Below are 54,473 nucleotides of genomic sequence, written 5' to 3'. Positions count from 1 at the left end.
ACGCGGCGGCCGCTCACCGCCCGGCCGCTGCGCGACCGCCCCGGTGCCCTGCTGTGCGGCAGCTGCGACCTCGACACCCGGCCCGTCCTGTCCGCGGCGCTGGGCGTCCTCACCCGGATCCCGGGCCCCGTCGTCCATCTCGACCTCTCCGGCGTGGCCTTCCTCGATGCCGCCGCCGTCGCCGCCCTGGTGCAGGCGAACGCCACCGTCACGGGACAGGGCCGTCGTCTGGTGCTCCACCACCCGCCATACTCGCTCCGCAAGGTAGTGGAGATGTTCCCGGACGAATGTGCCGCGCTGGAGGTCGCAGCATGATGAACGTATCTGCGTCCACCGCGCCCGGGGACTTCGTCCACCCCGCCCTCTTCTACCAGGGCCAGGCGGAGTACCTGGCGGGAGTGGGCGGGTTCGTGCGCGCGGCCCTCGCGGCCGACGAGCCGGTGCTCGTGGCCGTGCCCGGCGCGCGCCTGGACGCCCTGCGCGAGAGCCTCGACGTCACCGGGGCCGAGGTCACGTGGACGGACATGACGCAGCTGGGCCGCAATCCCGGCCGTATCCTGGCCGCCCTGCAGGACTTCGCCGACCGGCCCGCGGGCGGCCGGCCCGCCCGGATCGTGGGCGAGCCGATCTGGCCCGGCCGCTCGCGGGCCGAGGTGCTGGAGGCCACGCGTCACGAGGCCCTCATCAACTCCGCCTTCGCGGGGCGCCGCGCCACCGTCCTGTGCCCGTACGACGTCCTGGGCCTGCCGGCCACGGTGGTGTCCGACGCCCGGCGCACCCATCCCACCGTGATCGCGGAGGGCAAGAACCTGCTCAGCCCCGAGTACTCCGACGCCTCGGCGGTCTGCGCCGACTGCGACGAGCCCCTGCCCGAGCCCGATGGAAGTGTGCCCCGGTTCGCCTATGCCTCCGGGGAGCTGGGCGAGGTACGCGCGTACACCGAGACCTGGGCCCGCGGGACGGACCTGAGCACGGCCCGGCGCGGCGATCTGATCCTCGCGATCAGCGAGGCCGCCGCCAACTCCCTGGCCCACGGCGGCGGGAGCGGCTCCCTCCGGCTGTGGAGCACCGCGGGCGGCGGTGCCGTCGCCGAGGTCCGCGACGGCGGCCACCTCGCCGACCCGCTGCAGGGACGCCGCCGCCCCTCCCTGGCATCGGTGGAGGGAGGCCGCGGCCTGTGGATGATCCATCAGCTGTGCGACCTGGTCGAGATCCGCGCCTCCGAGAGCGGCCTTACCCTGAGGATGCACATCGCATGCTCCTGAGACCGGCGGCTCCTCTAAAATGTCACGGGCATGCTCGGGTGTTCCCTCTCCACTAGGGCATACGCGAGATCCGCGACACCGGGACCGTGAAGGGACCGGGCGCAGGGCGGGCGGGGCCACAAGGGGCCCCGCGCGAAGAGACCAGTGTCAACGGTGGGGGTGAGGTACCACAGTGGAAACCATCGGACCGGGAACCGGGACCGGGACCGGAACCGGCGATCCACTCGACGCCGGGCCTTCCGCCGTGGTGCAACGCCGTCGCCTCGCCCTGTCCGGCGTCCGCGGGCACGTCGCCAAGGGCCGCGACTTCACGCGCCAGGCCTTGCAGGACTGGGGCTGGGACGGCACCAAGACCTCCGAGGACGCCCTGCTCCTCGTATCCGAGCTGCTGACCAACGCGTCCCTGCACGCGGGTGGTTGCGTCGAACTCGTGGTCTGCGCCGGTGAGGTCCTTCGGATCGAGGTCTTCGACGGCTCGACGACACCGCCCCGCCGCCACCCGTCCCCGCAGCGCGGACTCCCGGGCGGACACGGCCTCTACATCGTTCAGCGCCTCTCCGACCGCTGGGGCACCCAGATCCATGAGCACGGAAAGGCCGTCTGGGCCGAGATCGAGGCATCGCGGCTGACCTCGGGCAGGCCCGCCGGCCGGTGACCCGGCCGGGCGCGGGCTCCGTGCGCCGCGTCCCCGTTTTCCCCGTACCCCCGTGCCCCCGTACGTGAGCGTCATTCCGGGAGACCAGGGCAAGCGCGCGGTATGACATCCGATGCGCTCACCTCCCTGGCCCTCACCCCGGCGCCCGGCCCCGCCTGGGTCCACCTGATCGTCATCGCCTACGCCCTCCTGATCCTCGTCCGCACCCTGGCCGGACACCGGTAGGAACCACGCCTGCGGGGCAGACGCGCCGGAGTCAGTGGACCCAGCAGGCCCGGGAAGGGAACGACACCATGACATCCGTGGCAGCAGCCGTGGCACGTCCGAGGATCCTGGTGGTGGGCGCCGGCTTCGCCGGTGTGGAGTGCGTCCGCCGCCTGGAGCGGCGCCTCTCCCCCGCCGAGGCGGAGATCATCCTCGTCACCCCGTCCTCCTTCCAGCTGTACCTGCCGCTCCTCCCGCAGGTCGCCGCCGGGGTGCTGACCCCGCAGTCGATCGCCGTCTCCCTGCGCCGCAGCCGCCGGCACCGTACCCGCATCGTTCCCGGCGGCGCCGTCGGCGTGGACACCCGGGCGAAGGTGTGCGTCGTACGGAAGATCTCGGGCGAGCTGACCCCGCTGGCCTACGACCACCTGGTCCTGGCTCCGGGCAGCGTCACCCGCTCCTTCGACATCCCCGGACTCACCGAGCACGCCCGCGGCATCAAGACGCTCGCTGAGGCCGCGTTCCTGCGCGATCACGTCATCGCGCAGCTCGATCTCGCCGATGCCTGCGAGGACGAGGCGGAGCGGGCGTCCCGGCTGTGCTTCGTCGTCGTGGGCGGCGGCTACGCCGGCACCGAGACGGTCGCCTGCCTGCAGCGGCTCACCCGCCATGCGGTCCGGCGCTACCCGCGCCTGGACCCGCGGCAGATCCGCTGGCACCTCGTGGACATCGCGCCGACGCTGATGCCCGAACTCGGCGAGGCCCTCGGCTCGTCGGCGCTGAGGGTGCTGAGGCGACGCGGCATCGAGGTGTCGCTCGGCGTGTCCGTGGCCAAGGCCGGGCCGGAGGAGGTGACGCTCACCGACGGCCGTGTCCTGCGCACCCGTACGCTGATCTGGACCGCAGGGGTGGCCGCCAGCCCGCTCATCGCCACCCTGGAGGCCGACACCGACCGCGGACGGCTCGTGGTCTCCCCGGATCTGACGGTGCCCGGCCATCCCGGAGTGCTCGCACTCGGCGACGCGGCCGCGGTCCCCGACCTCGCCGCGGACCGCGACGGGGCCGTCTGCCCGCCCACCGCCCAGCACGCCCAGCGGCAGGGGCGCACGGCGGCCGACAACCTCGTCGCGACCCTGCGCCACCGGCCGCTGCGGCCCTACCGGCACGAGGACCTGGGCCTCGTGGTGGACCTGGGCGGACGCGACGGAGTCTCCAGGCCGCTCGGCATCGAGCTGCGCGGCCTGCCCGCGCAGGCGGTGGCCCGGGGGTACCACTGGGCTGCGCTGCGCACCCCTGTGGCCAGGACCAGGGTACTGACGAACTGGCTCCTCAACGCGGTTGCGGGCGACGACTTCGTACGGACGGGCTTCCAGACGTGGCGGCCGCCGACACTGCGGGAGTTCGAGCACACCGACGCGTACCTGACCCCCGAACAGGTCCGCGAGCACACGGCTCCCCTCCGCGCGCGGCGCCTTCCCTAGGGAGTGTCTTCGCGGCGTTCCTGCCGCCCGCGGTGCGGTCTCCTACGGGTGCGGGGGTGCGGCCCATCCGGTGGCGTCCGCGCCGCGGCCCGCCCCGGGCTTCGGCGACGGCGCGAGGACCAGGCGGGGCAGGGCGTCCGGGTGCTTCTCCGACAGCCAGGCGATCAGCTGTTCCCGTACCGCGCAGCGCACCGTCCACAGGTCGTCGGCGTCCTTGGCCGTGACGATGGCCCGCACGACCATGGTGGAGGGAGTCGTCTCGGTGACGGCGACGTCCCAGCCGCGGCCGTCCCACCCCGGGCACTGGTGCAGGATCTCGTGCACCTTGTCCCGTATGAGGTCCACGGGGGCGCGGTGGTCGCAGTGGAGGAAGACGGTGCCGGTCATCTGGACACCGCCGCGGGACCAGTTCTCGAAGGGGCGGGTGGTGAAGTACGAGACGGGCATGGTGATGCGGCGCTCGTCCCAGGTCCGTACCGCGAGGAAGGTGAGGGTGATGTCCTCCACCACTCCCCACTCACCGGCGACCACGACCGTGTCGCCGATGCGCACCATGTCGCCGAAGGCGATCTGGAATCCGGCGAAGAGGTTGCCGAGGGTGGACTGGGCCGCGACACCGGCCACGATTCCGATGATGCCGGCGGAGGCGAGCACGGAGGTGCCGAGCGCACGGAAGCTCGGGAAGGTGAGGAGCATCGCCGCGGCCGCGACGACGGCGACGACGACGGTCACGACGCGCGTGATCAAGGTGACCTGGGTGCGGACCCTGCGGATCCTGGCCGGGTCGCGGGTACCGGCCGCGTAGCGGGCGTAGCCGGACTCGACCGCGGCCGAGGCCACGCCCACGATCAGCCAGGCGCCGGCGCCGATCAGTGCGAGCGTGAGGATGCGGCCGGCGACGGCCTCGTGCTGCTGGAGGGGCCTCCACTCGGTCTGCCGGTGGGCCCCTCGGAGCAGGGCGGCGAGCAACACGATCTGCAGGGCCCGGCGGCAGCGGCGCAGCGCGTTCCACAGGGGCGTTTCCGGGTGGCGTGCGTCGGCCCGGCGCAGCAGGAGGTCGGCGGCCCATCCGGCGGCGAAGGTGAGGAGGATCGAGCCTCCCAGGACGGTCAGCAGGCGAAGGGCGTGGTTCATGTCTCCTCGGCGGGTGTAGGCGGCACGGACTTCCCCGCGCATGCCCAGGCGAGGACGGGCGACACACGGGACCTCCCGCGCGGCGGAGGCCGACCGCACCTCGGCGGATGCGAAAGCCGCCGTCCCCGCCCCCGCTGCGGGGTGGGAACGGCGGCGGCCGCAGGTTGCCGGTCGGCCTACCGGCCGCGCCCGCTGAGGAAGTCCCGCGCGCGGTCGACCAGTCCCGTGCCGGCGGACAGCAGCCGGTGGTGCGGCTGGGAGGGGAGGGCCCCGGGGTGGGGGCGGGTCGGAGCGAACCTCTTGGCCCGGCGCACGCGGTCGCCCAGCGCCTCCAGCGACTCTGGTGTGCACGCGTGGCGGAGCCGGGGGAAGAGGTTCTGCTCCTCGTCGTGCACGTGGGCGGTGACCTCCGCCTTCAGTACGGCGATCGGCCGGTCGAACTCCGGGCCGGCCGCGTCCAGTCCTTCGAGGTCCTTCAGCATCTTCTCGACGCGCGCGTGGTCGGCGAGCTCCTTGTCCGCGATGAGGTCGCCGTCCGGGAAATGCTCCCGGACCGCCGGGTAGAGATGCTCCTCCTCCGCCACCGAGTGCTGGATCAGTTCGATGGTCAGCTGTTCGGCCGCCTTCTGCCGTTCGCCCGCCGGGGTGGTGTGCTCGATCCTGTCGAACAGCTCATCCACCTCGCGGTGATCGACGGTCAGTTCCTCGATGACGTCCTTTGCGTGTCCCATGCCGTTGTTCCTTCCCGATCGGCCTCGGCCGGCGGTGCACGCCGGTCGCCGCGCGTGTACCCGGGATGACGCAGATCCAACGGGACGGCCGCCGGTGCGCGGCCGTCGGCGCATGGCACGCCCGGAGGCGGGTAGCCGCGCCGCGAAAGCTCTGGAGGCGGCGCCCGGCACCCCGCGGTGCCGGGCCGCCAACGGTACGGAAGGAGTGCACGTGTCACACGTCGAGGAGTATGTCGAGGTCAACGTCCCCGTGCGGACGGCCTACAACCAGTGGACGCAGTTCGAGGACTTCCCCGTCTTCATGGAAGGCGTCGAGCGCATCGACCAGCGCACGGACACGATGACCCACTGGGTGACGAACGTGAATGGTGTGCAGCGTGAGTTCGACGCGCAGATCACCGAGCAGCTCCCGGACCGGCGCGTCGCGTGGATGACGGTGGACGGGGAGGCGCGCCAGGCCGGCCTGGTCGTCTTCCAGCCGATCGACGCGACCACCACGAAGGTCGTCCTGCACATGAACTGGGTGCCCGACGGCCTGGCCGAGACCGCCGCCGACAAGCTCGGCTTCGTCAAGCGCCAGGTGGCCGGTGATCTGAAGCGGTTCAAGCTGTTCATCGAGTCGCGCGGGGTCGAGACGGGTGCCTGGCGGGGCGAGGTCTGACGCGATGAGAGGCGGGGGCGGGGGCAAGGGCGTGCGGGCCGCGTCCCGCGGTGGTGGACTGCGGGAGTTCACGGCCCGCTGCGGCCTGTCGGCGCGCGGGGTCCTGTACGTGCTGATCGGGATGCTGGCCCTGCGCGTGGCTTTCGGTGACGCGGGGGGCGAGGAGGCCGACCGCCAGGGCGCCCTGCGGGAGCTCGTGGGACAGCCCTTCGGCGGTGTCCTCGTCTGGGCCGTCGGGGCCGGGCTCGTCTGCATGGCGCTGTGGCGGCTGTCGGAGGCGGTCTTCGGCGCTGCCGGGCCGGACGGCGGCAAGCCCGTGAAGCGGTTGGCCTCGGCCGGCCGGACGGTCTTCTACGCCGTGGTCGCTTTCTCCGTCCTGTCGTTCGCGGCGGGCGGCGGGGGGCGCTCCGGGGACGAGCAGTCGCGCGACGGGACGGCCCGGGCGCTGGACCTGCCCGCCGGCCAGTGGCTGGTGGGTGCGGCAGGGCTCGGGATCGCCGTCGCGGGCGTGGTCATCGCGGTGCAGGCGGCGCGGCGCACCTTCCGCAGGCACCTCACGATGGGAGGGGTCCCCGAATGGGGGCGCAAGACCGTCGATTTCCTCGGGGTGGGCGGCGGCCTGGCCCGCGGTGTCGTGTTCGCGTCGGCCGGCGGGTTCCTCGTGTACGCCGCGGTGCGCTACGACCCGGCGCAGGCGAAGGGTGTGGACGACACCCTGAGGTCGCTCGCCGGTACCGCGGCGGGGCCGTGGCTCCTGGTCGCGGTCGCCGTCGGGTTGATGCTCTTCGGGGTGTTCTCCTGGGCGATGGCCCGGTGGCGTGAGGTCTGAGGCGGGCCGAGGTCGGAGGCGGGCCGCTGCTTCGCGCCGCGCCGCTGCTTCGCGCCGGGCCGCTGTTTCGCGCCGGGCGGGCAGGACGGATCCGACCGCTCAAGGGCGTTACCCGCCGAAGGGAAGCGGAATCCGTGGGTATCTCGGCCAACTTGGCCGTACGCCCCTGCACGCCCCCCGCAGTGACGTTCCATCGGCTCTGTACGGGGCACCCGTGGTGCCGTTGGTCCGTCTACCGAGGAGCACACACGATGACGAAGGTCCTCGTCCTGCACAGCGTCAGCCTGGTCAGGTCTGCACTGGCCGCCCTCCTGAGATCCGAAGGTCCGTTCGAGGTCACGTCGGCGGGCTGGCGGGCCGCGGCACGCCAGTCCGAGTCGTTACGACCAGACGTGACGGTCGTCGACCTCGACTGTCCGGGGACGACGGCCGTCCTCGCCCATGACGGGCGCGCGGACCACCGGGTCCTCGCGCCCCCGTCCCCGGTCCTGGTGCTCGCGTCGACCGGCGCGCCCGGGCTGCTGCACCGCGCGTTCCGCGCCGAGGCGCGCGGTTACGTCGACAAGGACGGCTCGCCGGGGCGGCTCGTACGGGCGGTCCGGAAGGTCGCCGCGGGGGAACGGTTCATCGACGCCTCGCTGGCTTCCGCCTTCCTGGAGGCCGACCCCCTGCCGCTGAGCCCGCGGGAGCTGAGCGTGCTGACCCGGGCCGCGGAGGGCGATTCGATCGCCGAGATCGCCCGTACGCTGCACCTGGCGAGCGGGACGGTGCGCAACTACATGGCCGCGGCGACCCGCAAGACCGGGGCGCGCAATCTCATCGACGCGATCCGGATATCCCGGGGCGCCGGCTGGGTCTGATCCCCGGGCCGCCGCGGACGGGCACGACGGCCCTGTCACTCGTCCGCGGCCTGGTTCCACCTCCCCACCAGATCGCGGTACAGGGGTGACCTGGCGGGGAGTTCTTCGTGTGTGCCGCAGACGGCGCGGGTCCCGTCGAGGACGAGGACCCGGTCGGCGCGGGCCGCGGACGAGACACGGTGGGCCACGACCACGAGGGTGCCGGGACGGTCCGCGAGGGCCCGTTCGGCACGCTCCTCGGCCGCCGGGTCGAGGTGGCAGGTGGCTTCGTCGAGCAGCAGGAGCGGCGCGGGCGAGAGGTAGGCGGCGGCGAGCGCGAGCTGCTGGCTCTCGCCCCGGGACAGCAGCCGGGGCGACACCCCGGCGTCCAGGCCGCCGAGCCGTGCCACCAGCTCGTCCAGCCCGAGGGCGCCGACGGCGCGCCGCACCCGGACGTCGCCGGGCTCCGGGGTGCCCGGGGCGACCGCGAGGTGGGTCAGGTTCTCCCGTACGGTGCCGGTGAACACGTAGGCCTGCTGCGGCAGCAGCGTCCGCCGCGGGTCCGGCCCGGTGGACCTCGGTCCCCGGCAGGCGGCCGCGCCGGCGACGAGCACCGATCCCGCGTCGGGTGACAGCATTCCGGCGAGCAGGGCGGTGAGTGTGGACTTGCCGATGCCGCTCGGTCCGACCACCGCGAGGTGCTCCCCGGGGCGCACCAACAGGTCGAGGCCGTCGACCACGGGAGCCGCGCCGGGGCCGTAGGCGAAGGTGACGCCCCGGAGCTCGGCCGCGGCGCCGGTCCGCGGGCGGACCGGCCGGGGCCGCTGCCGCGGCTCCGGGTCCAGGTCCGGCTCGTGCTCCGGGTCCGGGTCCGGGTCCGGGTCCGGCTTCACGGTGCCGTGGCCGATCGGGTCCGGCGGCTCCGGAGCGCTGAAGCGTTCGAGTACCACGAGCAGCCGGGTTCCGGCGGAACCCATGGCGGTCATCAGCGAGTTGAGGGCGGGCAGCAGGGCCTGTACCAGGTACGTGAGTCCGCCGGCCAGCGTGCCGGCGGTGATGCCGCGGCCGAGCAGCCAGGGTGTCGCGGCAAGGAGTGCGATCACCGGCAGCCGGCCCGCCGTGCCCAGGGCCAGGGCGCGCAGGGCCGCCCAGCCCGCGAGGGTGCGCGCCAGCCGCTCCTGCGCGGCGATCAGGGGCTCCGCCCGCGCTTCCACGGCTGCCCGTCCCCCGCAGGCGACGATGTCGCGCAGGCCCTCGGCCAGCTTCCCCACCCGGTCGGCCAGCACCTCGTCGGTGTCCAGGGACCTGCGTTGTACGGCGGCCAGGGGGCGCAGCGTGGCGAGGAAGGCGGCCACGCCCAGCAACAGGGGCGGCAGCACGACCAGCAGCAGCACGGGCGCCAGGGCGGCCATGCCGACGAGGGCGCCCACGGCGGTGAACACGAACGAGCGGGCCGTCAGGACCAGCCCCGCGAAGGAGTCCCGGGCCATCTCCGTCTGCTGGGTCAGCCGGGACACCGCGCCCGTGTCGCCGGCGCCCGCCGGGTCGGCGACGGCCCGGTCCAGTGCCTGCCGCACCGCCCGCCGCACCAGGCCGTCCCGCAGCGGCTCCACGAGGTCCGCGAGCCCGGCGAACACGCCGCGCAGGGCGAACCCGCCGATCAGCGCTCCGGCTCCGGCCGCGGCCAGCCAGCCGAGGCCGGTGGCGGTGCGGCCGGCGAGGAAACCGTCGTCGAGGGCGCGGGCCACACCGTAGCCTCCGAGGAAGGTGTGCGCGGACTCCAGGAGCGACCATGCGGCCAGCCGGCCCACAGCCCTCTTGCGGCCGCGCAGGAACCGCCGGCCCTCGGGGGCCACCCGGCCCCGGGCCCCTCCCCCGGTCACCGCGCCGCCTCCCGCTCCGTGTCCCTTTCCGTGTCCTCGTCCGTCTCCCGTTCCGTGCCGGCGGCGAACACCGCCCGGTAGGCGGGCTCGTGCCGCCAGAGCTCGTCGTGGGTTCCGGTCGCCCGTATCCGCCCGTCCTCCAGCCATACGACGAGATCGGCGCGGACGGCTGACGAGAGGCGGTGCGCGACCACGATCCGGGTGCCGGGCCGGATCTCGCGGGCGAGGGCCCGCTCGACCTCCCGGGCCGTGACGGTGTCGAGGCTGGAGGTGGCGTCGTCCAGTACGAGGAGCCGGCCCGCATGGGCGAATGCCCTTGCCAGTCCGAGGCGTTGGACTTCTCCGCCCGACATCGGGGCGTCGGCGAGGCGCGTTCCGTACGCGTGGGGCAGGCGCCGGACGAACAGGTCGGCTCCCGCGGCACGGGCCGCGGCGCGCACCGCTTCCGGGCCGGGGCCCGGACCCGCGCCGAAGGCGATCGCCTCGCCGACCGTGTCCCCGAGCAGCACGGGCCGGTCGAAGGCGTATCCGACCTCGCGGCACAGCACTTCGGCGCTCAGATCCCGCAGGGGCACCCCGTCCAGCAGGACCCTGCCCTCGTCGGGGTCGGTGAGCCGGCCGGCCACGGCGGCGAACAGCGTCTTGCCCGCGCCCGAGCGGCCCACCACGGCCACGGTGGTGCCTCCGGGGATCAGCAGGCCGATGTCGCGCAGGACCGCGGCACCCTCGCGCACGACCCGGACGCCCCGCAGTTCCAGGGTGCCGGGGCCGCCTTCCGGCAGCCGCGCCCGGCCGTGGCCGAGTACGGGCAGGGCCAGAAGGGCGGCGGTCCGCCGGGCCGCGGCCCGGCCGCGGACCACTGCCGCGAGCCCGCCGGTCACGGCTCCGATGCCGGCCGCGAGGCCCGCGTACCGTACGGCGGCGAGGAGTTCGCCGACCCCGATCGCCCCCGCCGACAGGCGGATGCCGCCGACGGCCAGGACCGCGTACAGGAGCATCGGCATGAGCGCCGCGGACCGGGCCGTGGTGCCGCCGTAGACCTGCCACATCCGTCTGCCCTCGGTGCCCAGCTCGGGCAACCGGGCCAGGATCCGCGCGCGTTCGCGCTCCGCGGTGCCGGCGGCGGCGATCGTCCGCGCCCCGGACAGCGCCTCGGTCAGGCGGCCGGCTGTTTCGAGCTGGACCTGCTGGTAGCGGGCGATGCTGGCGTGGGTGTCGCGGGCGAAGGCACGCAGCAGGAGCACCAGGAACGGAACGCCGACGAGGAAGGCGAGCGCCGTCCACAGGTCGATGAGGAAGAGGGCGGTGACCGCCCCGAGGGGCGGGAGCAGTGCGGCGACGGCGTGCGCGACGGCGGCCGGGACCTTGCCGGCCTCGGTGGCGTGCGCGGTCAGCCGCGCCGCGGTGTCGCCGGGCGCGTGGCGGGCGGCGTGGTGCGGGGCCGTCCGCAGCAGCCGGGCGAGCGCGAGCCTGCGCAGGCGGCCGGTGGAGCGGCCGTCGACCTCGCCCGCCAGCCGGGCGGCGGCCGCGTCCAAGGCCACTTCGGCCGCGATGACCGCGGCGCACAACAGCGTCCAGGCGGGGCCCGCCGGGGCGCGGCGGAGCAGCAGGTCGAGGGTGTGGCCGAGGACGGCCGGTTCGGCGAGCGCCGCCGCGGCGGCGCTCAGCGTGCATCCGAGGACCGCGGCGGTGCGTCCGGCGCTGTGCCGGGCCGCTGCCACGAGAGCCCGGTCGGCGGTACGTGCCACGGCCGCCGCCTGCGCCGCCGCGGCCTCGGGTGCGGGGGCCGCGTCCGGGCGGCTCATCGGCGGATGCCTCCAGTGGTGTGGTGCGGGCCCGGGCGGCGAACCGCCCGGGCCCCGAGTTGACCTGGATCAGTTACAGGTCGTGATGCTCAGGCTGCTGTCGCCGCAGAGGAGCAGGCTGGCCCGGCTGCCGCCGCCACCGCCGCCGTGCAGCGCGCCCTCGGTGACCTCTTCCTTGGGGGTCTCCATCGACTGCAGGTCGAGAAGCGTCATGTCAGATTCCTCTTCTGTCGAGTGGTGCGATGGGTCACGGCCCCGGGTGGGACCGGCTCTTGGGCCGCCGCGGTACGTCGCAGCGGCGGGAGGAACGGCAGGTGCGCGCGCCCGCCGGGCGCGGCGCTGCCGAGGGCGAGGAGAGCGCCGGCGGTGCCCGTGGCGAGGTCCATGGACAGGCGCATCATCTGCTCACCGGGGAAGGCCAGATGGCCCTGGTAGGGCACGGCGTGCCGGGCCAGCGCCTCGATCTGGCGGGCGATGTCCGCGGGCTCCGTGCCCGGGCCCGGCGTGGTGGTCCGGGCCAGGTGGAGGATCATCCCGGAGGCGCCGCGCAACAGCCCGGGCTGGGCGTAGAAGGTCGCCTGCGCGGCCCGTACGATCTCGCGCCGGGCTTGTTCGAACCGCTCGTCGGGCGCGTGCTCCAGCCAGTCGTCGAGGACCATGCCGATGCCGACGCTGCCCTCGCCGAGGTACGGCATCGTGCGCCAGCCCTCGTTCACCTGCAAGGTGCCGAACGCGCTGGTGACGCAGCGGTCGAGGTCGCGGTGGAGCGACCGGGCGGCCTGGAGCAGCAGTTCCTTGTCGCCGGTGCGTTCGTACAGCCGCAGGAAGAGCAGGGCCGGGCCGGTGTTCCCGTACATCAGTCCGGCGCGGGCGGGCCGCTGCTCGGGCCGGGCGAGCAGCTCGGCGCAGCGCAGGGCCGCGGTGTGCAGCCCGCTCTCGCCGCTCGCGATGCCGAGCGCGTCCAGGGCCAGGCCGATGCCGGCGAGTCCGCTGTGCAGGTCGGGGCCCGCGCTCTGCCAGGGCTGCCGGAGCAGCCGTTCGGTGAGGGCGAGGGCGGGGCCCGCATGTCCGAGCCGGTGCAGGGTCCAGGCCGTGCCGGCGAGGCCGTCGTAGAAGCCGAGCGGGGTGCCGGAGTCCGGTTCCCCGGTCCGCTCCAGCAGCCATTCCTCGGCTTCGGGCCAGGGCTCGGCCCCGGTCTCTGCGAGGGCGTGGAGCACTCCGGCGATCCCGTTGCCGAAGCCGGAGCCTGCGCCCGCGGTCGCGAACTGGGCTATGTCGCCCGGCACGAAGCGGTCCTCGCGCTCCGGGGTGGCGCTCGCGCGTATCGCCGCGGCCATCGACGCGCGGGCGGCCGGCCAGTCCCCCGGCTCGACGGGCAGGTACGGGCCGGGCGGTGCGGGCAGGCGGCCGCCCGGCGCGCCCTGCGGGGCGCCGGACAGGATCTCCTCGACGGCCTCGTCGAGGAACTGCCGCGGTACGGGGAACTGCGCGGCGGCGACGGCGGCGATATGGGCGGCCTTGCCCCGGTCCAGGACGAGCAGGCTGGTCAGCGGGAGGAACAGGGCGAGCCGCAGACAGGCGAGGGCGTAGCGGTCGACGGAGAACCCGCGCCGCTCGGCGGGGGCGACGAAGGCGGGGTTGGCGACGGTCTGCCGCAGTCCCTCGTCCACGTGCGCGGCGGCTTCGAAGTCCAGCAGGGCGACGGACGGTTCACCGCTCTCGTCCTCGTCCACCATGATGTTGAAGAGGTGGAGGTCGTTGAAGACCACGCCGCGCGCGTGCACGGCTTCGACGGCCTCGGTGACGCGGCGGTGGATCGTCAGCGCCCACTCGGTGTACGAGGCGAGCTCCGCCGGGTCGGGGTCCGCCTCGATCAGTGGGTGACGGCGGGCGAAGTAGGTGTTGAGCGGTTTCCCGGCGAGGTGCTGCAACACCAGGAAGTGGTGGTCGCCGACCGTGAAGGTGCCGCGCACCGCGGGCACGCAGTCCAGGCCCGACAGCCTTTCCAGCGCGGCCTGTTCACGGTGCAGCCGGGTCACGGCGTCGGCGCCGTCGGCGGCGAGCCCGGCGTACGGGCGGGCCTCCTTGAGGACCACGCTCTCGCCGGTGCGGCTGTCCTTGCCCAGGTAGACGCCGCCGCCGTTGGAGAAGTGCAGCGCCCGCTCCACCGTGAAGGGGATGCCGGTCAGGTTGATCGCGGAGCGCGCCGCGAGGTGCGGCTCCAGGAAGTCGGGCAGTTCGAGCCACTCGGGCGGCTGGAACACCGGTGCGCGCCGGTCCGGTACGAGCCGCCCGTCGGGGGCCTCGATCGCCGGGACCAGCTCGCCGTGCTCGTCGTAGCAGTGCCTCAGGGTGAAACTGCCGTAGCGCAGGTACACCGGGCCGGCGCCCCAGCGCAGATCGCTGAGGATGTACGGGCCGGCCGCCCCGGCCAGCGCGGCGTCGAGGTCCTCCGCGATCCGGCGGCACTGCTGCTCGTCGGCCGGGTACACGGTGATGAACTTGCCGCTCGCCGCGCGGTCGGCGTACTTGGCGTTGCGCAGGTGCAGCAGGTACCGGCTCGGTATGAACTTGAAGGCGATGCGCCGGGCGGTGCAGTACGCGTACACCGCCGTCAGCAGCGCTTCCGCGTTGTCGAGCGTGGCCGAGACGTGGATCTTCCAGCCCTGCGCGGGCAGTTCGGCGTCGGCGGGGCGCAGTGCGAGCCAGTCGCCGCTGCGGTGCGAGCGCCACCCGGACGGTACGGGGGCGAGCGCGGCCGGGTAGCTCTCACCGGCGCGCCGGTACGGCGCGTCGTAGAACCAGCGGTCGGCGTCGCAGAAGGCGGCGTACCCCTTGTTCACACCTGCTCCCTCGTTCGGCGGCAGACCCGACCGTGTCACGCCGGGCGGATGCCGCGACAGTCACGCCTGTCACCGCCGGGGTGTGCAATACCCATGAGTCACAAGTCACGGGTCAGGTGCCATGGGGCAGGTGCCATGGGGCAGGTGTCAGAGGTCGGGTGCCACGGTCAGGTGTCACCGGCCTCCGCGGTCCGCCGGGTCCACCAGTGCCGGCGGCGCGGGTGGACGGCCCGCCCGAGCCGGCGGCCGATCAGCAGGTACCCGAGGAGCGCTCCGGCCGTGTTGAGGAGGACGTCGTCGATGTCGAAGACGCGTCCGGTGACGAGGGCGCCCTGGACGAGCTCCACCAGCGTCATCAGACAGGCCGTCACGGCGCCGACCCGCAGCAGGCCCCGCGCCGGGGGCAGCAGAACGGGCAGGAGCACACCGAAGGGCAGGCCGAGCAGCAGGTTCCCGCCCAGCTGGCGCACCGCCTCGACCGTGGAAGTCCCGTGCAGGTAGGCGCTGATCGAGCTGCCGGGCCGGACGTTGGCGTGCACGAGGGCCGCCGAGGCCGCGGACGGCTCCAGCGTCAGCCGGGCCAGGACCACACCGAACAGCACGGTCCCGGCGAACGCGGTCACCATGGCCGATGCCCGGACGGCCGGATGGGCCGGGCGCCGTCGCTTCCTCCGGCCGGCCGGCACGTCCCGGTCCGCCCGCTCAACCTGCTCAGCCCGCTTCTGCGTACTCCGCCGTACATGCCACCGTGTCATGCGGGCGCGTCTACCCTGCGGGCCACCCCGCACGCGGCGGCGACCGGTTTCGGACATCTCCCGCCGATGCCGCGCGCGGAGGCGCATGCGGGGGATTCGGGGGCAGGCGAGAGGGTGTCCATCCCGTGCGCTTCCGGGCCGGCCGGCCCGGCCGGCCGCGGGCGGCGCTCGATTCCAGGAGGTTTCGCGATGCTGATCACCGTCACCCGCACCGGGGGGTTCGCGGGCAGGGAACGGACCGCTTCCCTCGACACGGAGTACCGGCGCGACGGCGCCGAGCTGGAGCGGCTGGCCGAGCGGGCCCTGAGCGGCGAATGCCCCGAGGCCCGGGAACCCGTGCCGGACGGGTTCGGCTACGTCGTCCGCGTCGACGACAAGCTGGTGGAGCTGCGGGATCCGTACCTCACCGGGGAACAACGGCAGCTGATCTCCACCGTCCTGGGCGAGGGCGCCTGACCGCGGCGCACGACGCGGCTCCCCGACGCCTTGGCGTCGGGGAGCCGCTCTGCGGAGGCCCGCCGGAGTCACCGTGCGTGCTCCGCGTGCCGGATCACATCCGGCTGCCGCCGAACGGCCCGCCGATTCCGTAGTACGTGCCGATGTCCGCGCGGTAGCCCTCGTCCTGCGGGTGCTTGTCGCGGTGGAACTCGGGGGCGTTCTTGATCTGCTCCTTCGTCCGGTCCACGTGGATCCTCTCGTCGTCCGCGTCGATGCGGGACACGGTGCCGGCCGGGAGGAGGACCTCCTTGCCGAAGATCCAGGGTCCGGTGTCGACCACGATGTACGCGGAGCCGGCCTCGTCGGAGTGCCGGTCCACCTTGCCGATACCGCCGTCGGCGGCCTCCACCTTGAATCCCGTCAGGTCGACGCCCTGCAGACGGCCCGAGGTCTCGCGATATCCCCACACGTTCTCCGTCATGAAAATCCCCTCCGGGGTGGTCGGGTCGGCTCTCGTCACGGCGCGCCTGCCCCTCACCTCCCGTCTCACACCCGGAGATCCGACTCGGTGAATCCGCGGCCTGAGGTGGCGGTCCGCCGCCGGCGCGGCGCGTGCACCGTCCGCTCAGCCCCGCTCCCCGTCGAAGAGCACTCCGGGGTTGAGGATCCCCGCCGGGTCGAGCGCGTGCTTCGCGGCCCGCAGCGCCCGGGCGAACGGCTCCGGGCGCTGCCGGTCGTATCCGGGCCGGTGGTCGCGGCCGACGGCGTGGTGGTGGGTGACGGTCGCCCCGTGCGCGCCGAGCACGTCCATCGCGGCGGACTTGATCTCGTCCCACATCGCGACCTCCGAGCCGCGCCTCGCCGGGGCTATGACGGTGAAGTAGGGGGCGGGGCCGTCGGGGTAGACGTGGGTGAAACGGCAGTTGATCAACCCCTCGGCACCGGTGACCTTGCGTACGACGGCGCCCAGGTCCCGGTGCACGGCCTCGTACAGGGCATCGGCACGGTCCCAGGTGCAGGCCGTTTCGAAGGTCTCGCTGATCACGCTCATCCGCGCGAGTCCGTCGCGCAGGTACGGCATGCGCAGGAACGCGGAGCGCCACGCGCCGGCCGCGGAGTCGCCTGCGGGATCACCGGCGGGGTCACCGGCCGCGGGCCGGGTGGTCCCGGTCGGTGAACCACCGTGGTCCCGCGCCAGGGCGACCAGTTCGGCGAGCCGGTCGGCGACGGGGAAGTGCGCGGACTCCACCCCGAGGACGAGTACGCTGCGGCCGCCGCCGGCCACCCCCGAAAGCGCCGCCTCGCCCGGATCGAGCAGCCGGCAGTTGGCCGGGTGCAGGCCCGACTGCGCGATGGCGCGTACCGCGCCGGCCGCGGCCTTGAAGTCCTCGAACAGGACCGAGGCGGACGCCTTGTGGCGGGGCCGGTCCTGGAGCCGCATCCATGCCTCGGTGATCACGCCGAGCGTGCCCTCCGATCCCAGGAACAGCCGGTCGGGGGAGGGTCCCGCGCCCGAACCGGGCACGCGCAGCGACTCGTTGACGCCGACCGGGGTGACCACGCGCAAGGACTCGGTCAGGTCGTCGATGTGGGTGAGGAGCGTGGCGTAGTGGCCACCGGCCCGGGTCGCCAGCCAGCCGCCGAGGGTGGAGAACTCGAAGCTCTGCGGAAAGTGGCGCAGGGTCAGGCCGTGCGGCCGCAGCTGTGCTTCGAGGTCGGGTCCGAGCACGCCCGCCTGGATCCGTGCCGCCCGGCTGACGGTGTCGATGTCGAGCACGCGGTCGAGGCCGGCGAGGTCGAGGGATACCACGGCCCGCCGCCGCTCCCCGCGGTACTCCACTCCCCCGACCACCGAACTGCCCGCTCCGTAGGGCACGACGACCACGTCCGCGCCCTCGGCCCAGTCCAGTACGTCCACGACGTCCTGCTCACTGCGGGGGAAGGCGACCTGGTCCGGAGCCGCCCCGAGTTCGCCCCGCAGGGCCCGTACGACATCGCGGTAGGCCTTCCCGTACGTGTGCGAGGCCCGGTCCGGCGGGGTGTCGGACATCAGGTGGGCCAGGGAGGACGGCGGGGTGACGCGGGCCTTCGGCAGATCGAGGGACCGGACGCCGGGCACCGGCAGCGGGGTGTCGGCGGCACCGGGGACCAGTGCGCCGAGGGCGACGCACTCGGCGTCGGACAAAGCCTTGTCTTCGGTGCCCCAGCCCCACCAGGAGCGGCGGGGCCGGGACGGGGCGAGAGGGGCGGCGGGAAGCACGGTCTCGGCCATGGCCATATAACCCTTCGGTAATTTACCGCTTGGTAATTTACTTCACCGTATAGTTCGCCGCATGGACTCCACAAGCACCGGCACCGCACCGAACGCCTCGCCACCCCCGGGCAGGCGCCGGGGCAGACCGGCGGGGACGAAGGGCGTACCGCGCGCCGAACGCGAGGAGCAGATCCTCGCCGCCGCGATGGAGGAGTTCGGCCGGCACGGGCACGCGTCCGCCTCGATGGCCGCGATCGCCGGGCGGGTGGGCGTGACGAAGCCGATGCTCTACGCCTACTTCGACTCCAAGGACGGGCTCTACCTCGCCTGCCTAGAGCACATCGCCGCCCGCGTCATCGCCGCCATCGACGCGGCGATGGCCGGCGGACCGGCCTCACCCGCCGGGGAGCAGCTCCCCCACTCCGTCCTCACCGGTCTCTTCACGGCCCTCGAAGACCGGCGTCACGCCTGGTTCGTCCTCTACGACAGGACCTTGCCGCCCGGCTCCGCACTGCGCCTCGCCGCCCAGCGGCACCGTGAGGCCATCGACGGGCTCGCCGCGTCGGGCACCGCGGCGCTGCTGAGCGGCCACGGCAACGAGAACCCCCTCGACGCCGACGCCCTCAAGCACGTGTGGACCGGCACCGTCAGCTCCCTCATGGGCTGGTGGATCGCCCACCCCGACCTGTCCGCCCAGGACATGAGCGCCCGCTGCGCCCGCCTCCTCACGGCCATCCGCACCGCCTGACCTCGCGCCGCGATCAACGCGACGGGACCAGCGGGGGGTTGAGGCGGGCGAAGCCCGGCTGGCGGTGGTACGGGAAGTAGGGGTAGGGGGCCGGGCGGGCGCCGGCCTCGTCGAGCTTCGCCATCTGTTCGGCGGTGAGCGTCCAGCCCACGGCCCCGAGATTCTGGCGCAGTTGCTCCTCGCTCCGCGCACCGATGATGACGGAGGACACGGTCGGCCGCTGCAACAGCCAGCGCAGGGCGATCTGCGGGATCGCCCTGCCGGTTTCCCGGGCGACCTCGTCGAGGGCGTCGACCACGCGGTAGAGGTGCCCGTCCTCCACCGGCGGCGCGAACTCGGCGGTGTCGTGCAGCCTGCTGCCGGCGGGCAGCGGCCGGCCCCGGCGGACCTTGCCGGTGAGCCGGCCCCAGCCGAGGGGACTCCAGACGATCGCGCCGAGCCCCTGGTCGAGCCCGAGCGGCATCAGCTCCCATTCGTAGTCGCGGCCGATGAGGGAGTAGTAGACCTGGTGGGCGACGTAGCGCTCGCGGCCGCGGCGGTCGGCGGTGGCGAGGGATTTCATCGCCTGCCAGCCGGAGAAGTTCGAGATGCCGAGGTGGCGGATCTTCCCGGCCCGGACCAGGTCGTCGAGGGCGGAGACCGCCTCCTCCACCGGGGTGCCGGCATCGAAGGCATGCAGTTGGAAGAGGTCGATGTAGTCCGTGTCGAGGCGGCGCAGCGCCTTGTCGACGGACGCGATCAGGCGCGATCGCGAGGTGCCCGCGTCGCCGGGGGCGTCGCTCGTGGGCAGGCCGGCCTTGGTGGAGATGAGCACCTGGTCGCGGCGGCCCTTGAGGGCGGCTCCCAGCACCTCCTCCGACGCTCCGTCGGAGTAGACGTCGGCGGTGTCGAACATGGTGACGCCGGCGTCGATGCAGATGTCCACGAGGCGGCGCGCTTCCGCCACGCCCGTATTGCCCCAGGCCCCGAAGAGCGGCCCCCGTCCGCCGAAGGTGCCGGCGCCGAAGCTGAGCGCCGGAACCTGAAGCCCGGACGCACCCAGTCGCCTGTACTCCATGACGAATCCCCTCTCACGCACCCAGTTAATGGGGCCGTGGTTCCGTTAAGATGCCTTCAGCGTAGCAACGCGAGACAGTTAATGGAACTGGAGTCCCGTTATGGAGTTCACGGAAGCCACGCCCGACCCGGGGACCGCCCGGCCCGGAGGGCGTACGGCGCGGGTGCGCGCGGCCGTACTGGACGCCACCGCGGAGGTCCTGGCCGAGCAGGGCTTCGCCCGTCTCGACCTCGCCGACATCGCGCGCCGCGCGGAGGTCGGGAAGACGACCGTCTACCGCCGCTGGGGCACGGTCACCGGCCTCGTGGCCGACCTGCTGCTGGACATGGCGCAGCAGTCCGTACCGCGCACGGAGACGGGTTCACTCCTCGGAGACCTGACGGCCAACGCCCGACTGGTGCAGCGCACGCTCGCCGATCCCCGCCAGGGCGCCCTGTTCAGGGCGGTGATCGCCGCGGCCGGCTCCGACCCGAAGGCTGCGGAGGCCCTGTACGGCTTCTACTCCGCCCGCGTCGACGAATGGGCACCCTGCGTGGAGCAGGCCGCCGCCCGCGGTGAGGTACCCGACGGCACCGACGCGCAGGAGGTGATCCGCGCGACGTCCGCTCCGCTCTACTACCGCCTCCTGACCACCGCCCTCCCGCTCGGCACGGCCGATGCCGATCGCGCCGCGACGGCCGCGGCCGTGGCCGCGCGAGCGGGGGCGTACGTACGGGAGCCTTAGAGGGTGTCCTACGGGGCGGTGCGGGCCGGGAACGTGAAGGCGTAGCCCTGCGCGGCGAGCCAGGGCAGGTACTCCTTGAGCGCCGCGACCGTCTCGCTGCGGTCGCCGCCGCCGTCGTGGAACAGGACGGTCGGCTGCCGGGGCACCTTGCCCTCCACGGCGGCGACGATCGCGGGCAGGCCCGGACGGCTCCAGTCCCTGGGGTCGACGCTCCAGCCCAGCGGCCGCATCCCGCTCGCGGCGGCTATCGCACGGCTGTCGGGGGTGAAGGCACCGCCCGGCGCGCGGTAGTAGTTGACGGCGACGCCCGGAACGGCCTTCTCGATCATGGCCTTGCCGTCGAGTATCTGCTGCCGCTGGTAGGCGACGGGCTTGTGGTCCATCGTCACGTCGTGGTCGACGGTGTGGTCGCACAGCTGGTGGCCGTCGGCCGCGATCGCGCGCACCAGGTCCGGGTACTTCTGCGCCCTGGTGCCGATCATGCAGAAGGTGGCTTTGACGTGGTTCTGCCTCAGCACCTTGAGGACCTGGGGCGTCCAGCGGGGGTCCGGGCCGTCGTCGATGGTGATGGCGACGTCACGGCCCGGGCCCTGGGCCAGCCGGGAGATCCCGAGCGGGATCCCGGTGGCGCCGTGGGCCGGCTCGGAGTCGACCGCGGACCGGCCCGCCGAACCGTCCGTGGCGGCGAAGGCCGGGGTGGCCATGGTCGCCAGAAGGGCGAGGACGGCCCCCGCCACGGCGGGAACCGCCCGTCGACGACGCGCGGAACTGGTGGTGATGCCCATGGACGCGCTCTACCTTTGCGCTCGGCCCCCGGAATTGGCGATTCCGATCCAGGGTAGGTCACGCGCGAGGGGGTCCATCTCCCCCTATCGGCCCATTTGTCCCTCCCTCGGGCCTTCGAACCGGGCCGCAGGCCCCGCCTGATCCCCCGGGCGGGGCCGGACGTGATATCCGCCACGTCCGGCCCGGGGGGGCCTGCCCGTCGCGGGGGTGTGGGGACGGGCTACGGGCGGGTGGCGGTGACCAGGTAGTAGTCCAGGATCTGCTGCTCCCAGGCGGCCAGGAAGTTCCTGGGCCAAGTGCCCGGCGCCCAGAGCCTCGCGAGCCAGCGGTCCCAGCCGGGCCAGACCTGCGGACCGATCGAGGTGATCCGCACATCGGTGAAACCGGCGCCCGCCAACGCTTCGTCGAGCCCCGAGACGGGCCGGGCGATGTCCAGGCCGCTGGCGAACGAGTCGAGCAGTCCGGCGAGCCGCTCCGCCGGCGCGGGCGCACCCTCGACGCTGAAGAAGCTGGCGACCGCCACCCGCCCGCCGGGGCGCAGGACCCGCGCGGCCTCGCGGGCGAACGCGGGCAGGTCAGGGAAGTGCTGGGCCGCCTCGACGCTGTAGAGGCAGTCGAACTCGGCGTCGCCGAGCGGCAGGCTCTCCGCCGCCCCGAGCACGAAGCGCAGCCGGGGCGGCCGGGCTTCGAGGAGGAGGGAGTTCGCCTCGCGGGCCCGCCGGAGCTGCTGGGGATGGATGTCCACCCCGGTCATCTCCGCGGGCCCGTACTCCTCCAGGGCGAGGGCGCACCCGAGGCCGAGACCGCAGCCGATCTCCACGGCCCGGGCGCCCTCGGGACCGACCGCGTCGAGTACGTGCCGGTAGAGGTCCTGCTCGCTGCGGATCCGGTCGCCCTGGGACAGCGGCCGTTCGAGATCGACCGCCTGCCAGTAGCCGAAGTTGATGAACCCTCCGGCGAACACCGGCACGGCGCTGAGATCAGCCGGCCCGTACGTCTCCCAGACCTCGGGACGCACGACCGGCGCGGGCTGCTCTGCAGAGGTCCCCGACACCGCCCCACCACCTCCTCGTGACGGGGCGCTCCGCCCCGAGCCCCCCAGTGTGGCGCCTGGGCTCCCGCCCCGACAGAGGACCCGCCCGTCCACGGGCCGGGAGTGGCGCGTGATGCGTGCGGGGCCGGCTCCCGGAGTGCGTGCGGGGCCGGGCTCGCGCAGGCGGCTCAACCCGCGTCGGCCGCCCGGGCGAGCATCGGGGGCTGGACCGCGCGGTGCCACGGGGTGGGGAGCCGGTCACCGGCCGGCTCGGGGCGGGCGGGCGGGAGCGTCGTGACGATGTGCAGATCGGCGTCCAGGCCGAGGGCCGCCGCGACGGTCGTACCGGCCCGGTCGGTCACGCCCGCCGGTGCGCCCGTGTACAGCATCTGGGACTCCTGCCAGGACTGCGGGCCGTCCGCGCCCGCCACGCCGACCGTGCCCGAGCCCGTACGGCCCGCGAGCAGCGGGCCCGCGATGCCCACGCCGCCGTAGCCGCCCGGACCGCCGGCCTCGGCGACCGGGGAGAGCTCCGGCGCGGCCCCGTCCATGGTCGCCAGGCTCGTACCGACGGTGCCCGCGCCGGGCCGGCGGAAGAACAGGCGGACCCCGTCGCCCTCCGGGCGCACCGAGAGCACGCCCGTCGTCTGCGGCAGTCCGGTCGCGAAGGAGCCCGTCGTCGGGGCGCCCGGCGCCGGCTGGACCCAGGCCACGACGGATCCTGTCGTCGCCGCGTACACGTACCGCCGCCCCGATCCGTCGGTCGCGGTGACCGGATCACCCAGGAGGCCGGAGCCGCCCAGGGCCTGCCATGCGCCGAACCCGTCGTCCGGGGCCTCCTGGGTCCGGGCGCGCAGGGTGCGCCGGGAGTCGCGCACGTACACCGTCATCCGGCCCGCCGGGTCCACGGCGACGGCCGGACCGCTGATCGCGGAGGTGCCGGACCGGTCCACGGTGTCCGGGGTTCCCAGTGATTCCCAGGAGCCGAACGCACCGTCGGGCGCGCCCTGTTCGGCGTACACGATCTCGCGGCCGTAGTCCTGGGGTGCCGTACCGAGAGTGGTGCGGGTGGCGAACACCGCGATCCTGCCGTCCGGGAGCCGGACCGCGGACGCCCCGGCGTCGATGCCGGCGCCGGGAAGGAACCGGGGGCCTTCCCAGGGGGCCTTCGGGCCGCTGCGCGACCAGTACGCCATCCGCCCGTCCAGCACGGCGAAGGCCCACAGCCGTCCGGAGACACCCTCGGTCATCCACGAGGTGCCGTCGCCCCGGCTGTAGCGGATCGTCTGGTTCCATCCGGCGCCGGTGGGCCTGGTCGCGGTCTTGCGGTCACCGCAGCCGGCGGGGCTGCCGCACCAGTCGTCGTGATCCATCCAGGCGTAGGTCTTGAGGTAGCCGAGCTTCTCTTCGGCGGCCTGCGGGTCGAGCGTCGGCGGCAGCGCGCTGTTCGGGTAGCTCACGTAGTTCTGGACGGAGAAGTGCGGCCGGCCCTCGGTCTGCGCGTAGCGCGCCGCGGCGGCCTGGACGAAGCGGGCGCCGTACATGTGGTCCTGGTGGTCGAGGAAGACGCCGCTGTCCGACTTGCCGGGGGTCGGGTCCTGCGTCCGTATCGTGGTCGGCTTGTACAGCGCGAACACGTCCGCGATCGCGGCGACGGCCTGGTCCTTCGAGTACGAGAAAGGCCGCTCGACCGGTGTCCCGGAGGTGAGCTGGGAGCCCAGGGCGGGTATCCGGCCGTCCCACAGGCCGCGCAGGCTGTCCGGATTGTCCCCGGAGATGCTGCGGGCCTCGCGGAGCTGCATCCACACCAGGTTGACCTCGGGCCTGGCGACGAGCACGTCCACCTCGGCGCTGCCCCCGCCGGCCGTGGGTATGGACTTCCGCTGCCAGGTGCTGGTGCGGTCACCGGTGGCCATCTGCGCATAGGCGCCCCGGATGCCGTTCTGCCGGGCCTCCGCGTAGGCGGCGCGGTCGGCGGGGCCCGCGGCGTCGTCCAGGTGCGGGCTGTGGGCCTCGTTCCGGCCGTCGGACTCGCCCGAGGTCAGGTAGACGGTGGTGACCTTGATGCCCGTCGATATGGAGCGGCTCAGGTCGGGGTTCATGAAGAACAGGTCGTCGTCGGGGTGCGCGACGACCTGGAGGGCGGAGCCCTCGGTCACGCTCGGCTTGAAGAACTCCTCGGCGGCCGCCGGCGGCCGCTCGCTCCCGTATCCGTAGGCCCACGTCGTGACGCCGGCCACACCGACGGAGACCGCTGCGAGCAGCGCCGCGAGGCGGGTGCGGCTGGCCAGGGACATGTAAGGCGCCTTGGGGATCGGTCCGGTGCGGGAAGCCGACCGGGAGGTCGGCCGGTGTCCCGATGGCTCCATTGCTTCCGGAGACGACCGGGCCCGATTATGCCCCGCACGTTTGCGACTGACACACCCTCAAACGGCATATGGTAGCGACTGGGTTAAATGACAGAAATAGGCGATTTGCCCATTTTGCCGAGTAGCGGACCAGGCCGGACCGGACCGCTGCGCCTCAGCTCCCCTTCTTCGGCTCCTCGGCGTTTCGCCAGACCGTGAGGTCGAGCGTGATGTAGGTGCTCGGGTCGTTCGCCCCAGACCGGCCTCGGTACGTCGCCACCGCGATGTGGCCGGCATCACTGAGCACGCAGATCTCCGACCCGTCCGTGAGCTGGTCGAGGCCGATCTTCTCGGTGTAGCGGGTCTCGGCGCGGCAGGTCTCCAGCGAACCCTTCTGCGTGTTGTTCAGCACGACCAGCTTGCCGTTGTCGGTCCCGACCTTCGTGTCCCCGAAGAGGGTGTCCAGAAAGAAGTAGAGGTCTCCGTGGTTGTACAGCACGCCGGCGTTGCCGCCGGTGCCCGGGCGCGGCGGGTTGTCGGCCAGCATGAGCTGGTAGTTGGCCGTCAGGTTGACGCCCTTGTACGAGGCCGGGGTCGGATCGGCGCGCTTGCCGCCCTTGTCCTGGGAGCCGCCGGGGGTCCCGCTGCTCGCGCTTCCACCGGCGGAGGACGAGCCGCCCTTGGCCTTGTCGCCGGAGTTGTCCGGCAGCAGGGAACCGAGGACCACGAGGCCGATCAGCGCTGCCACGACGACCCCGGCGATGACCGGCGCCTTCGACTTGCGCTGCGGCGCCGGGGGCGGGCAGCCGGGGTGGAATCCGGGCGCCGGCGCCTGATGGCCGGGGTGGGTCTGGTAGCCGGGCGGCGGCGTCAGATAGCCGGGCGCCGGCGTCTGGTGAACGGGGTGGGCCTGGTAGCCGGGCGGCGGCGTCTGGTAGCCGGGCGGCGGCGTCTGATAACCGGGCGGCATGCCCGGAGCGGCGGGACCTGCCGGTGCGTGCGTCGGCACGGCGGGCGCGTTCTGCGTCGGCGCGGCGGCCACGCCGAGACCGGTCGGCGGGTACGGGGGCGCGCCCTGCGCCGGAGGCTGCGGGGAGACCTCGGTCGGCGTCGGGGCCACGGCGGGCTGTGGCGGCGGGGTCTTCGCCGGTTCGGGCAGCTGCAGGCGCTCGGTGATGGAACCGGCGACCGCCTGGGGCAGCCAGTCCTCGCCCTGGCGGAGCGGGACCGGAGAGAGGCCGTGGCACATCTGGATGACCTCGGCCAGGGCGGGCCGGTCCGCCGGGTCACGGCTGAGGCACCGCGTCACCAGGGGCCGCAGCTCGTCCGGCAGCGCGCTGAGGTCGGGGTCCTCGTGCACGATGCGGTAGAGCACGGCGTGCGAGGACCCTTCCCCGTATGCGGGCGCGCCGATCGCCGCGTACGCCACGATCTGGCCGAGGGCGAAGATGTCCGTGCGGTCGGTGACCGTACCGGCGGAGGCCTGCTCGGGCGCCATGAAGGCCGGCGTGCCGACGCTGACGCCGCTGCCGGTGAGGGAAGTGGCGTCCGCCGCGCGGGCGATACCGAAGTCGATCACGCGGGGACCGTCGGCGGCGAGGAGTACGTTCGCGGGCTTCAGGTCACGGTGGACGATGCCCGCGCCGTGGATGACGTGCAGCGCCTCGGCGACCCCGACGGCCAGCAGCAACACGCTGCGCAGCGGCAGCCGTCCGTGCTGGGCCACGGCGTGCGCGAGGGACGGGCCCGGTACGTAGGCCGTGGCGAGCCAGGGCTGGGTGCCCTCGGTATCGAAGTCGATGACCGGCGCGGTGTAGAGGCCCTGCACGCGCTGCGCCGCCCGTACTTCCTGCTGGAAGCGGCGCCGGAACTCGGGGTCCTCGCTGAACTCGGGCCGGATCACCTTGAGGGCGATGGGCCGGCCGCCCGGGGTGTAGGAGAGGTACACCTTGCCCATGCCGCCCGCGCCCAGCACGGCGCTCAGCCGGTAACCGCCCACCGTGGCCGGGTCTTCGGGCCGGAGCGGCTGGAAAAGGTCGGCGGAAGGTGCGCTCATGAAAAATCCATCCCGTGTCACGGCAGTTCAGCTCGCTGAAGCCCCGCTGAAGCCCCGAAGCCAAGCGAGAGGGTACCCAACTTCGTGGCTCGTCCCCATCGCCGGTCACCGTACCCGCGCCCGGGTGAGGGTCCTTGACGGATCGTGTGGAAATTCCGCGCCCGCGCGTCCACGGGACTCGGCGTTCACGCAGGCTTCCGGCACGGGCGGGCGCCACCCCGCTCGTCCGTCTTCATCGGATGACGCGGATCTCCGGCAGGGGCGGGCCGCTCTCCCCTTCCGCCGCCGGCACTGCTCGCGCCAGATGCCGGGCGCGGGCCCAACCCGCGTCGGTGGACAAGACAGCCCTCGTCCACCTGTCCCCTTGCATATCTCGGGTCATCTCTTCGAAGACCTCGTCGATCATCCGCAGTTCGGAGAGCACACCGGGGCCGAGCTCGCCCTTCTCGCCAAGCCACCTGGGCCGCAGGAGCCGCCGCCACCACGGAGAGCGCGCTGATCAGCATGCGACGACGCGCCGAAGGGCCGGGAATCTCCATTCGCCCATGCCGTCACGCCTCCCCGGCCCCCTTGGCGAGGCCCGACGGCTAGCGTCTTGGCCATGCCAGAACTCAAAGCCCGGGATGTCGGCCCGTCCGGAATCGAGATCGCCTACGAGCGGTTCGGCGCACCCGATGCGCCGCCGGTCCTGCTGGTCATGGGGGCCGGTGCGCAGATGATCAATTGGCCGGAGGGGTTCTGCCGGGCCCTGGTCGACCGCGGCCTGCAAGTGATCCGGTTCGACACCCGCGACAGCGGCCGGTCGACGCACTTCCCTGACGCACCCGTCCCGGATTTCGCGGCGGCGCTGGCCGGCGACCTCTCGACGGCGTCCTACACGCTCTCCGACATGGCGGCCGACACGGTCGGCCTGCTCGACGCGCTCGGCCTCAGCGACGCACACCTCGTCGGCTCCTCGATGGGCGGGATGATCGCCCAGATGGTCGCGATCGAGCATCCCGACCGGGTGCGCTCGCTGACGTCGATGATGTCCACGACGGGTGAGCCGGGTGTGGGCGAGGCCGATTTCTCGGTCTTCGCCGAGCTGGGAGGGCCGCCCGAGGACCGGGATTCCTTCGTCGATTGGCAGGTGCGCGCCCTGAAGCTCGCGGCGTCACCGGGGTTCGAGTTCGACGAGGCCGCCGCGGCCGAGCGGGCCGGACGGGTCTTCGACCGGGGGTACGACGCCCTGGGCATGCAGCGCCAGGGCCTCGCGGTCGTGGCGACGGGCGACCGTACCGAACGGCTGCGGGCGCTGCGGGTGCCCACGCTGGTGCTGCACGGGGCCTGCGACATCCTGTGCGATGCCGGCGGCGGCCACGCCACGGCCGCCGCCGTCCCCGGTGCCGAACTGGTGGTCCTGGACGGGATGGGCCACAGCCTCCCACGGGAGCTGTGGCCCGAGCTCGCCACCCGCATCGCCGCACTCGTGCACCGCACCGAGGCGGACCGGACGGCCGGCTGAAGCGCGCGGAGGCCGGGCGACCACCCGAACGGCCGCGCGGAGCGGTCGGCGCTTCCTCGACGGATGCCAGGCTGGTGGAGCGGCCCCAGCCGAGGCCGGATCGGACGAGGAGGTGTGGCCGGTGCCCGATCTGGATTCACTGGTGTCGTTCGCCCCGTTCTTCGTCCCCGTGATCACCGGCGTGGTGGGCGGGATCAGCCTCGTCTTCAGGGACCGGCGCGAGGCGCGGAGCGCCGACCACCACTACCGCAGGAGGCTGGAGAAGGCGCAGATGGAGGTCCAGTTCATCACCGGCTGGATCGAGGCCAAGAAACTGGCGCCGACCGGCGCCCCCGACCCGGAGCCCGGCCACTGGCTCGACGAGTGCTACGCATCGGTGCGCAGCTTCGAGGCCGCGGCGCGCCGGCACCGGGGAGGACCGGGGAGGCTGCGGCGCCTGCTCCTGCTGCGGACGATGCACAGCTGGCCGGCGAGGGCCGTGCAGATCCTGTACTGGGTGGCCCTCGTCGCGTTCAACGGGGCCCTCGCCTGGTGGGTGAGCATGATCGTCAGCGGTCCGCCCGCCTTCTTCGGGACGGACGCGGAATCCCAGTCCGACGAGGTCGACGCGGTCCTGGCCACGGCGGTCGGCTTCTTGCTGGCGGCGGTCGTCCTGTGGGCGTGGGCGGTGCATCTGGACGCGGCGGAGCCGGAGGAGGGATACGCCTCGCGGATCGACTCGGCCGCCTGGGCGGCCCGGGAGGACGAGCGGAAACGCGGCGCGGACCGGAAGGCGGACGAGGAGCCGGACGACACCGCGGACTGACCGGCCCCGCGGTCGCCGCGGAGCCGGGCCTGGGCCTGGGCGGGCCTGGGCGGGCCTCGGCCTGGGCCTGGGCCGACGGAATTGACGATCTCCGCCGCGCTGCCGGGGTTGAGAGGATCATCCGGTTCCCCCGGACCTGCCACCGCTCCCCCGTGGCCGGCGGCTTCCCACCACGACCGGCCAGGAGGCCACGACGTGACGACCGCGATCGCGACCAGCCGGCCGGACGAGTCCCGGGCCGCGCGCCTGATCACCGATGGACTCGACCCGAAGACGTGGATCATCGCCGACACCGTACTCATCGGCTGGCACACCGGCCGCCTGCCCGGGATCGGATGGGGCCTCATCGGCTGCCTGTTCGCCGCCGTGATACCCCTGGCCTTCATCAAGTACGGCATACGCAGCGGTCGCTGGGCCGACCGGCACGTCGGCCCGAGGCGGCAGCGCATCATCGTGATGAGCTTCGTCACCGTGTCGGTCGCCACCGGCATCACGCTGCTGTCGGCCTTCGGCGCCCCCCGAAGCATGGTCGCGCTGATCTCGGCCATGCTGGCCACCGTCGTGGCGCTCCTCGCCGTGACCCCCGCCTGGAAGATCAGCGTGCATGCCGCCGTCTCCTCCGGGAGCGTCGCCCTGCTCGCCATGGCGTACGGGCCCCGGATGCTCCTCGCGTACCCCCTGGTCGCCGTCGTCGGCTGGTCACGGATCGAGCTCAAGGACCACACCCTCGCCCAGGTCCTCGCGGGCGCCGCGGTGGGCTGGGCCGTCGCGGCCGGTACGTTCGCACTGGTCCGGTAGGCGGCCGCGGGCGGCCCCGCCGAACGGGGCATCCGAACGCCGTCCCGTTCGTTCACAGGAGCAGGACCGCGAACGGACAGCAGCCGGACGAAGGGGAACCATCGTGGAGAAGAACGCCTGGGCCGTCACCGGAGAGCTTGCCGCCTTCTTCGACGAGGCCGCCGCCCATCTCCCCGCCGAACAGCGCCGGGTACTGCAAGTACTCAAGATCGGGGAGGAGTTCGGCGAGGCCGCGCAGGCCGTCATCGGCGCCACCGGCACCAACCCCCGCAAGGGCCTGTCCCACTCGTGGCAGGACGTGGAGGCGGAGGTGTGCGACGTCCTGGTGACGGCGATGGTCGCCCTCCACCGGCTCGGTGTCGCCGACCCTGCCGCGATGTTCACCGCGCACCTGGAGAAGACCGCTGCCCGCACCCTGGCCACCCGGGAGGCATGAGCATGTGGATTCCCCGCGAGGAGTGGATCAAGACCCTTCCCCGGACGGTCGTGGCCTCATGCGTCCTGTTGCTGGATCCCGACGGCCGCGTCCTTCTTCTCCGTTACGGCCCCGGCCAGCCGGTCGCGGGCCGGTGGTGGCTGCCGGGCGGGATGCTCGACCACGGCGAGGACCCGTGGGCAGCCGCACGGCGGGAGATGAGCGAGGAGACCGGGGTCGACCTGGCCGACGTACCGCGGCTGATCGGCACGGACCACCGCGTCGACGTCGAGGGCACCGGCCCGGTGATCGACTACTACTTCCACGGCGGCGTCCACACCGGTGACCGGCCCGTCCGGCTGAGCCCCGAGCACGACCGCCACGCCTTCAAGCACCTCGACGAGCTGCGGGACACTCCGCTCACCTTTTGTCTGCGGACGCTGACCGCCCTCTACGCCGCCGCCCGGCCCGGCACCGCGGTCTACCTGCGTGAGGGGAGCCCACTGTGACCGCGGCCCGGATCACGCGCCGGCCGGATCCGGTCCGATCCGTGGGACAGGCGCTAGCCGCCGAAGTCGGGCAGGACCAGGGAGCCGTCCTCGGCCAGGGTGAAGCCGGGGTTGTGGGCGACTTCCCAGGCGTGGCCGTCGGGGTCCGTGAAGACGCCCGAGTAGAAGCCGATCGCGTTGAGGGCGGCGGGGCGGGTGACAGTGCCGCCGGCCATGGCGGCTGCGTCGAGGACGGTGTCGACTTCGGCGTCCGTACGCACGTTGTGGGCCAGCGCGATACCGCCGAACCCGGCCCGCGGGGCGTCGGGAAGGCCGCAGTCCGCGGCGAGTTTGCGGCGGTCCCACAGCACCAGGGCGATGCCGCCCGCCTGGTGGAAGACCGTCTCCTCGACCTCGGTGCCGCGCCATCCGAGCGCCGCGTAGAAGGTTTTGGCACGGGCGAGGTCCGCGACACCCAGGGTGACCAGGCTGATCCGCTGTTCCATCGCGCCACCGTAGCGGGCCCGGGCAGGGCCGTGCCCGGAGGCGTACCGCGAGCGGCCCCGCTCCGCGGAGGGTTCCGTGGCGCGGGGCCGCTCGCGGTCGATCCGGATCGGCCGGACCGGCCCGCCGGCAGGACCGGTCCGTCAGCCGGAACCGGCCCGTCGTCGGCAGGACCGACCGGTCAGGAGCCCTGCTCCGTCAGGATGCCCGGGTCCGAGAGGCCGGCCGCGCCGGTCTCTACCTTGCCGGCGAAGCGGCGGCCGAAGTCCGGGAACTCGGACGCGGTGACCGTCACGTCGTACCAGCGCCGCGTGCTCCGCAGCGGAACGCTGTACGTGACGGTGGCGCCCTTGGCGACCGTGAGGCGCTTCGGTCCACCGCCGTAGGCATTGGTGACCGTGAGCGTCGCGGTCGACGCTCCGGCGTTGGTGAGCGTGAGGTCCAGGTTCCCCGTGGTGGCATTGTGGCGGGCCGTGGCCTCGGGGCCGGGGGTGGTGCCGGGGTTGCGGAAGCCGCGGAGGAAGCCGTTGGGGCCGTGGACCGTCAGGTCGGTGACGCCCGCCGAGTAGACGGTGTTCCAGGTGTCCGAGATCGACTTGCCGGCCTCGGTGGTGTACGTCCACGGCGCGTCGGTCCGGTTGGCGGAGGTGATGTAGAACTGTGCGCCCAGGTCCGCGCCGCCGCTGAACGTCAGCCGGAACTTGCCCTCGCCGCTGAGCGCGGCGCCGTCCACGTACGGGGCGTACTTCAGCGGACGGGTGTTGCACAGGCCCTTCTCCTGGCGCGGCATGGTCCCCACGGCCGGCGGGGTGGCCAGGAAGTTCGGGTGGCGCTCGCGGTCCTGCGGCTCCCAGAGACCGGTGTCGGGCAGCTTGACCGCGCCGGTGTCGGTACGGGCGAAGTCGAACGCGGAGGTCAGGTCACCGCAGACGGCACGGCGCCAAGGCGAGATGTTGGGCTCCTGCACGCCGAAGCGCTTCTCCATGAAGCGGATGACCGAGGTGTGGTCGAAGGTCTCGGAGCAGGAGTAGCCACCGGTGCTCCACGGCGAGACGACGAGCATCGGCACGCGGGGGCCCAGGCCGTACGGGCCGGCGACATAGCCGGCCTTGCCGGGGAAGACGTCCAGCGTGGTGGAGACGGTCGACAGGCCCTGGTTGGCATTGGCGGGCGCGTACGGCGGGACGACGTGGTCGAAGAAGCCGTCGTTCTCGTCGTACGTGATGAACAGCGCGGTACGGGCCCACACGTCGGGGTTGGACGTCAGCGCGTCCAGCACCTGCGCGATGTACCAGGCGCCGAAATTGGCGGGCCAGTTGGAGTGCTCGCTGAACGCCTCGGGGGCGGCGATCCAGGAGACCTGGGGCAGGGTGCCGGCGGTGACGTCGGCGCGCAGCTTGTCGAAGTAGCCCTCGCCGGTCCGGGCGTCGGTGCCGGTGCGGGCCTTCTCGTACAGCGGGTTGCCGGGCTGGGCGCCCCGGTAGTTGTTGAAGTAGAGCAGCGAGTTGTCGCCGTAGTTGCCCCGGAAGGCGTCGTTGATCCAGCCCCAGGAACCGGCGGCGTCGAGGCCGTCGCCGACGTCCTGGTAGACCTTCCAGGAGACGCCGGCCGCCTCCAGGCGCTCCGGGTACGTGGTCCAGCCGTAGCCGGCCTCGGCGTTGTTGAGGACCGGGCCGCCGCCCTTGCCGTCGTTGCCGGTGTGGCCCGACCAGAGGTAGTAGCGGTTGGGGTCGGTCGAGCCGATGAACGAGCAGTGGTACGCGTCGCAGATCGTGAACGTGTCGGCGAGCGCGTAGTGGAACGGGATGTCCTCGCGCGTCAGGTGGGCCATGGTGGCCGGCGTCTTGGCGGGCACCCAGTTGTCGTACTTGCCCTTGTTGAAGGCGCTCTGGCCGCCCGCCCAGTCGTGGTTGAGGCCCTGGAGGTACTCCATGCCGAGGTCGTCGGACGGCGGCCGGAACGGCAGCGTCTCCTTGCCGCCGTTGTCGGTCTGGTGCCAGACGGACTTGCCGCTGGGCAGGGTCACCGGACGCGGGTCTCCGAAGCCACGGATGCCGCGGAGGGCACCGAAGTAGTGGTCGAAGGAACGATTCTCCTGCATCAGGACCACGACGTGCTCGACATCGGCGATGGTCCCCGTCGTCCCCTGCGCGGGGATGGCGGCGGCGCGCGCGATGCTCTCGTTGAGCAGGGTCAGGGCGGCGGCGCCGCCGGTGAGCTGGAGGAAACGGCGGCGGTTCAGTTCTGCCATGGCGAGAGTGACCTCTGCTTTTGATCGAGGAGTGCTGGAGCGCACCCAGAACAGCGTGCCGGGACTACCGGAGAGGGAGCCTGACGTGACGGCGGCGGATACGCCAGACGAACGGCAGTCGGATTCCGCAGGAGTTCGGCCATTCTCGGCGGGCGGTACCTCTGGCCTCGCGGGGAGGTGGCGGGCCTCGCGGGGCACGGCCGAGAGGCAGGAGTGCGATCGAGGTCGCAGGCATGGCGTGCACGCCAGGGGACGGACCACCGGCACAGGCTGAAATGCGCACGCGACGGACAGAAGGCCGAGGTGGCCGAGGCGACGGTGGCGGCCGAGGCGACGGTGGCCGAGGTGGCCGAGGTGATGGCCAAGCTGGCCGCGCTCGAGGACCCGAAGACACGCGCGGTGAACGAGAAGCACGGCGACGATCACGGCGTGAACCTCGGCAAGCTGCGCGCCGTCGCGAAGCGGCTGAAGACGCAGCAGGAACTCACATGCCGGCTCCGGGAGACCGATGGCACCGCGGCGAGACTGCCGGCGATCCTGATCTGCCGCCCGAAGGCGTTCGAGCGTCACCGGTTGGACGTCATGCTGCGCGAGGCCCGCACGCCCAAGGTGCACGGCCGGCTCGTGAACTACGTGGTGAAGGAGTACCCGCACGCGGACGAGCTGCGGTCGGCCTGGTTCGCCGACCCCGATCCGGTGGTCGCGAGCGCGGGCTGGGCGCTGACCACCGAACGCGTGGCGAAGAAGCCCGAGGGCCTCGACCCGGCAGGGCTGCTCGATGTCATCGAGACGCGGATGAAGCACGCCCCGGATCGCCTGCAATGGGCGATGAACCACTGCCTGGCACGGATCGGGATCGAGCACGCGGAGTACCGCGCCCGCGCCGTCGCCATCGGCGAGCGGCCGGAGGTGCTCAAGGACTACCCGACTCCCCCCGGTTGCACGTCCCCGTTCGCGCCCGTCCGGATCTCCGAGATGGTGCGGCGACGGCAGGACGAAACGGTGGCCTGATCGGCGGGAGCCGATCCGGCGTCCGCCACTGGGGCGAGACGTCGGCGCGTCGACGACACCTGCCTGCGGACGACGCGCACCCTGCGCTCGATTCACGCCAACGAAGATCTACACTTAGGCCAGCCTTACCTAACAAGCTCGCGGGGTCGGTGCGCTCATCGCTGCCGCCGGACCCGCCGTCACGAAGGAACCGAGACCGCATGAGACCCGAGTCCACCGTCCTCCCCACACCGCGCGCCGACGTCTACACGGAGACCGTCGCAGACTTCGGCACCGTCCGCTTCACTCCCGTCGACCCGGCGAAGGACTCCGCCGTGCTGCACGCGTGGGTCGTCGAGGAGCGCGCCGAATTCTGGGGCATGAACGGCGCCAGCCGGGAGCTGGTGCAGGAGATCTACGAGGACGTGGAGCGCCGGGACACCCATCACGCGTTCATGGTCCGTCTGGACGACGAGCCGGTGGCACTCTTCCAGACCTACCGGCCGGAGGAGGACCGGGTCAGCGAGTGCTACGAGGTACGGGAGGGCGACATCGGCGTCCATCTCATGCTCGCGCCCATCGCCGGCCGGCCCCGCCCAGGCTTCAGCAAGACCCTCACCGGCTCGCTCATCCGCTTCGCGTTCCGCGACCCGGCCATCCGGCGCGCGGTGGGCGAGCCCGACGCACGCAACGAGAAGGCCGTCGCCCTCCTGGGCCGCATCGGCTTCGCCCGGCAGGGCGAGATCACCCTGCCGGAGATCGACCTGCCGGAGATCCACCTCCCCGAGAAGCGGGCGGTACTGGCCTTCCTCGACCGCCCCGAGTGGCTCCCCGCGGCACCGGACGCCCCGCCGCAGCCGTAGTACGCCGCCAGGCCACGCTTCGCCGCTCCGTCCGCCGCCGCCCCCGCCGGCGGACGGGCGGCGCCGCGGTCACGCAGCGCGGGAAAATCCGATCAGGCGTGGACATACGGACAAGTAATCTGATCACGACTTTTGCGAACAAGTTCAGTAAATTGGGGGGCCGTTGTACCGTCACCGCGTCATGATCTCCGCTGCCGTCGCCGCGGCAGCCGTCGGCTTCGTACCCGTCACGGCGCAGGCGGCAGGACCGTCCGCCGATGCCGGGCGGCCCGCGACCGCCACCTCCCCGGCCGCCACGGCCGGTTCCGCGCAGGGCGCCGGCGCCCTGGACGCCTCCGCCCAGGAGGCCGCCAAGGAGGCCGCCGCCAAGGACGTCGCCGCGAAGCTCGCCACGGTCACGGCTCCGGCCGGGACGCCGAGGGCAGCGGCGCGCGCGCAGCAGAGCGAGTACTTCGAGGTGGGCATGGGGACGTCCACCTCCTACGCGCACACCGTCGGACTGGCGACCTCTGTCGCCACCGACCTGGCCAACAGCTTCGTCCGGTACGACGTCGACTGGGGCGACGGCACCAAGGACGACGAGAGCGGCCCCGCCGCCGAACTCGTGTACTTGAGGCACACGTACGCCGAGGTCGGCTCACACAAGATCACGATCACGGCGACCGACCTCCTCGCCAAGGTGACGTCCACCACCACCAAGGAAGTCGTCGTGGACGGCTCCGAGTTCACCCCGCACGCACCCACGCGGCTCCTCGACACCCGCGACGGCACCGGCACCGCCACCTCGGCCGGCCATCCCGTCGCCCCGTACACCACGACCCGGGTGAAGGTCGGCGGCAACGCCGGCATCCCGGCCGGGGTGACCGCCGTGGCCCTGAACCTCACCGCCACCAACACCTCCGCCGCCGGGCACGTCATCGCGTACGCCTCAGGCAAGCAGCGGCCGACCACGTCGAACGTGAACTTCGCCGCGGGCCGGACCGTACCGAACCTGGCGGTCGTGCCGGTCGGCGAGGACGGGTACGTCGAGCTGGCCAACCGCAGTGAGGGCTCGGCGGACCTGATAGCCGACGTGACGGGCTACTTCACCCGCTCCGCCGCCGGCGGATACACCTCCGTCAAGCCGTCCCGGCTCGTCGACACCCGGCAGGGGCTGGGCACGGCCGCCGCCGGCCGGATCGCCGGTCAGACCACCTTCGGCGTGCAGATCGCCGGTCAGGGCGGGCTGCCGGCCAAGGGCGTCACGGCCGTGGCCCTCAACGTCACGGCGACCGGGCCGAAGGACTCCGGACACCTGACGGTGTTCCCGAGCGATCAGCAGGCGCCGTCCACGTCGAGCGTGAACTTCGCCGCCGGGCAGACGGTCGCCAACTCGGTGATCGTGCCGGTCGGACCGGACGGCAGGATCAACGTCCGCAACGGAGCGTGGAGCCCGGCCGACGTGATCGTGGACGTCACCGGCTACTACAGCGCCGACGGCAAGGCCGCGTACCTGCCGATGGAACCCCGGCGCATGTACGACTCGCGGACCTCCGGCTTGCCGCTCGCCGGCCAGGCCTACCACCACGAGTCGGTCTGGACCTCCGGCAGGGCGCTCGAGGCCCTCGTGCTCAACACGACGGTGACCAACCCGCGGGGCAGCGGGCACCTCTCGGTCGCTCCGGACCCGAACACCCTCGCCGACTACATCGACGGCAAGGCCGTCCGGCCGACGCCGCCGGACTCGTCCGTCCTGAACTGGACGAAGGACGCCACCGTCGCGAACCTGGTCCAGGCGAGCACCGGCGGCACGGGCGTCGTCGACTTCTGGAACCGGGGCTGGGAGCAGACGGACCTGATCGTCGACCTGTACGGCATGTACGACAAGAACTGACGCACCCCGACCGCCACGGCCGACCGCCCCTCCGGGGGGCGGCGGCCGTCGGCGTCGTCGCCGACACCCCCGTGGCCGACGACGTCCGAGCGGCCCGGGACGACGCCGCTCCGGGTCAGCGGCGGTCGGATCCGCCTTCCTCCCGACGCCTGCGGCGGTTTCGGCCGAGGGCCCCCGCCAGACCGATCAAACCGCCTGAGATCGCGCCGGCCACGAGGATGCGCAGCAGGTCTTCCATCGAGTACTCCTCCTCCGGGCCAGGTTCACCGTTGCCCGGTCCGCCCTCGGCCGCCGGACGGAGATCGCGTCTCCCCGCGGCCGGGGTGCTGCCCGAGTTCGGGTGCCTGATCAACTACGAACGGGACACTATCGACGCGCGCACGGCCTGGCTTGGACAAATTTGACCTCGCCCCCTCACAGGGCGAGCGCTCCCTCCGCCACGCGGGCGACGGCCATCTGGCCGGGAGTGGTCTCGGCCATGGCGCGGAACTCGCGGTTGAGGTGTGCCTGGTCGTAGAAGCCGCAGGCCTCGGTCACTTCGGTCAGGTTCAGGCCCTCGCGGGTGAGCAGTCGCGCCGCCCGGTGGAAGCGCAGCACGCGGGCGGACATCTTGGGTGTCAGGCCCACCTGTTCGGTGAACCGGCGGATCAAGTGGCCCTGGCTCCAGCCCACTTCGGCCGCGATCCGGCCGACCGGAATCGCCCCGCCGGCGCGGGACAGGAGCTGCCAGGCGTGGCTCACCTCGGGCGCGGGATCGGGGCCGCGCCCGATCCGGGCCGACAGCGCGATGTCCAGGAGGTCGAACCGGGCTCCCCAGTCGGCGGTGTCCGCAAGCTGCTCGGTCAGCGCTCCGGCCCCGGGTCCGAGGACGTCGCCGAGCCCGACCACCCTGTTGGTCAGCTCGCTCATCGGCAGCGCGAAGAGCCGGTAGGCGCCCAGCGGCGTCAACTCGAGCCGGATCGCCTCCTGTCCACCCGGATGGTCACACACCCGGGGTCCGTCCTCCAGACCCGCGACCAGCGAGCCGGTGACCAGGCTGTTCGGGCTCGGGTCGTCTCCCAGTCGGCGCACCTGGGTGAACGGCTCCCCCAGATTGATCACCACGACCGCTCGGCCCGTGGGGACCAACCGCACGCGATAGGGCGTGGCCGCCGCCTCCCAGTAGCCGGCATAGCTGTGCACGAAGGGGCGCAGCTGGGGAGGCCACGGGCGGGTGACCCGCCACCGACCACCCACCCGGGTCATCTCGACTCCCCGACCGGCCGTGCCCGTGCTTGCGCCCACCCGTGCACCCCTCCCGCCTCCCGTGGCGACGAGGAGCTGGCTGTGCCGCCGGCCCAGTGATCTACTGGCATCGGTCCAAGGAAGGAAGATCCATCATGCCCACCAAGACCTCGACGTTACAGATTCCCACCATGGACGGCCAGGCCGACGCCTTCGCCGCCTTTCCCGACGACGGCGAGCGGCACCCTGGGGTGCTGCTGTACATGGACGCCTTCGGCCTGCGCCCCGAGTTGGAGGAGAAGGCCCGCGAACTGGCCGGGCACGGCTACTACGTGCTCGTCCCCAACGTGTACTACCGGCACGGCCCGGCACCGGTGATCGAACTTCCCGAGCACATCACGGCGGAGAACCGGCCCGCGCTCTTCAGCCGGCTGATGCCACTGATCGAGGCGCACACCACCGAACGCGCCCTGCGCGACGCCGACTCCTACGTCCGCTTCCTCACCGCGCAGCCCGAGGTCGGCGCGGGACCGGTCGCCGCGATCGGCTACTGCATGGGGGCCGTCCTGGCGATGCGTACGGCAACGGCCCACCCCGACCAGGTGGCCGCCGTCGCCGGATTCCACCCCGCCCCCTTGGTCACGGACGCGCCCGACAGCGCGCACCGCCTCGTCCCGAAGCTCAGGGCCGAAGTCCACCTCGGCCTCGCCGAGAACGACATGCGGCCCGAGGCGGTCGACGAGCTGAGCCGGGCCCTGGACGCCGCGGGCGTCGGCCACACCATCGAGCTCTACGCCGGCACCGTCCACGGCTTCACGATGTCCGACACCGCCGCCTTCGACGCCTCCGCACTGAAGCGCCACTGGGACCGCCTGCTCCCCCTCCTGGCCCGCACCCTGACCGGCAGCTGAGGCCCCGGCTCGGGGAGCCCCGGAACCGGGCGAACCGCGTGAACCAGGCGAACCGGCCGCACACGCCGCAGGCCCGGTGCTCCGGCCGGGAGCACCGGGCCTGCGGCTCGCATGGCGCGCGCGGGCACCCGGACGTCACGGATCCCGCGTTCCGACGACCTAGACCTGCGGCGGTCCGTCCTGAGGCTTGTCCGTTCCCAGCTGCTCGTTGATCTTCTGCTGGGCCGTGTCGACCTGACTCTGGTACTTGTTGCCGGTCTTCGCGTCCACAGCGTCGCCGGCCTTCTCGACCCCTTGTCGGGCCACGTCCTCATGGCCCTTGATCAGGCCCTTGAGCTTGTCAAGCATCGACATCACGGCCTCCTTGGAAATGCTGGCGCATCCAGCATCCCGAGATCCGCCGGGATCCGCATCCCGAGCGCAGCGTCGACCGCACGGGCTGCGGAGACCGGTCTCGGGCGATCGTGCTCCGGCCCCTTCAGGCGGGGGTGACCCGCAGTCTGCCGTCGGCCAGGACGCCGAGGGTCTCGGCGAAGAGGTCGTACGGCTCCCCCTGCGGCGTCAGGACGTGGGACAGGTACTCGCGGGCGGTCGCGGCGTTCCGCCAGAGGAGCGTTGCCGGGGCGGTGTAGCCGAAGGTGCCGCCCAGGCAGTCGTCGAGGGCGTCCAGGCAGCCGCCGAAGTAGCCGCCCGGCCCGTTCACCGCCTCGCCGAGTGCCAGGTAGAGGCCCGGGACGTCCGTGACGTGCCGGCCGTCGAGCTCGTACGGGTACCCCGGCGGCCGGTCCTCGTGGGCGCGGAGGACGGCCCTGCCCTGGACGTGGTCCAGCCAGGCCCAGCGCTGCCGGGTGTCCAGCGCGCCCCAGGTGCCGGGCGTCTTCGGTGGTCCCGCGAGCCACCGCTCCCAGAGCGGCCGGGCCTGTTCCGGGACGGGCGTGGAGAGTTTCCCCTCCAGTTCCAGGTCGATCAGATCCGCGCCGTGGGCGGACGGGCGCCAGGCGCTGACGGTGGCCCACAGGAGCAGGTCCGCGAAGGGCGCGCCCCGGCCGTCCCGTACCTTCAGGACGGCTTCCCCCAGGTCGAGCGACCGCCGGGTGCCCGGCATCAGTGCGCGTCGCAGTTCGTCGCCCGGGGCGAACCCCCGCAGGACGAGCGGGTGTTCCGCCCGCTCGGGCGGCAGGATCCGGCTGAACTCACGGCAGGCGCCAAGCCACTGGTGCTCGTCGTGCAGCCGGACCGGACCGCGGTACCCCTCGGGCGGACCGAGGTGGTCGTCCAGGCCCGTGAGTACGAGCCCGTCCTTCCCCGCGCGCCGTCCGAGGCTCGCGGCGTCCTCCAGGAGCCAGGGATCGAGCTCCCCGTCGTCCGGCACCCACCACACCCTGCGGCCGATCCAGCCGCGCGGGCCGGCTCCTTCCGGCACCCAGCCGAACAGTTCGTACGTCTCGCGCCGACCTTCGCCGAACAGGCCCTCGGCCTCGGCGCAGGCGCCCCAGTCGTGGCCGTACTCCGTGTCGGTCAGCGTGTACCGCGCTCCCCCGCGACGGGCCTCGTCCTCGTGCACGAGGGAATCATGCCCGGGTCCGGAGAAGACCGCGAAGCCATTTCGCGGCCCGGACCGCCTACGAGGAGGCCCCGCCCGGTCGCACCGGGCGGGGTCTCCTCGTGACGCAGCTCAGCTGTGCCGCAGCTCGGCCCACGTGCGGGCATCCACCACACCGGTGGGCGGAAGGCCGCGCTTGCCCTGGAAGAACTCCGTCGCCGACGCGGCGTCCGGGCCGAAGACGCCCTCGGGCTCCTCCTCGGTCAGCTGCAGGCCGGTCCAGAACCGCAGCAGGCACTGGGCCTCCTTCACCGTGTTGCCGGTGCTGTCGGCCTGGACGGTGGGCGGGGGGTTCCTGTGGTCGAAGCCGCAGGACAGTCCCTGGATGTCCGGCCCTTCGGCCGCCGAGGCGGTCCCCGTGGTGAACGCCGTCGCGCCGACCAGGAGAGAGGCGACGATCGCGGCCGCTACCGCCGATTTCCGGATGAGTAACTTCATGCCCCTGACTCTAATGATCACCCCGATGCGCGGGAAAGGGCTTTTCCGCGGGTACGAGAGGCGCGGCGCCCCAAGATCGTCACGGCCGGGCCGCGGACCCGGCCGCTCCGGCAGCCCGTTTCCGCAGCAGCCGCTTGTCCGGCTTGCCCCGGTCGGTCAGCGGCAGGGCCGCCTCCCAGAAGACGGTGGTCGGCCGGTGCGCCGGGGCCAGTGCCCGCGCCACCAGCAGGCACGCCTCGGCGGCCGCCGCGGCCGTGGGCACACGACCCGGCGCGGGCACCAGGAAGGCGCACACCTCCTCGCCGGTGCGATCGTCGGCCCTGCCCACCACCGCTGCCTCGGCCACCGCGGGATGCCGGGTCAGGGCCGCCTCGACCGGACCGCAGTAGATGTTCACCCCGTCCACCATCACCACGTCCTTCACCCGGTCGTCGAGGTAGAGGTACCCGTCGGCGTCGAAGTGGCCGAGGTCCCCGGTCCGTAGCCATCCGTCCCGCATCACCTCGGCCGTCAGGCCGGGCTGATTCCAGTAGCCGGCCATCACCATCGCGGACCGCACCCACACCTCGCCGGTGTCTCCCGGCACCGCCTCCGCCCCGCCCTGATCGCGCACCTGTACGTCCACACCCGGCGCGGGGCGGCCGACGGACCCCAGGAGGTACGGCCGGTCGCTCACCCCCGCGTCGTGATCGGCCGGCGAGAGCCTGCAGATCACGCCGGCTTCGTTCATCCCGTAGCCCTGCCGCCATCTCGGCCGCGCACCCCAGCGCGTCAGCGCCTGCCGAAGCCGCTCCGGGTGGACGGGAGAGTTTCCGTACGACACCCGGGCGAGACCCGGTACGCCGTCGGCCGTCGCCGGATCGTCCAGCAGCCGGTACACCATCGAGGGCGTCAGGTACGTGGACACGGGCCCGAGTCGCCGGCAGGCGTCGGCGAACTCCCCCGCGTCGAAGGGGCCGAGGATCTCCACCCGGCCTCCCTCGCGCAGGTGCTCTAGGCACCGGCCCCCGGAGCGCTGCGCGAGCGAGGTCACCGACAGGTAGACCGACTCGCGCGGTCCGCCGCCGCCGACGCCCTTGCCGCCGTCGGCGCTCTCGTCCGCCTTTCCGCCCGCACCGCCCTTGCCCCGCGTATCCGTCCGGCCCGCCATCGCGGCGAACGTGGAGGCCACCCCCTTGGGCCTGCCGGTCGTACCGCCGGTGTACGTCACGCGCGCCACATCCTCCTCGCGCGCCTGCACGGGCACCGGCCGGCCTTCCCGGGTGCGGGCGAGCCGCACCGACTCCGCGAGCCCGATGCGCGGAACCCCGGTGTCCGGAACCGGGGTGTCGTGCACCACCAGAGCCGGTGCGCAGTCGCGCAGCATGAAGTCCAGGCCGTGGGTGGCCGGGCCGACCACCACCTGGGTCAGCCGCGCGCCCAGGACATGGGCGGCCAACCGCACCAGCAGCGCCTCGGGCGGGTTGCCGTCCGTCACGCAGGCCAGACCGGTCCCGCGGGTCACTCCCAGCTCACCGAGGACGCCGGCCAGCCGGTACGTATCGGCCAGGACCTCGGAGAACCCCATGACGACGGGCCCGGCCCCGATCGCGGGCCGCCCCGCGTTCCGCTCGAACGCACCGATCAGGTCCGTGACATACCGCGCGCCCATCGTTCCACCGCCTCCGCCCTCCGCCCCCGCCCTCCCGGCCAGTCTCCCGCGCACCCGTGGGCCCTGTCTCCGACTCGCCGAACGGCGCAGCCCGGGCGCGGGCGCGGCCGCGGGACACACCGCGACCCGCTCGCCGTACGGGTCACGGGCCGGCTGCTCCGGCCTCGCGGGCCGGCGCCCGAGTGCTCAGGGCCGCGCGGAGGCGTTCGTACGTGGGCGCGAGGCGCCGCAGGAGCGCGGCGGCTTCCGCGTCCTCGCCGGTGACGAGCGGGAACTGCAACTCGCCCACGATCTCGGCCTGTTCCGTCGCGATGGCCGCTGCTTCGCCCAGTCCCAGCACGGCCAGGCAGCCGGCCGCGTCGCTCAGGCGGCGGGCACCGACGCGCACGCCGAACACCGTGAGCAGGGTCCGTATGCCGGGCTCCAGACCGCCCCGGGACAGCCGGGCGGCCAGCTCCTGCGCCGCTGCGGCGCCGCCCACCGAGCCGGGCGGCACCGGCAGGTCGTCGCGACCGGCCAGCCAGCGCACCGCGCCGGGCAGTGACCGCCGCAGCGCCTCGTCCCCGCCCACCTCGCGCTCGCGCACGAAGCCGGTGCGCAGCACGTACGGCGCATCGGTGTACGCGACCGACTCGGCCTCCCAGGCGGCGAGGAACGCCCCGGCGGGCAGGGTGGCGTACGGGTGCCCGTGCGGGTCGTGGAGCCGGACGCGTCCCTCGTCAGCGGAGAGGACCACGACGTAGTGGTCGCCGCCGTCGGGGCTCGGGGTCCCCGGCTGGTAGAGCAGCAGCCCCATGTCCACGGGCCCGACGAGCGCCGGACCCCGCGCGCAGGCCGCCCGCAGCCGGTCCAGCGCCTCGCCGGGCGTTCCCCCGTGGCTGCGCTCGCACCTCCATCCCAGGAGCCCGATCGCGGTGTCGAGCCCGATCTCCGGATCCCAGCCGTAGGGATCGAACAAGGGCAGCGCGCCCGCGATGAACTGCATTCCGAACGGCGAGCCCGTCAGCGTTTCGATGACGGCGGGCGGTGGCGCGTCCGGCCCGAGCACCATCGCGAGGGAGTTGGTGTAGCAGTACGGGCCGGAGCCCATGTAGTGGAGCACGGCGCATCCCCTTCTTCGAACGTGGGGACCACGTCACCGCCTCACACCGTGTGAGGGTCAACCTGGCCGTGGGGCGCCGGCGCGCGCCCGTTCGGGGTGCCGGGTGGGCGAGCCGCCTGGTTTCCGGCCGTCCGGTGGGATCCGCTGGGTGTCCGGGCCGTCACGGGCGCGAAGGGAGCGGGGCTTGGTGGTGCGGTTACTGATGGGCGTGCTCGGTGCCGTTCTGGTGCTGTCGGGCTTCTCCTCCGTCGTGAGCAACCTCGTCGTCCCGCGGCCCAGCCGGTCCCGGTTCACCCGGTTCGTGCACGGCGCCGTCCGCCTGCCCTTCCAGCTCGGCGCCGACGCCCGATCCACACCCGAGGGCAAGGACCGGGCGCTGGCGCCGATGGCGCCGCTGACCCTGGTGGCCGTACTGATCGGATGGCTCCTGCTGTTCCTGCTCGGCTACGGCCTCCTGGAGGCCGCCGTGAGCGGTCTGCCGCTGCGCAAGGCGCTGGTGGAGGCCGGATCCTCGATGCTCACCCTCGGCTTCGCCGGCAGCAGCCGCGAGAGCCTGAACGCCATCGACTTCTGCGCGGCGGCCACCGGACCCGTGACCATCGGCCTCCAGGTCGGATACCTGCCCGCGCTGTACGGGGCGTACCAGAGCCGGGAGGTGGAGGTGACCCTCCTGGAGGCGCGGGCCGGTGTCCCGCCGTGGGGGCCGGAGATCCTGGCCCGCTACGCGCAGGCGGAGCTGCTGGACGGGCTCGACGAGCTGTTCCGCAACTGGGAGCGGTGGAGCGCGGCGGTGAGCGAGAGCCACACCACCTATCCGATCCTCATCCAGTTCCGCTCGCCCAAGCCGAACCGGAACTGGCTCGTGGCCCTGGTGGCGGTGATGGACGCCGCGGCGCTGCGGCTGGCGTTCAATCCCTCCCAGCCGCAGTACGCCGTACGGATGGCCCTGCGCTCGGGCTTCGTGTGCCTGCGCGACCTCGCGGACATCCGCGGCATCGGCTACGACCGCGACCCGCGTCCGGACGACCCGCTGCTGCTCACGTACGAGGACTTCCTCCAGGGCGTGGCCCGGATGTCCGGGCAGGGGTACCGCATGGAGCGCACCCCGGAGCAGGCCTGGCCTCACTTCCGCGGCTGGCGGGTCAACTACGAAGCCATCGCCCACCGCCTGGCCCGGGACATCGACGCCGTCCCCGCTCCCTGGTCCGGCGCCCGCCGTACGAGCACGCCGGTGCGCACTCCGGTCACCCCCACCGACCGCAGGCCGGGGGCGGACGGAGTCTAGTGCGGGGTCCAGTTGAACTTGCCGCCCCCGACCCACCGGACCTCGTCCAGGTCGTCGAGGTCGTGGATCGGGATCCCGGCCTCCGCGGCGACCAGCAGCACGTCCGTCATCGACATCGCCCTGCCGACGAACTCCCCGTCGACCTCCACGATGCGAAAGGGCGGGTTGCCGGGCTGCACGCCCAGTACGGTGATGCGCGCCGGGGAAAGGTGAGGTGTCGATCCTTCGGTCATGCGGAAACGGTTCCACGCCGGGACCCGTGGCGCGCGCGGCGACACGTTCAGAGGGGCCGATCGGCCGCGCGGACCGCCGCCCCGGACGGCGCCCTCGCCGTGCGGGTGCCGCCGGCGACGGCCTGATGGCATGACCTGACGATCTGCCTCGATGGCGATAATCATCAGGTTCCAATTCCGAATAATTGGATTCCGATTCTGAAATCTGTTGAATTTCCGGCAAATCGACCCATTGAGTGGCTTTCCCCGACCGGTCCGGCGCGCTGAAGCCACGCCCCATACCGCCTCGGTATCCCTTGGACGTCACATGAGGCGGGGGAGAGCGGGAGACGATGGTCGGACGCAGGGAGTTCCTCATGGCCGGAGCCGTGGGAGGTGCGGTCACACTTTCGCGGGGTGCACTCGGGACGCCGGCGCACGCGGACGGTCACGGTCACGGGTCCTCGGCCACCGCGGTGCCGAAAACCCCTGCGCTCACGAAATTCGTGGACCCGCTGCCCACTCCGCCGACAGCCGTCGCGGATCCTTCCGTCTATCCGGGCGCCGACTACTACGAGATCACGATGCGCCAGGGCTCCTGGCGCTTCCACCGGGATCTCGGACCGGCGACCGTCTGGGGGTACTGGGCCGCACATCCGCACGATCCCGGCAAGGCCATCGGCATGGGCTGTCTCGGGCCGACCATCAGCGTGAACAAGGACCACCCGACGGTCGTCAAGTACCGCAACAACCTGCCGACGACCCATCTGTTCCAGTTCGTGATCGACGGAATCCGCAACGGGAACCCCCAGCTCACCCCGATCCCTCCGCCCCCGTACAAGCCGCACCTGCCGTTCCCCTCGAATGTGAACGTGTGGAACGTCGTGCACCAGCACGGCGGATTCACGGCGCCGCAGTCCGACGGCATGCCGCTGCACTCGTTCAGCCCGGACGGAATCCACGCCGACGCCTACACCACTCTGGACCCGAAGCGGGTCAAGCCCAACGAGGCGATCTGCGCCTACACCAACCACGAGAATGCGGCCATGCTCTGGTACCACGACCACGGCATGGGGATGACCAGCGTCAACGTGTACGCGGGCCTCGCCGGTCTCTACCTCGTCCGTGACCCGGCCGACGAGCGGTACGGGCTGCCGGAAGGCGAATTCGAGGTCCCCCTCATCCTCCAGGACCGGACCTTCAACGCCGACGGCTCGCTCGCCTACACCATGACCCTGCAGCAGGGCGAGGACACCCCGGTCGTCAACGGGAAGGCGTACCCCTTCCTGGCCGTCGAGCGGCGGCGCTACCGGCTCCGCATCCTCAACGCCTCGAACGAGCGTTTCTGGCGGCTGAAGTTCACCGTCCCCGTGGACGTGCTGCCCCAGCCCACACTCCCGTTCTGGCTGATCGGCACGGACGGCGGCTTCCGTACGCCACTTCGCATGCTGAACTTCCTGATCGGGCCGGCCGAGCGGTACGACTTGATCGTCGACTTCAGCAAGGTTCCCATCGGTACGAACGTCACGCTGACGAACTACAACGCGCCGGTCCACTTCCCGGGGGGGGAAACGGTCCGGAAATCTCGGAAATCATGCGGTTCAAGGTCACCGAGCCTCCTTCCGGAGGCGGGGACAGGACGACCCCGCCCGAGGAACTCCGACTGCCGGCGGTCGAAGCCATCAAGCCGAAACCGCACACCCGTCGGCGGGAATGGGTCCTGTACCAGCACAAGCTGTTCGGCACCATGACCTTCAACGCGGTGCCGTTCATGGAGCCGTCCGAGGACTTCGTCAAGGCGGGCTCGACCGAGATCTGGGAGTACGTCAATCCCAACCACGACGCCCACCCGATGCATGTCCACCTCGTCAACTTCCAGGTGTTGAACCGGCAGCCGATCGACGCGGTCGGCTACCAGGAACAGTACGAGAAGTGGATCGACGGCGGCCGCAAACCGGAGGACAGGCCGGTGCTGGAGAACTACCTCACCGGACCGCCGATCCCGCCGGACCCGGATGAAGCGAACTCCGACAAGGACACGGTCAAGTCCTATCCGGAGACGGTGACCAGGATCATCATCCGGAAATTCACCCCGCCGACGGACACGATCGCCTCGATTCCGGGAAGCGGCACCGAATTCCCCGCGGAGTACGTCCACCACTGCCACATCCTCGAACACGAGGACGACGACCTGATGCGCCCCTGGACGATCGTCCGGGACTGACGGAACGGGCGGCGGCGCCCGGCTCCGGCGCGATCCGCGCCTGCCGGACGCCGGTCAGCTCCACCCCTTGGGGCGGTGCCGCTCCACGAACGCGAGAAACGCCTGGGACCTGGCGGCCATCGCCCGGGCCGCCTGGACCTCACCTGACGCCAACTGCAGGGCTTCGCCGATACGTTCCGCGTTCCAGCCCATGGCGAACAGGTTGTGCACCACGGCGGGCCGCAGGCCCTGGAGCACCTGCGGCCCCTCCCCGGACACCACGGCCCGGGCAAGCTCCGCACCCTGTTCCATCCGCGCCAGCTGCACCCGCATCCGGCGCCGCTCGATCGGTGTGGTGCCGCCCCAGATGCCGTCGCTCTCGTCCGAGCGGACGGCTATCGCCAAGCACTCCTGGCGGACCGGGCAGTCGGCGCACAGCTCCTTGGCCGCCCTGATCTGGAGGTCGCTCAACGGCACGCCGTACGCCGGGAAGAACAGGGCAGGGTCGGCGTTCCGGCAGGCGGGTGCGGACAGTCCGGGCAGGACCGCCGGGGAACTCGCCTCGACCGCGCTCCGACCTCGCTGGACAACCGTACGTATCACAGTGAATCCCCTATCGGTTCGATCGCTTCAGGGAAGCTCCCTACTGAGCAAACGTCGGATGTCAGGCAGGAGTTCAGATCACTTGATTTCCTGCCTGTCGGCTCCTGCTCCGCTACTGAGCGTCGACGGCCGGGGAGGGCCGGGACTCGGCGGCGGCTCCCACCGCGCCGTAGAAGACCGAACGCCCCTGCTTGGTGCGCTCGGCCTTGCTGGTGGCGACCAGTCGGTCGAGCGTGTTGCGTACGGCATCGCGCTCCGCCCGCCGAGGGGATGCCACCGATCCCGAGCGCGCTGGTCAGGGCTTGTCGGCCAGGGGGGCATGGCCGGGCCGGGGGCGGACGCGGGGGACCGGACGCGTGGGCGGAAGTTGACATCCGCGGGGCCCGAGAATTACCTTCACCATTACTTAAGGGTGTCAACCATCTACATCCTTAAGCATCCTCGCCGCCGAGGCAGCACCACCAGACGAAGGGCCCACACATGAACCCCGCCCAGCACGGAGCGGCCGTCGCCGCCGAGGCCGCCGGATTCGTCGCCACGGTCAAGGCGGCGGACCTCTCCACCCCCGTGCCGACCTGCCCCGGCTGGACCCTCGCCGACCTCACCCGGCACGTCGGCAGCGTGCACCGCTGGTTCACCGAGCTGCTGCGGCAGCGTATCCAGCAGCCGCCGACCAGCCGTGACGTGGACCTCCGTCTGCCGGAGGACCGCGAAGGCCTCCCGGACTGGCTGACCGCGAGCGCCGCGGAGGCCGCCGCGGTGTTCGCCACCACCGACCTGGACGCGCCCATGTGGGCCTGGGGAGTCGACCAGCACGCCCGGTTCTGGGTCCGGCGCATGCTCTTCGAGACCCTCGTCCACCGGGCCGATGCGGAACTCGCACTCGGGATCTCCCCGCACATCGACCGCGCACTGGCGGTCGACGGTGTCGACGAGTTCCTCACCAACCTGCCGTTCGCTTCCCCCTTCGCGCCGCTGACCGCCCAGCTGCGCGCCCCTGACCGTTCCATTCGTTTCAGCTGCACGGACGGCGACGGAGACTGGCTGGTCGGCCTGCGCCCGGACGGTTTCGCGCTGGTGGCCGACCACCCCAGGCCCTCTGCGGCGGACGCCGCCGTACGCGGAACCGCCGAGGACCTGCTCCTGCTGCTGTACGGCCGCCGGGACCGCCAGAGCGACGCGTTCCACCTCCTCGGCGACCAGGACCTGCTCACCCACTGGTTCACCCACTCGGCCTTCTAGCCGGCAGGGGCCGGTGAACTCCGCGTGGATGGGGGGCCGTTAGATTGGTCGCGGCCGGTCGGCCACAGGCGGGGCACGACGGCCTCGATCCGACACCTGGAGGCACGGTGGGCACAGCTCTGATCGCGCTCGCCGCCGCGAGCGTCGGTGTGATCGGCACGCTCCTCGCGCCCGTCCTGTCACAGCGCCTGACCGCCCGTGCCCAGGCGGAGCAGTTCGAGCGCCAGCAGCGGACGGACCACGCCCAGCGGCTCCACCAGCAGCGGCTCGCCGATGAGGACCGGCGGCGCGACTGCTACGTGGCGGCCAACGCCGCGTACCGCCGCTACCGGATCGAGCTCATGAACTACCTGTGGCTGGTGCACAAGGGAGAGGTCGCACCGGAAGGGCGGCAGGCGATGGAGGCCGCCCGGCATGCGCACCACGCCGCCTTCGCCGAGGCACAGATGATCGCCTCCACCACGGTGATGTACGAACTGGACGCCATGACCACCGCACTGTCCGAGCTGTACGGCATGACGATGCGGCTGGAGGAGGGCCTGCCGGTGACGGGAGGCTCGTTCCAGGAGATACACGACGAGCTTCAGGAGCTCTGGAACCGCGGGCAGGAGCTCCGCGCCGTGATGCGCGCCGACCTCGGCGTCGACGACGGCCCGCCGGCCCGGCCCGCGACTCGTTCCTGAGTGCGGACCGGGCCACCGGGTGGGGTGGGCCGTCAGATCCCGAAAGGCGCCGCGTAGCGGACGGTGCCGCTCGGCAGCGGGTGGGCCTCGTCCAGTGTGAGGGCCATCATGGCCTCGTCCGGAACCTCGATGCTCAGGCCGATGCCGTGGGTCGAAGCGCGGGTGAAGCCGAACCGCGGGTAGTACGCCGGGTGTCCGAGAACGGTGACGTAGCGCTCGCCCATGTCCTTGGCGGCCCGCAGGGCCGCACGGACGGCGGCGGAGCCAGCGCCGGTCTTCTGATACTCGGGCAGTACGGCGACGGGGGCCAGGCACAGGGCCGGGGTGTCGCCGATGTGGCAGCGGGTGAGCAGGGCGTGACCGACGGGCTTGCCGCCGTCACCGTCGCCCTCACCGCCGGCGGAGACGACGGACAGGCCGTCGACCCAGGAGGAGTCGGTGCGCAGGGCGTCGACGAGGTCGGCTTCGAGCGGAGTCTCGAACGCGGCGAGATTGATGCCGCGGATGGCGGGGACGTCCGCGGGGGTCTCGGCGCGGGTGATCCAGTTGCCGTGGGTGCGCATGAGGGATGGAGATCCGTTTCATGGTCGGTTCGTACGGGGATGTCCTCGCGAGCCCACGCTCTCGGCGAGGCGGGGCCGACTGGGTCAGACCGTCGCCCGGGACGTGAGGGTGGTCCGGGCGCTGCGCTGCGCAGTGGCCTTGTACGCGGTCATCAGCCCCACCTCCCTCTCATCTCACATCTCACATCAACGAATGCACGAACCTGGGGAATCTAGCACAAATCAGTCGAGACAGAACTCGTTGCCCTCGATGTCCTGCATCAAGATGCACGACTCGTTGACGCCGTCGGCACGCAGCAGTTGCACGCGCACCGCACCGAGCGCGACCAGTCGTGCGCACTCGGCTTCGAGCGTGGCGAGGCGCTCCTCACCCACGAGCCCGGTGCCGGCCCGCACGTCGAGATGCACCCGGTTCTTGACGACCTTGCCTTCGGGAACGCGCTGGAAGTACATGCGCGGACCCACACCCGAGGGATCCATGCAGACGAAGGCCGCGCCCTGACGCTCGGGCGGCAGCGAGCCGTTGAACTCGTCCCACGTCGCGAACCCCTCCGGCGGCGGCGGTACGACGTACCCGAGCACCTCGCACCAGAAGCGGGCGACGCGTTCGGGTTCCGCGCAGTCGAAGGTGACTTGGAACTGCTTGATCGATGTCATGGGGCCTCCGTGGCGATCTCGGTCACGGCGGGCGAGCCTGTCACATGATCACCTGGGGCTCAACCGGTTTCCCGCGGTCTGCCGGTGTCAGTGGTTCCGGGTCATGTGGGCGAGGACCTGGGCGGCGCTGTCGGGTGCGAAGGCGCCGGCGATTCCCTCGGCGGCGCCTTCGGCGGCCGCTGCGGAGCGGGGCAGCAGGAGGTCCTCGTACGCGAGGACGGCGTCATCGGTCGTCGCGGCGCCCCCGATGAGGGCGCGGGCGAGGTCGGCGCCGTCGAGCATGGCGAGGTTGGCGCCCATGCCGGAGAACGGGGACATGAGGTGGGCGGCGTCGCCGAGGAGGGTGACGCCGGGGGTGTGCCGCCAGGTGTGCGGGACGGGCAGGGCGTACAGGGGCCGGTTGGTGTAGCCGGCGTCGGAGTCCGTGATGAAGCGGAGCAGGTCGGGGCCCCAGCCGGTGAACTCCTTGAGCAGCGCGTCGCGTACGGCGCCTTCGTCGGCCAGGTCGAGTCCGGCGTTCCGGTACCAGTACTCGTCGGTGCGCATGCCGACGTACACGCGTATGTGGTGGTGGCTGTTGCGCTGGGCGATGAAGCCCCGGTTGTCGTCGAGGGCCATCATGGTGCCGTCGCCGGTGAGCGCGGCGAGTACGGGGTGGCGGGAGTCGGCGTCGTCGAGGCCGGTCTCGACGAAGGTGACACCGGTATAGACGGGCGCCGCGTCGGAGAGGCGCCTGCGGACCTTCGACCAGGCTCCGTCCGCGCCGACGACAAGGTCGGCGTCGGCGGTGGCACCGCCTGCGAAGTACAGCCGGTGGACGCCCGTGGTGAGGGGCTCGACGTGCGCGAGCTTGTGGCTCCAGCGCACGGTGTCGGGCTCGAGCGAGTCCAGCAGGAGGTCGCGCAGCTGGCCTCGGTCGATTTCCGGGCTGCCGTCCTCGGTGTCGGCGCCGGCGTCCGACTCGGGCGGGGCCGCGTCGAGCAGGACGCGCCCGTCACGGCCGGCCAGCCGCATCTGCCGGCCTTCGGGGCGGGCCAACGCCAGGAACCCGTCGAGCAGTCCGGCTTCCCGCAGCGCGTTCCGGCCCGAATCGGGGTGCATGTCGAGGGTGCCGCCCTGGTCGCGGGCGGAGCGGGAGGCGTCCTGGTCGTAGACGGTGGCGGCGACACCGTGTCGCTGCAGGATGCGGGCGCAGGTCAGGCCGCCGGGGCCGGCGCCGATGATCGCGATGCGGGGTGGGGTGGAGGCGTTCATGACCCCAGAAGAGCACACCGGATACAAAAGTGCAACGACTACACTTTTGAAGCCATCACACATGCGTTGCCGCCAGTGCGCGCGGATTCATCCCCTGACCAGGGGTTTCTCTTGATCGAGTCGCCCGTCCGGGCGGGGCGCCGCTAGCATCGGAGCGGTTCGAGCCACGTGGGGGAATCCGTTCCAGACGGGAGTCCGACCAGATGGCCACACCGCGTCGCATCGCTCACATCGCTCACATCCTCGCCGCCGGCGCCCTGTCCGCGGCCCTGCTGACCGGCGGAGGACTTGCCACCGCCACCGCGGCCACGCCGACTCCCTCGGCAGCCGCCGGGGAGATCAGCCTCAAGGCCACGCCGACCGAGGTGAAGGCCGGCGAGAAGGTCACCTTCACCGGCCGCACCAAGGGCCTGCCGATCGGCACGAAGGTGGTCCTGCAGCACAAGAACGGCTCCAAGTGGACCACCCTCCACGCCAACACCCTGATCAAGCAGGGGTCCAGCTTCTCCTTCGACAACACCTTCAAGAACAAGGGCAAGGAAGAGCTGCGCGTGATGGCCGGCGACTGGACGTCGCCCACCACCACCGTCATCATCCGCTGACCGCCGTACCGCCGTACCGCCGTACGAGACCAACAGCCCCCAGGCCGGCGCTTCCACGCGCTCCCCCCAAGTGGCGTAACGGTCGTTGAGCAGCACCGACCATGATCAATAGCCTGCCTTCCGACGCGTGACATCGCGTCTGTCGGAGGGAAGGCGAACGATCCCCAGTGAAGCTCCCGATCTTGAAGCGCACGGCCTGGGCGGCCGCGGCGACCGCGCTGCTCACGATGTTCGGCACCACCCCGGCCGGTGCGGCCGACGACGCATGGCAGAAGGTCGGCGACGACGCCCGGGGCGGTGTCAGCGGCATCGCGTTCGAAGGCCGCACCGCGGACGGAGCCGGCGTGCACGCACTCGTCGTGCACGACAACAAGCGGACCGGACAGACGCGCCTGTCCCGGATCACCCACCGGCAGGGCTCCGACGACATCTCCCCCATCACCTGGGACGGCCCGGAACCCTCCGACCTGGAGGCGATCGAAGCCATCCCGCGGATGCCCGCCGAGTACCTGGCGCTGGCCAGTCGCGGCATCGTCTACCGCCTCAAGGTCGTCGGCAGCACGGCGACGGTCGTCGACTACGCGCCGCTGCCGGCGATCGGAGAGGGCGACGACTTCGAGAGCTTCGCCCTCGTGTCTCAGAACGGGAACCTCGCCGCCCTGTGGGCCGATCGTGGAGCGGGTGCGAACCGTCCCGGCACTCTGTACGCCGCGCCGCTCACGTTCGCCTCCTGGGGACAGCCGCAGTTCGGCAGCGTGACCCGTCGCGCCTACCGGGCCGCGTACCCGAACGACGAGGCCACACGGCACATCTCCGACATCTCGGTGACCGACTCCGGTCGGATCATCGTCAGTTCGGCGGCGGACGCGGGCGACGACGGCCCCTTCGACTCGGCGGTGAGCGAGGCGGGCCGCGTGACCGTGTCACCGGCCGGCCGGGTACGGGTCACGCTCGCGGCGTCCCCGGCGGTGCTCGGGACGTTCCCGCAGTACAAGATCGAGGCGGTGGAGTGCCTGGCCGGATCCACCGACGCCTTCCTCGGCACCGATGACGAGAACGCCGGCGGATTCGTACGGACCGCACCGTTCTGCGGGGCCTGAACCACCGGTTGGTGACCTGAAGCGGGGGGGGGGGGGGCCCGCCCCGCGCGGCCCCCGCCGGGCCGGGGGGGGGGGGCCGCGGCTGCTGCTGGGTGGGTGGGGGGGGGGCGGGCGGGCCGG

The 54,473-nt window shown here is 72.5% G+C and carries 56 protein-coding genes (1 of these 56 only partly in view); 27 read left to right on the top strand and 29 right to left on the bottom strand.

Features of this window, described 5'->3' with window-relative positions:
* The 5 genes from ACFXGI_RS22410 to ACFXGI_RS22390 all read left to right on the top strand — a co-directional run.
* Positions 1-315: the 3' portion of an STAS domain-containing protein gene (locus tag ACFXGI_RS22410; RefSeq protein WP_384709399.1), read on the top strand. The gene continues 135 nt to the left of window position 1, outside the view; 315 of the gene's 450 nt are visible here — the last part of the coding sequence; its start codon lies off the left edge, out of view; it ends in the stop codon at positions 313-315.
* The gene (locus ACFXGI_RS22405) at positions 312-1,265 is read left to right on the top strand and encodes an anti-sigma factor RsbA family regulatory protein (RefSeq protein WP_384709396.1); all 954 of its coding nucleotides are present in this window, start codon (positions 312-314) and stop codon (positions 1,263-1,265) included. Before ACFXGI_RS22410 ends, ACFXGI_RS22405 begins: the two co-directional genes overlap by 4 nt.
* 172 nt (positions 1,266-1,437) lie before the next feature.
* Positions 1,438-1,920: an ATP-binding protein gene (locus ACFXGI_RS22400; RefSeq protein ID WP_384709394.1), complete on the top strand. Its 483-nt coding sequence runs from the start codon at positions 1,438-1,440 to the stop codon at positions 1,918-1,920.
* Between the two features lie 102 nt (positions 1,921-2,022).
* A complete protein-coding gene (locus tag ACFXGI_RS22395) occupies positions 2,023-2,145 on the top strand; it encodes a hypothetical protein (protein WP_384709391.1) in 123 nt (40 codons plus the stop codon).
* Between the two features lie 89 nt (positions 2,146-2,234).
* A complete protein-coding gene (locus tag ACFXGI_RS22390; protein WP_384709462.1) occupies positions 2,235-3,605 on the top strand; it encodes an NAD(P)/FAD-dependent oxidoreductase in 1,371 nt (456 codons plus the stop codon).
* Between the two features lie 42 nt (positions 3,606-3,647).
* Here ACFXGI_RS22390 and ACFXGI_RS22385 read toward each other — a convergent pair whose 3' ends face one another.
* Both ACFXGI_RS22385 and ACFXGI_RS22380 read right to left on the bottom strand, forming a co-directional pair.
* Positions 3,648-4,739, bottom strand: coding sequence for a mechanosensitive ion channel family protein (locus ACFXGI_RS22385; RefSeq protein WP_384709388.1), 1,092 nt, complete (start codon positions 4,737-4,739; stop codon positions 3,648-3,650).
* Positions 4,740-4,915: 176 nt separating this feature from the next.
* Positions 4,916-5,470: a hemerythrin domain-containing protein gene (locus ACFXGI_RS22380; RefSeq protein WP_384709385.1), complete on the bottom strand. Its 555-nt coding sequence runs from the start codon at positions 5,468-5,470 to the stop codon at positions 4,916-4,918.
* Positions 5,471-5,681: 211 nt separating this feature from the next.
* On the opposite strand from ACFXGI_RS22380, the gene ACFXGI_RS22375 reads away from it, so the two are divergent.
* The 3 genes from ACFXGI_RS22375 (at position 5,682) to ACFXGI_RS22365 (ending at position 7,820) form a co-directional block, all read left to right on the top strand.
* On the top strand, positions 5,682-6,131 hold the full coding sequence (locus ACFXGI_RS22375) for an SRPBCC family protein (protein ID WP_030867498.1): 450 nt from the start codon (positions 5,682-5,684) through the stop codon (positions 6,129-6,131).
* Between the two features lie 4 nt (positions 6,132-6,135).
* Positions 6,136-6,960, top strand: coding sequence for a DUF1206 domain-containing protein (locus tag ACFXGI_RS22370; protein ID WP_384709381.1), 825 nt, complete (start codon positions 6,136-6,138; stop codon positions 6,958-6,960).
* 251 nt (positions 6,961-7,211) lie between these two features.
* Positions 7,212-7,820, top strand: coding sequence for a LuxR C-terminal-related transcriptional regulator (locus ACFXGI_RS22365; protein WP_384709378.1), 609 nt, complete (start codon positions 7,212-7,214; stop codon positions 7,818-7,820).
* A 35-nt stretch (positions 7,821-7,855) separates the two neighbouring features.
* Here ACFXGI_RS22365 and ACFXGI_RS22360 read toward each other — a convergent pair whose 3' ends face one another.
* From ACFXGI_RS22360 to ACFXGI_RS22340, 5 genes are all read right to left on the bottom strand, one after another.
* A complete protein-coding gene (locus tag ACFXGI_RS22360; protein ID WP_384709375.1) occupies positions 7,856-9,682 on the bottom strand; it encodes an ATP-binding cassette domain-containing protein in 1,827 nt (608 codons plus the stop codon).
* Positions 9,679-11,487, bottom strand: coding sequence for an ATP-binding cassette domain-containing protein (locus ACFXGI_RS22355; RefSeq protein WP_384709372.1), 1,809 nt, complete (start codon positions 11,485-11,487; stop codon positions 9,679-9,681). The genes ACFXGI_RS22360 and ACFXGI_RS22355 overlap by 4 nt, the downstream gene beginning before the upstream one ends.
* Positions 11,488-11,556: 69 nt before the next feature.
* Entirely contained in the window at positions 11,557-11,700 is a 144-nt protein-coding gene (locus tag ACFXGI_RS22350; protein ID WP_030162116.1) for a SapB/AmfS family lanthipeptide, read from the bottom strand.
* The gene (gene lanKC, locus ACFXGI_RS22345; RefSeq protein WP_384709367.1) at positions 11,697-14,330 is read right to left on the bottom strand and encodes a class III lanthionine synthetase LanKC; all 2,634 of its coding nucleotides are present in this window, start codon (positions 14,328-14,330) and stop codon (positions 11,697-11,699) included. The genes ACFXGI_RS22350 and lanKC overlap by 4 nt, the downstream gene beginning before the upstream one ends.
* Positions 14,331-14,497: 167 nt before the next feature.
* Complete coding sequence (locus ACFXGI_RS22340; protein WP_384709364.1) at positions 14,498-14,956, bottom strand: VanZ family protein; 459 nt, start codon at positions 14,954-14,956, stop codon at positions 14,498-14,500.
* Positions 14,957-15,274: 318 nt separating this feature from the next.
* Here ACFXGI_RS22340 and ACFXGI_RS22335 point away from each other — a divergent pair, with 318 nt between their 5' ends.
* Entirely contained in the window at positions 15,275-15,541 is a 267-nt protein-coding gene (locus ACFXGI_RS22335; RefSeq protein WP_384709361.1) for a protealysin inhibitor emfourin, read from the top strand.
* A 94-nt stretch (positions 15,542-15,635) separates the two neighbouring features.
* Here ACFXGI_RS22335 and ACFXGI_RS22330 read toward each other — a convergent pair whose 3' ends face one another.
* Positions 15,636-16,004: a PRC-barrel domain-containing protein gene (locus tag ACFXGI_RS22330; protein WP_384709358.1), complete on the bottom strand. Its 369-nt coding sequence runs from the start codon at positions 16,002-16,004 to the stop codon at positions 15,636-15,638.
* A gap of 144 nt (positions 16,005-16,148) precedes the next feature.
* The gene (locus ACFXGI_RS22325; protein WP_384709355.1) at positions 16,149-17,795 is read right to left on the bottom strand and encodes an FAD-binding oxidoreductase; all 1,647 of its coding nucleotides are present in this window, start codon (positions 17,793-17,795) and stop codon (positions 16,149-16,151) included.
* Positions 17,796-17,856: 61 nt separating this feature from the next.
* Here ACFXGI_RS22325 and ACFXGI_RS22320 point away from each other — a divergent pair, with 61 nt between their 5' ends.
* Positions 17,857-18,525, top strand: coding sequence for a TetR/AcrR family transcriptional regulator (locus tag ACFXGI_RS22320; protein WP_384709352.1), 669 nt, complete (start codon positions 17,857-17,859; stop codon positions 18,523-18,525).
* A gap of 13 nt (positions 18,526-18,538) precedes the next feature.
* Here the strand turns inward: ACFXGI_RS22320 and ACFXGI_RS22315 are convergent, their stop codons facing one another.
* Positions 18,539-19,582: an aldo/keto reductase gene (locus ACFXGI_RS22315; RefSeq protein WP_384709349.1), complete on the bottom strand. Its 1,044-nt coding sequence runs from the start codon at positions 19,580-19,582 to the stop codon at positions 18,539-18,541.
* 100 nt (positions 19,583-19,682) lie between these two features.
* Between ACFXGI_RS22315 and ACFXGI_RS22310 the strand changes: the two genes are divergently transcribed.
* Entirely contained in the window at positions 19,683-20,306 is a 624-nt protein-coding gene (locus tag ACFXGI_RS22310) for a TetR/AcrR family transcriptional regulator (RefSeq protein ID WP_384709346.1), read from the top strand.
* An 8-nt stretch (positions 20,307-20,314) separates the two neighbouring features.
* Here ACFXGI_RS22310 and ACFXGI_RS22305 read toward each other — a convergent pair whose 3' ends face one another.
* From ACFXGI_RS22305 to ACFXGI_RS22290, 4 genes are all read right to left on the bottom strand, one after another.
* Positions 20,315-21,091, bottom strand: coding sequence for a polysaccharide deacetylase family protein (locus tag ACFXGI_RS22305; protein ID WP_384709343.1), 777 nt, complete (start codon positions 21,089-21,091; stop codon positions 20,315-20,317).
* A 221-nt stretch (positions 21,092-21,312) separates the two neighbouring features.
* The gene (locus ACFXGI_RS22300) at positions 21,313-22,146 is read right to left on the bottom strand and encodes a class I SAM-dependent methyltransferase (RefSeq protein ID WP_384709340.1); all 834 of its coding nucleotides are present in this window, start codon (positions 22,144-22,146) and stop codon (positions 21,313-21,315) included.
* 167 nt (positions 22,147-22,313) lie between these two features.
* On the bottom strand, positions 22,314-24,422 hold the full coding sequence (locus tag ACFXGI_RS22295) for a PIG-L family deacetylase (protein WP_384709337.1): 2,109 nt from the start codon (positions 24,420-24,422) through the stop codon (positions 22,314-22,316).
* 226 nt (positions 24,423-24,648) lie between these two features.
* Complete coding sequence (locus ACFXGI_RS22290; RefSeq protein ID WP_384709334.1) at positions 24,649-26,529, bottom strand: protein kinase; 1,881 nt, start codon at positions 26,527-26,529, stop codon at positions 24,649-24,651.
* Between the two features lie 601 nt (positions 26,530-27,130).
* Here ACFXGI_RS22290 and ACFXGI_RS22285 point away from each other — a divergent pair.
* The 5 genes from ACFXGI_RS22285 to ACFXGI_RS22265 all read left to right on the top strand — a co-directional run bounded on the left by ACFXGI_RS22285 (position 27,131) and on the right by ACFXGI_RS22265 (position 30,560).
* Positions 27,131-28,033 carry an alpha/beta fold hydrolase gene (locus ACFXGI_RS22285; RefSeq protein ID WP_384709331.1) on the top strand — a complete coding sequence of 301 codons (903 nt, stop codon included), beginning with the start codon at positions 27,131-27,133 and terminating at the stop codon, positions 28,031-28,033.
* A gap of 121 nt (positions 28,034-28,154) precedes the next feature.
* Positions 28,155-28,838 carry a hypothetical protein gene (locus ACFXGI_RS22280; RefSeq protein WP_384709328.1) on the top strand — a complete coding sequence of 228 codons (684 nt, stop codon included), beginning with the start codon at positions 28,155-28,157 and terminating at the stop codon, positions 28,836-28,838.
* A gap of 195 nt (positions 28,839-29,033) precedes the next feature.
* Positions 29,034-29,636, top strand: a complete 603-nt coding sequence (locus ACFXGI_RS22275) for a hypothetical protein (protein ID WP_384709325.1) — start codon at positions 29,034-29,036, stop codon at positions 29,634-29,636.
* 103 nt (positions 29,637-29,739) lie between these two features.
* The gene (locus tag ACFXGI_RS22270; RefSeq protein ID WP_384709322.1) at positions 29,740-30,072 is read left to right on the top strand and encodes a MazG-like family protein; all 333 of its coding nucleotides are present in this window, start codon (positions 29,740-29,742) and stop codon (positions 30,070-30,072) included.
* Complete coding sequence (locus tag ACFXGI_RS22265) at positions 30,069-30,560, top strand: NUDIX hydrolase (protein ID WP_384709319.1); 492 nt, start codon at positions 30,069-30,071, stop codon at positions 30,558-30,560. The genes ACFXGI_RS22270 and ACFXGI_RS22265 overlap by 4 nt, the downstream gene beginning before the upstream one ends.
* Positions 30,561-30,613: 53 nt before the next feature.
* On the opposite strand, the gene ACFXGI_RS22260 is transcribed toward ACFXGI_RS22265, so the two are convergent.
* Both ACFXGI_RS22260 and ACFXGI_RS22255 read right to left on the bottom strand, forming a co-directional pair.
* A complete protein-coding gene (locus ACFXGI_RS22260) occupies positions 30,614-31,045 on the bottom strand; it encodes a VOC family protein (protein ID WP_384709316.1) in 432 nt (143 codons plus the stop codon).
* Positions 31,046-31,224: 179 nt separating this feature from the next.
* Positions 31,225-33,294 carry a phosphocholine-specific phospholipase C gene (locus tag ACFXGI_RS22255; RefSeq protein ID WP_384709313.1) on the bottom strand — a complete coding sequence of 690 codons (2,070 nt, stop codon included), beginning with the start codon at positions 33,292-33,294 and terminating at the stop codon, positions 31,225-31,227.
* A 357-nt stretch (positions 33,295-33,651) separates the two neighbouring features.
* Between ACFXGI_RS22255 and ACFXGI_RS22250 the strand changes: the two genes are divergently transcribed.
* From ACFXGI_RS22250 to ACFXGI_RS22240, 3 genes are all read left to right on the top strand, one after another.
* Positions 33,652-34,305 (top strand): DNA alkylation repair protein, encoded by a 654-nt coding sequence (locus ACFXGI_RS22250; RefSeq protein WP_384709459.1) that lies wholly within the window; start codon positions 33,652-33,654, stop codon positions 34,303-34,305.
* A gap of 200 nt (positions 34,306-34,505) precedes the next feature.
* Positions 34,506-35,147, top strand: coding sequence for a GNAT family N-acetyltransferase (locus ACFXGI_RS22245; protein WP_384709310.1), 642 nt, complete (start codon positions 34,506-34,508; stop codon positions 35,145-35,147).
* 181 nt (positions 35,148-35,328) lie between these two features.
* A complete protein-coding gene (locus ACFXGI_RS22240) occupies positions 35,329-37,020 on the top strand; it encodes a PKD domain-containing protein (RefSeq protein WP_384709307.1) in 1,692 nt (563 codons plus the stop codon).
* A gap of 115 nt (positions 37,021-37,135) precedes the next feature.
* Here ACFXGI_RS22240 and ACFXGI_RS22235 read toward each other — a convergent pair whose 3' ends face one another.
* Together ACFXGI_RS22235 and ACFXGI_RS22230 are read right to left on the bottom strand one after the other, a co-directional pair.
* A complete protein-coding gene (locus ACFXGI_RS22235; protein ID WP_267501343.1) occupies positions 37,136-37,258 on the bottom strand; it encodes a hypothetical protein in 123 nt (40 codons plus the stop codon).
* A gap of 176 nt (positions 37,259-37,434) precedes the next feature.
* Positions 37,435-38,265 carry a helix-turn-helix domain-containing protein gene (locus tag ACFXGI_RS22230; RefSeq protein ID WP_384709304.1) on the bottom strand — a complete coding sequence of 277 codons (831 nt, stop codon included), beginning with the start codon at positions 38,263-38,265 and terminating at the stop codon, positions 37,435-37,437.
* A gap of 134 nt (positions 38,266-38,399) precedes the next feature.
* Here ACFXGI_RS22230 and ACFXGI_RS22225 point away from each other — a divergent pair, with 134 nt between their 5' ends.
* The gene (locus tag ACFXGI_RS22225; RefSeq protein ID WP_384709301.1) at positions 38,400-39,155 is read left to right on the top strand and encodes a dienelactone hydrolase family protein; all 756 of its coding nucleotides are present in this window, start codon (positions 38,400-38,402) and stop codon (positions 39,153-39,155) included.
* A gap of 159 nt (positions 39,156-39,314) precedes the next feature.
* Here ACFXGI_RS22225 and ACFXGI_RS22220 read toward each other — a convergent pair whose 3' ends face one another.
* The 5 genes from ACFXGI_RS22220 to ACFXGI_RS22200 all read right to left on the bottom strand — a co-directional run bounded on the left by ACFXGI_RS22220 (position 39,315) and on the right by ACFXGI_RS22200 (position 43,949).
* A complete protein-coding gene (locus ACFXGI_RS22220; RefSeq protein ID WP_384709298.1) occupies positions 39,315-39,509 on the bottom strand; it encodes an antitoxin in 195 nt (64 codons plus the stop codon).
* Between the two features lie 124 nt (positions 39,510-39,633).
* A complete protein-coding gene (locus ACFXGI_RS22215) occupies positions 39,634-40,719 on the bottom strand; it encodes a barstar family protein (RefSeq protein ID WP_384709295.1) in 1,086 nt (361 codons plus the stop codon).
* A gap of 111 nt (positions 40,720-40,830) precedes the next feature.
* Positions 40,831-41,196, bottom strand: a complete 366-nt coding sequence (locus ACFXGI_RS22210; RefSeq protein WP_384709292.1) for a peptidoglycan-binding protein — start codon at positions 41,194-41,196, stop codon at positions 40,831-40,833.
* Positions 41,197-41,275: 79 nt separating this feature from the next.
* A complete protein-coding gene (locus ACFXGI_RS22205) occupies positions 41,276-42,847 on the bottom strand; it encodes a class I adenylate-forming enzyme family protein (RefSeq protein WP_384709289.1) in 1,572 nt (523 codons plus the stop codon).
* A 142-nt stretch (positions 42,848-42,989) separates the two neighbouring features.
* Positions 42,990-43,949, bottom strand: a complete 960-nt coding sequence (locus ACFXGI_RS22200; RefSeq protein WP_384709286.1) for a hypothetical protein — start codon at positions 43,947-43,949, stop codon at positions 42,990-42,992.
* A 187-nt stretch (positions 43,950-44,136) separates the two neighbouring features.
* On the opposite strand from ACFXGI_RS22200, the gene ACFXGI_RS22195 reads away from it, so the two are divergent.
* Entirely contained in the window at positions 44,137-45,234 is a 1,098-nt protein-coding gene (locus tag ACFXGI_RS22195) for a hypothetical protein (protein ID WP_384709456.1), read from the top strand.
* On the opposite strand, the gene ACFXGI_RS22190 is transcribed toward ACFXGI_RS22195, so the two are convergent.
* Positions 45,231-45,467 carry a hypothetical protein gene (locus tag ACFXGI_RS22190; RefSeq protein ID WP_030867579.1) on the bottom strand — a complete coding sequence of 79 codons (237 nt, stop codon included), beginning with the start codon at positions 45,465-45,467 and terminating at the stop codon, positions 45,231-45,233. The two genes, ACFXGI_RS22195 and ACFXGI_RS22190, sit on opposite strands and share 4 nt — an antisense overlap.
* Positions 45,468-45,952: 485 nt before the next feature.
* On the opposite strand from ACFXGI_RS22190, the gene ACFXGI_RS22185 reads away from it, so the two are divergent.
* Entirely contained in the window at positions 45,953-47,197 is a 1,245-nt protein-coding gene (locus ACFXGI_RS22185; protein WP_384709284.1) for a multicopper oxidase family protein, read from the top strand.
* The gene (locus tag ACFXGI_RS22180) at positions 47,194-47,670 is read left to right on the top strand and encodes a multicopper oxidase domain-containing protein (protein ID WP_384709281.1); all 477 of its coding nucleotides are present in this window, start codon (positions 47,194-47,196) and stop codon (positions 47,668-47,670) included. The genes ACFXGI_RS22185 and ACFXGI_RS22180 overlap by 4 nt, the downstream gene beginning before the upstream one ends.
* A 54-nt stretch (positions 47,671-47,724) precedes the next feature.
* On the opposite strand, the gene ACFXGI_RS22175 is transcribed toward ACFXGI_RS22180, so the two are convergent.
* A complete protein-coding gene (locus tag ACFXGI_RS22175) occupies positions 47,725-48,252 on the bottom strand; it encodes a WhiB family transcriptional regulator (protein WP_384709278.1) in 528 nt (175 codons plus the stop codon).
* 112 nt (positions 48,253-48,364) lie between these two features.
* Positions 48,365-48,529, bottom strand: a complete 165-nt coding sequence (locus ACFXGI_RS22170; RefSeq protein WP_384709275.1) for a hypothetical protein — start codon at positions 48,527-48,529, stop codon at positions 48,365-48,367.
* A gap of 203 nt (positions 48,530-48,732) precedes the next feature.
* Between ACFXGI_RS22170 and ACFXGI_RS22165 the strand changes: the two genes are divergently transcribed.
* Both ACFXGI_RS22165 and ACFXGI_RS22160 read left to right on the top strand, forming a co-directional pair.
* Positions 48,733-49,494 (top strand): maleylpyruvate isomerase family mycothiol-dependent enzyme, encoded by a 762-nt coding sequence (locus tag ACFXGI_RS22165; RefSeq protein WP_384709272.1) that lies wholly within the window; start codon positions 48,733-48,735, stop codon positions 49,492-49,494.
* A 107-nt stretch (positions 49,495-49,601) separates the two neighbouring features.
* Positions 49,602-50,177: a hypothetical protein gene (locus tag ACFXGI_RS22160; protein WP_384709269.1), complete on the top strand. Its 576-nt coding sequence runs from the start codon at positions 49,602-49,604 to the stop codon at positions 50,175-50,177.
* Between the two features lie 32 nt (positions 50,178-50,209).
* Here the strand turns inward: ACFXGI_RS22160 and ACFXGI_RS22155 are convergent, their stop codons facing one another.
* The 3 genes from ACFXGI_RS22155 to ACFXGI_RS22145 form a co-directional block, all read right to left on the bottom strand.
* Complete coding sequence (locus ACFXGI_RS22155) at positions 50,210-50,740, bottom strand: GNAT family N-acetyltransferase (RefSeq protein ID WP_384709266.1); 531 nt, start codon at positions 50,738-50,740, stop codon at positions 50,210-50,212.
* 222 nt (positions 50,741-50,962) lie between these two features.
* Entirely contained in the window at positions 50,963-51,397 is a 435-nt protein-coding gene (locus ACFXGI_RS22150) for a VOC family protein (protein ID WP_384709263.1), read from the bottom strand.
* Positions 51,398-51,484: 87 nt separating this feature from the next.
* On the bottom strand, positions 51,485-52,651 hold the full coding sequence (locus tag ACFXGI_RS22145) for an FAD-dependent oxidoreductase (protein ID WP_384709260.1): 1,167 nt from the start codon (positions 52,649-52,651) through the stop codon (positions 51,485-51,487).
* A 203-nt stretch (positions 52,652-52,854) separates the two neighbouring features.
* Between ACFXGI_RS22145 and ACFXGI_RS22140 the strand changes: the two genes are divergently transcribed.
* On the top strand, positions 52,855-53,253 hold the full coding sequence (locus ACFXGI_RS22140; RefSeq protein WP_384709257.1) for a hypothetical protein: 399 nt from the start codon (positions 52,855-52,857) through the stop codon (positions 53,251-53,253).
* Positions 53,254-53,435: 182 nt separating this feature from the next.
* Positions 53,436-54,353: a hypothetical protein gene (locus tag ACFXGI_RS22135; protein ID WP_384709254.1), complete on the top strand. Its 918-nt coding sequence runs from the start codon at positions 53,436-53,438 to the stop codon at positions 54,351-54,353.
* The last annotated feature ends 120 nt before the right edge of the window (positions 54,354-54,473 follow it).

It is taken from the genome of Streptomyces sp. NPDC059355, from assembly GCF_042752335.1.
Taxonomy (GTDB): domain Bacteria; phylum Actinomycetota; class Actinomycetes; order Streptomycetales; family Streptomycetaceae; genus Streptomyces.
This window is presented reverse-complemented; position numbering and strand designations above follow the sequence as displayed.

Excerpts from the sequence above, each read along its gene's own strand:
- ACFXGI_RS22405 (WP_384709396.1), top strand. The coding sequence starts at position 312 with ATGATGAACGTATCTGCGTCCACCGCGCCCGGGGACTTCGTCCACCCC.
- ACFXGI_RS22395 (WP_384709391.1), top strand. The coding sequence starts at position 2,023 with ATGACATCCGATGCGCTCACCTCCCTGGCCCTCACCCCGGCGCCCGGC.
- ACFXGI_RS22385 (WP_384709388.1), bottom strand. The coding sequence starts at position 4,739 with ATGAACCACGCCCTTCGCCTGCTGACCGTCCTGGGAGGCTCGATCCTC.
- ACFXGI_RS22380 (WP_384709385.1), bottom strand. The coding sequence starts at position 5,470 with ATGGGACACGCAAAGGACGTCATCGAGGAACTGACCGTCGATCACCGC.
- ACFXGI_RS22370 (WP_384709381.1), top strand. The coding sequence starts at position 6,136 with ATGAGAGGCGGGGGCGGGGGCAAGGGCGTGCGGGCCGCGTCCCGCGGT.
- ACFXGI_RS22365 (WP_384709378.1), top strand. The coding sequence starts at position 7,212 with ATGACGAAGGTCCTCGTCCTGCACAGCGTCAGCCTGGTCAGGTCTGCA.
- ACFXGI_RS22355 (WP_384709372.1), bottom strand. The coding sequence starts at position 11,487 with ATGAGCCGCCCGGACGCGGCCCCCGCACCCGAGGCCGCGGCGGCGCAG.
- ACFXGI_RS22350 (WP_030162116.1), bottom strand. The coding sequence starts at position 11,700 with ATGACGCTTCTCGACCTGCAGTCGATGGAGACCCCCAAGGAAGAGGTC.
- ACFXGI_RS22340 (WP_384709364.1), bottom strand. The coding sequence starts at position 14,956 with ATGGTGACCGCGTTCGCCGGGACCGTGCTGTTCGGTGTGGTCCTGGCC.
- ACFXGI_RS22335 (WP_384709361.1), top strand. The coding sequence starts at position 15,275 with ATGCTGATCACCGTCACCCGCACCGGGGGGTTCGCGGGCAGGGAACGG.
- ACFXGI_RS22330 (WP_384709358.1), bottom strand. The coding sequence starts at position 16,004 with ATGACGGAGAACGTGTGGGGATATCGCGAGACCTCGGGCCGTCTGCAG.
- ACFXGI_RS22325 (WP_384709355.1), bottom strand. The coding sequence starts at position 17,795 with ATGGCCGAGACCGTGCTTCCCGCCGCCCCTCTCGCCCCGTCCCGGCCC.
- ACFXGI_RS22320 (WP_384709352.1), top strand. The coding sequence starts at position 17,857 with ATGGACTCCACAAGCACCGGCACCGCACCGAACGCCTCGCCACCCCCG.
- ACFXGI_RS22315 (WP_384709349.1), bottom strand. The coding sequence starts at position 19,582 with ATGGAGTACAGGCGACTGGGTGCGTCCGGGCTTCAGGTTCCGGCGCTC.
- ACFXGI_RS22310 (WP_384709346.1), top strand. The coding sequence starts at position 19,683 with ATGGAGTTCACGGAAGCCACGCCCGACCCGGGGACCGCCCGGCCCGGA.
- ACFXGI_RS22305 (WP_384709343.1), bottom strand. The coding sequence starts at position 21,091 with ATGGGCATCACCACCAGTTCCGCGCGTCGTCGACGGGCGGTTCCCGCC.
- ACFXGI_RS22295 (WP_384709337.1), bottom strand. The coding sequence starts at position 24,422 with ATGTCCCTGGCCAGCCGCACCCGCCTCGCGGCGCTGCTCGCAGCGGTC.
- ACFXGI_RS22290 (WP_384709334.1), bottom strand. The coding sequence starts at position 26,529 with ATGAGCGCACCTTCCGCCGACCTTTTCCAGCCGCTCCGGCCCGAAGAC.
- ACFXGI_RS22285 (WP_384709331.1), top strand. The coding sequence starts at position 27,131 with ATGCCAGAACTCAAAGCCCGGGATGTCGGCCCGTCCGGAATCGAGATC.
- ACFXGI_RS22265 (WP_384709319.1), top strand. The coding sequence starts at position 30,069 with ATGAGCATGTGGATTCCCCGCGAGGAGTGGATCAAGACCCTTCCCCGG.
- ACFXGI_RS22260 (WP_384709316.1), bottom strand. The coding sequence starts at position 31,045 with ATGGAACAGCGGATCAGCCTGGTCACCCTGGGTGTCGCGGACCTCGCC.
- ACFXGI_RS22255 (WP_384709313.1), bottom strand. The coding sequence starts at position 33,294 with ATGGCAGAACTGAACCGCCGCCGTTTCCTCCAGCTCACCGGCGGCGCC.
- ACFXGI_RS22250 (WP_384709459.1), top strand. The coding sequence starts at position 33,652 with ATGGCCAAGCTGGCCGCGCTCGAGGACCCGAAGACACGCGCGGTGAAC.
- ACFXGI_RS22245 (WP_384709310.1), top strand. The coding sequence starts at position 34,506 with ATGAGACCCGAGTCCACCGTCCTCCCCACACCGCGCGCCGACGTCTAC.
- ACFXGI_RS22240 (WP_384709307.1), top strand. The coding sequence starts at position 35,329 with ATGATCTCCGCTGCCGTCGCCGCGGCAGCCGTCGGCTTCGTACCCGTC.
- ACFXGI_RS22235 (WP_267501343.1), bottom strand. The coding sequence starts at position 37,258 with ATGGAAGACCTGCTGCGCATCCTCGTGGCCGGCGCGATCTCAGGCGGT.
- ACFXGI_RS22230 (WP_384709304.1), bottom strand. The coding sequence starts at position 38,265 with ATGACCCGGGTGGGTGGTCGGTGGCGGGTCACCCGCCCGTGGCCTCCC.
- ACFXGI_RS22225 (WP_384709301.1), top strand. The coding sequence starts at position 38,400 with ATGCCCACCAAGACCTCGACGTTACAGATTCCCACCATGGACGGCCAG.
- ACFXGI_RS22220 (WP_384709298.1), bottom strand. The coding sequence starts at position 39,509 with ATGTCGATGCTTGACAAGCTCAAGGGCCTGATCAAGGGCCATGAGGAC.
- ACFXGI_RS22210 (WP_384709292.1), bottom strand. The coding sequence starts at position 41,196 with ATGAAGTTACTCATCCGGAAATCGGCGGTAGCGGCCGCGATCGTCGCC.
- ACFXGI_RS22205 (WP_384709289.1), bottom strand. The coding sequence starts at position 42,847 with ATGGGCGCGCGGTATGTCACGGACCTGATCGGTGCGTTCGAGCGGAAC.
- ACFXGI_RS22190 (WP_030867579.1), bottom strand. The coding sequence starts at position 45,467 with ATGACCGAAGGATCGACACCTCACCTTTCCCCGGCGCGCATCACCGTA.
- ACFXGI_RS22180 (WP_384709281.1), top strand. The coding sequence starts at position 47,194 with ATGACCTTCAACGCGGTGCCGTTCATGGAGCCGTCCGAGGACTTCGTC.
- ACFXGI_RS22165 (WP_384709272.1), top strand. The coding sequence starts at position 48,733 with ATGAACCCCGCCCAGCACGGAGCGGCCGTCGCCGCCGAGGCCGCCGGA.
- ACFXGI_RS22155 (WP_384709266.1), bottom strand. The coding sequence starts at position 50,740 with ATGCGCACCCACGGCAACTGGATCACCCGCGCCGAGACCCCCGCGGAC.
- ACFXGI_RS22150 (WP_384709263.1), bottom strand. The coding sequence starts at position 51,397 with ATGACATCGATCAAGCAGTTCCAAGTCACCTTCGACTGCGCGGAACCC.
- ACFXGI_RS22145 (WP_384709260.1), bottom strand. The coding sequence starts at position 52,651 with ATGAACGCCTCCACCCCACCCCGCATCGCGATCATCGGCGCCGGCCCC.
- ACFXGI_RS22140 (WP_384709257.1), top strand. The coding sequence starts at position 52,855 with ATGGCCACACCGCGTCGCATCGCTCACATCGCTCACATCCTCGCCGCC.